Source organism: Pseudomonas sp. NFACC08-1 (genome assembly GCF_900106735.1).
Classification (GTDB): domain Bacteria; phylum Pseudomonadota; class Gammaproteobacteria; order Pseudomonadales; family Pseudomonadaceae; genus Aquipseudomonas; species Aquipseudomonas fluorescens_Q.
Genome location: NZ_FNNL01000007.1, coordinates 282,069 through 337,816 on the forward strand (window position 1 = coordinate 282,069; position 55,748 = coordinate 337,816).

56 protein-coding genes and 1 riboswitch (2 of these 57 cut by a window edge) are annotated in these 55,748 nt (G+C 61.9%); of the genes, 33 read left to right on the plus strand and 23 right to left on the minus strand.

All coding sequences use genetic code 11. From position 1 onward, the window contains the following. Positions 1-67, minus strand: partial view of an AraC family transcriptional regulator gene (locus BLU76_RS16980; RefSeq protein ID WP_092145270.1) — the 5' portion only. Its footprint begins 932 nt before the window's first position; the window shows 67 of its 999 coding nt (coding positions 1-67); its start codon is at positions 65-67; its stop codon lies beyond the left edge, outside the window. 333 nt (positions 68-400) lie between these two features. Between BLU76_RS16980 and BLU76_RS16985 the strand changes: the two genes are divergently transcribed. Then, positions 401-1,753 carry a dicarboxylate/amino acid:cation symporter gene (locus BLU76_RS16985; RefSeq protein ID WP_092223575.1) on the plus strand — a complete coding sequence of 451 codons (1,353 nt, stop codon included), beginning with the start codon at positions 401-403 and terminating at the stop codon, positions 1,751-1,753. Positions 1,754-2,057: 304 nt separating this feature from the next. Then, positions 2,058-3,239 carry a CaiB/BaiF CoA transferase family protein gene (locus BLU76_RS16990; RefSeq protein WP_092145274.1) on the plus strand — a complete coding sequence of 394 codons (1,182 nt, stop codon included), beginning with the start codon at positions 2,058-2,060 and terminating at the stop codon, positions 3,237-3,239. A 115-nt stretch (positions 3,240-3,354) separates the two neighbouring features. Here the strand turns inward: BLU76_RS16990 and BLU76_RS16995 are convergent, their stop codons facing one another. After that, a complete protein-coding gene (locus tag BLU76_RS16995) occupies positions 3,355-3,849 on the minus strand; it encodes a SprT family zinc-dependent metalloprotease (RefSeq protein WP_003204703.1) in 495 nt (164 codons plus the stop codon). Between the two features lie 172 nt (positions 3,850-4,021). Then, the gene (locus BLU76_RS17000; protein ID WP_058542562.1) at positions 4,022-4,624 is read right to left on the minus strand and encodes a Yip1 family protein; all 603 of its coding nucleotides are present in this window, start codon (positions 4,622-4,624) and stop codon (positions 4,022-4,024) included. Between the two features lie 416 nt (positions 4,625-5,040). Between BLU76_RS17000 and ttcA the strand changes: the two genes are divergently transcribed. Together ttcA and BLU76_RS17010 are read left to right on the plus strand one after the other, a co-directional pair. Continuing rightward, positions 5,041-5,865 carry a tRNA 2-thiocytidine(32) synthetase TtcA gene (gene ttcA, locus BLU76_RS17005; protein WP_063324743.1) on the plus strand — a complete coding sequence of 275 codons (825 nt, stop codon included), beginning with the start codon at positions 5,041-5,043 and terminating at the stop codon, positions 5,863-5,865. A gap of 81 nt (positions 5,866-5,946) precedes the next feature. Then, a complete protein-coding gene (locus BLU76_RS17010; protein WP_063324744.1) occupies positions 5,947-6,621 on the plus strand; it encodes a DNA-3-methyladenine glycosylase I in 675 nt (224 codons plus the stop codon). 87 nt (positions 6,622-6,708) lie between these two features. Here the strand turns inward: BLU76_RS17010 and BLU76_RS17015 are convergent, their stop codons facing one another. The 3 genes from BLU76_RS17015 to arsC are packed head-to-tail and all read right to left on the minus strand — an operon-like array spanning position 6,709 to position 8,082. Further along, positions 6,709-7,134 carry a DUF2069 domain-containing protein gene (locus BLU76_RS17015; protein ID WP_063324745.1) on the minus strand — a complete coding sequence of 142 codons (426 nt, stop codon included), beginning with the start codon at positions 7,132-7,134 and terminating at the stop codon, positions 6,709-6,711. Then, positions 7,127-7,732, minus strand: a complete 606-nt coding sequence (gene wrbA / locus BLU76_RS17020; protein ID WP_092145278.1) for an NAD(P)H:quinone oxidoreductase — start codon at positions 7,730-7,732, stop codon at positions 7,127-7,129. Before wrbA ends, BLU76_RS17015 begins: the two co-directional genes overlap by 8 nt. Further along, the gene (gene arsC, locus BLU76_RS17025; protein WP_057448610.1) at positions 7,729-8,082 is read right to left on the minus strand and encodes an arsenate reductase (glutaredoxin); all 354 of its coding nucleotides are present in this window, start codon (positions 8,080-8,082) and stop codon (positions 7,729-7,731) included. The genes wrbA and arsC overlap by 4 nt, the downstream gene beginning before the upstream one ends. Before the next feature lie 114 nt (positions 8,083-8,196). On the opposite strand from arsC, the gene BLU76_RS17030 reads away from it, so the two are divergent. Beyond that, positions 8,197-8,664, plus strand: coding sequence for a TlpA disulfide reductase family protein (locus BLU76_RS17030; protein WP_063324746.1), 468 nt, complete (start codon positions 8,197-8,199; stop codon positions 8,662-8,664). Between the two features lie 192 nt (positions 8,665-8,856). Here the strand turns inward: BLU76_RS17030 and BLU76_RS17035 are convergent, their stop codons facing one another. From BLU76_RS17035 to BLU76_RS17050, 4 genes are all read right to left on the minus strand, one after another. Then, complete coding sequence (locus BLU76_RS17035; protein WP_003204689.1) at positions 8,857-9,261, minus strand: META domain-containing protein; 405 nt, start codon at positions 9,259-9,261, stop codon at positions 8,857-8,859. Then, the gene (locus BLU76_RS17040) at positions 9,261-9,695 is read right to left on the minus strand and encodes a hypothetical protein (protein WP_092145280.1); all 435 of its coding nucleotides are present in this window, start codon (positions 9,693-9,695) and stop codon (positions 9,261-9,263) included. Before BLU76_RS17040 ends, BLU76_RS17035 begins: the two co-directional genes overlap by 1 nt. Before the next feature lie 332 nt (positions 9,696-10,027). Beyond that, a complete protein-coding gene (locus tag BLU76_RS17045; protein WP_063324748.1) occupies positions 10,028-11,017 on the minus strand; it encodes a 2-hydroxyacid dehydrogenase in 990 nt (329 codons plus the stop codon). Positions 11,018-11,083: 66 nt separating this feature from the next. Next, complete coding sequence (locus BLU76_RS17050) at positions 11,084-13,834, minus strand: response regulator (protein ID WP_063325240.1); 2,751 nt, start codon at positions 13,832-13,834, stop codon at positions 11,084-11,086. A 287-nt stretch (positions 13,835-14,121) separates the two neighbouring features. Here BLU76_RS17050 and BLU76_RS17055 point away from each other — a divergent pair, with 287 nt between their 5' ends. From BLU76_RS17055 to BLU76_RS17080, 6 genes are all read left to right on the plus strand, one after another. Further along, positions 14,122-14,514: a hypothetical protein gene (locus tag BLU76_RS17055; protein WP_072346484.1), complete on the plus strand. Its 393-nt coding sequence runs from the start codon at positions 14,122-14,124 to the stop codon at positions 14,512-14,514. A gap of 294 nt (positions 14,515-14,808) precedes the next feature. Beyond that, positions 14,809-15,711 (plus strand): cysteine synthase CysM, encoded by a 903-nt coding sequence (gene cysM / locus BLU76_RS17060; RefSeq protein WP_092223577.1) that lies wholly within the window; start codon positions 14,809-14,811, stop codon positions 15,709-15,711. Continuing rightward, the gene (rlmD, locus tag BLU76_RS17065; protein WP_092223579.1) at positions 15,711-17,081 is read left to right on the plus strand and encodes a 23S rRNA (uracil(1939)-C(5))-methyltransferase RlmD; all 1,371 of its coding nucleotides are present in this window, start codon (positions 15,711-15,713) and stop codon (positions 17,079-17,081) included. The genes cysM and rlmD overlap by 1 nt, the downstream gene beginning before the upstream one ends. 100 nt (positions 17,082-17,181) lie before the next feature. Then, positions 17,182-19,428, plus strand: a complete 2,247-nt coding sequence (gene relA, locus BLU76_RS17070; protein WP_003204671.1) for a GTP diphosphokinase — start codon at positions 17,182-17,184, stop codon at positions 19,426-19,428. Between the two features lie 113 nt (positions 19,429-19,541). Beyond that, entirely contained in the window at positions 19,542-20,375 is an 834-nt protein-coding gene (mazG, locus tag BLU76_RS17075; RefSeq protein ID WP_092223581.1) for a nucleoside triphosphate pyrophosphohydrolase, read from the plus strand. Positions 20,376-20,401: 26 nt separating this feature from the next. After that, complete coding sequence (locus BLU76_RS17080; RefSeq protein WP_092223583.1) at positions 20,402-20,941, plus strand: DUF2058 domain-containing protein; 540 nt, start codon at positions 20,402-20,404, stop codon at positions 20,939-20,941. Positions 20,942-21,071: 130 nt separating this feature from the next. On the opposite strand, the gene BLU76_RS17085 is transcribed toward BLU76_RS17080, so the two are convergent. The 4 genes from BLU76_RS17085 to purM all read right to left on the minus strand — a co-directional run bounded on the left by BLU76_RS17085 (position 21,072) and on the right by purM (position 23,973). Further along, positions 21,072-21,266 (minus strand): hypothetical protein, encoded by a 195-nt coding sequence (locus BLU76_RS17085; protein ID WP_092145286.1) that lies wholly within the window; start codon positions 21,264-21,266, stop codon positions 21,072-21,074. A 276-nt stretch (positions 21,267-21,542) separates the two neighbouring features. Next, positions 21,543-22,256, minus strand: a complete 714-nt coding sequence (locus tag BLU76_RS17090) for a DUF3108 domain-containing protein (protein ID WP_063324753.1) — start codon at positions 22,254-22,256, stop codon at positions 21,543-21,545. Between the two features lie 8 nt (positions 22,257-22,264). Further along, positions 22,265-22,915, minus strand: coding sequence for a phosphoribosylglycinamide formyltransferase (gene purN, locus BLU76_RS17095; protein ID WP_003204660.1), 651 nt, complete (start codon positions 22,913-22,915; stop codon positions 22,265-22,267). Further along, complete coding sequence (gene purM / locus BLU76_RS17100) at positions 22,915-23,973, minus strand: phosphoribosylformylglycinamidine cyclo-ligase (protein WP_092145288.1); 1,059 nt, start codon at positions 23,971-23,973, stop codon at positions 22,915-22,917. The genes purN and purM overlap by 1 nt, the downstream gene beginning before the upstream one ends. A gap of 363 nt (positions 23,974-24,336) precedes the next feature. Here purM and BLU76_RS17105 point away from each other — a divergent pair, with 363 nt between their 5' ends. From BLU76_RS17105 to BLU76_RS17125, 5 genes are all read left to right on the plus strand, one after another. Continuing rightward, positions 24,337-25,395: a DUF2066 domain-containing protein gene (locus BLU76_RS17105; RefSeq protein ID WP_092223586.1), complete on the plus strand. Its 1,059-nt coding sequence runs from the start codon at positions 24,337-24,339 to the stop codon at positions 25,393-25,395. Between the two features lie 32 nt (positions 25,396-25,427). Then, a complete protein-coding gene (locus tag BLU76_RS17110; protein ID WP_072346498.1) occupies positions 25,428-26,501 on the plus strand; it encodes an AI-2E family transporter in 1,074 nt (357 codons plus the stop codon). Positions 26,502-26,670: 169 nt separating this feature from the next. Continuing rightward, positions 26,671-27,375, plus strand: coding sequence for a DnaA regulatory inactivator Hda (hda, locus tag BLU76_RS17115; RefSeq protein WP_003178999.1), 705 nt, complete (start codon positions 26,671-26,673; stop codon positions 27,373-27,375). A gap of 214 nt (positions 27,376-27,589) precedes the next feature. Further along, entirely contained in the window at positions 27,590-28,216 is a 627-nt protein-coding gene (locus tag BLU76_RS17120) for a C40 family peptidase (protein ID WP_003204649.1), read from the plus strand. Between the two features lie 164 nt (positions 28,217-28,380). Continuing rightward, positions 28,381-28,914, plus strand: coding sequence for a C40 family peptidase (locus tag BLU76_RS17125; RefSeq protein WP_092145292.1), 534 nt, complete (start codon positions 28,381-28,383; stop codon positions 28,912-28,914). A gap of 182 nt (positions 28,915-29,096) precedes the next feature. Here the strand turns inward: BLU76_RS17125 and BLU76_RS17130 are convergent, their stop codons facing one another. After that, positions 29,097-30,407: a PQQ-dependent sugar dehydrogenase gene (locus tag BLU76_RS17130; RefSeq protein WP_063324757.1), complete on the minus strand. Its 1,311-nt coding sequence runs from the start codon at positions 30,405-30,407 to the stop codon at positions 29,097-29,099. 178 nt (positions 30,408-30,585) lie between these two features. Next, entirely contained in the window at positions 30,586-31,170 is a 585-nt protein-coding gene (locus tag BLU76_RS17135) for a hypothetical protein (RefSeq protein WP_092145294.1), read from the minus strand. A 158-nt stretch (positions 31,171-31,328) separates the two neighbouring features. After that, a riboswitch (cobalamin riboswitch) is annotated at positions 31,329-31,539 on the plus strand. Positions 31,540-31,619: 80 nt separating this feature from the next. Here BLU76_RS17135 and cobO point away from each other — a divergent pair. From cobO to BLU76_RS17185, 10 genes are read left to right on the plus strand one after another with little or no spacing between them, the layout of a single operon-like run. Further along, positions 31,620-32,231 (plus strand): cob(I)yrinic acid a,c-diamide adenosyltransferase, encoded by a 612-nt coding sequence (gene cobO, locus BLU76_RS17140; RefSeq protein WP_092223588.1) that lies wholly within the window; start codon positions 31,620-31,622, stop codon positions 32,229-32,231. Positions 32,232-32,242: 11 nt separating this feature from the next. Next, positions 32,243-33,559, plus strand: coding sequence for a cobyrinic acid a,c-diamide synthase CobB (locus BLU76_RS17145; protein WP_092223624.1), 1,317 nt, complete (start codon positions 32,243-32,245; stop codon positions 33,557-33,559). Next, positions 33,556-34,206: a 5,6-dimethylbenzimidazole synthase gene (gene bluB / locus BLU76_RS17150; protein WP_092145296.1), complete on the plus strand. Its 651-nt coding sequence runs from the start codon at positions 33,556-33,558 to the stop codon at positions 34,204-34,206. The genes BLU76_RS17145 and bluB overlap by 4 nt, the downstream gene beginning before the upstream one ends. Next, positions 34,203-35,111: an adenosylcobinamide-phosphate synthase CbiB gene (gene cbiB / locus BLU76_RS17155; RefSeq protein WP_092145298.1), complete on the plus strand. Its 909-nt coding sequence runs from the start codon at positions 34,203-34,205 to the stop codon at positions 35,109-35,111. Before bluB ends, cbiB begins: the two co-directional genes overlap by 4 nt. After that, the gene (gene cobD / locus BLU76_RS17160) at positions 35,104-36,096 is read left to right on the plus strand and encodes a threonine-phosphate decarboxylase CobD (RefSeq protein ID WP_092223590.1); all 993 of its coding nucleotides are present in this window, start codon (positions 35,104-35,106) and stop codon (positions 36,094-36,096) included. Before cbiB ends, cobD begins: the two co-directional genes overlap by 8 nt. Further along, positions 36,093-37,544: a cobyric acid synthase gene (locus BLU76_RS17165; protein WP_092223591.1), complete on the plus strand. Its 1,452-nt coding sequence runs from the start codon at positions 36,093-36,095 to the stop codon at positions 37,542-37,544. Before cobD ends, BLU76_RS17165 begins: the two co-directional genes overlap by 4 nt. 40 nt (positions 37,545-37,584) lie before the next feature. Then, positions 37,585-38,106: a bifunctional adenosylcobinamide kinase/adenosylcobinamide-phosphate guanylyltransferase gene (gene cobU / locus BLU76_RS17170; protein WP_092223593.1), complete on the plus strand. Its 522-nt coding sequence runs from the start codon at positions 37,585-37,587 to the stop codon at positions 38,104-38,106. Then, on the plus strand, positions 38,103-39,158 hold the full coding sequence (gene cobT, locus BLU76_RS17175; RefSeq protein WP_092223595.1) for a nicotinate-nucleotide--dimethylbenzimidazole phosphoribosyltransferase: 1,056 nt from the start codon (positions 38,103-38,105) through the stop codon (positions 39,156-39,158). Before cobU ends, cobT begins: the two co-directional genes overlap by 4 nt. Beyond that, positions 39,155-39,730, plus strand: coding sequence for an alpha-ribazole phosphatase family protein (cobC, locus tag BLU76_RS17180; RefSeq protein WP_092145308.1), 576 nt, complete (start codon positions 39,155-39,157; stop codon positions 39,728-39,730). The genes cobT and cobC overlap by 4 nt, the downstream gene beginning before the upstream one ends. A gap of 2 nt (positions 39,731-39,732) precedes the next feature. Beyond that, positions 39,733-40,464, plus strand: a complete 732-nt coding sequence (locus tag BLU76_RS17185) for an adenosylcobinamide-GDP ribazoletransferase (protein ID WP_092145310.1) — start codon at positions 39,733-39,735, stop codon at positions 40,462-40,464. 44 nt (positions 40,465-40,508) lie between these two features. Here the strand turns inward: BLU76_RS17185 and BLU76_RS17190 are convergent, their stop codons facing one another. Together BLU76_RS17190 and BLU76_RS17195 are read right to left on the minus strand one after the other, a co-directional pair. After that, a complete protein-coding gene (locus BLU76_RS17190) occupies positions 40,509-41,243 on the minus strand; it encodes a response regulator (RefSeq protein WP_063324768.1) in 735 nt (244 codons plus the stop codon). A gap of 58 nt (positions 41,244-41,301) precedes the next feature. Next, on the minus strand, positions 41,302-41,577 hold the full coding sequence (locus tag BLU76_RS17195) for a response regulator transcription factor (RefSeq protein WP_063324769.1): 276 nt from the start codon (positions 41,575-41,577) through the stop codon (positions 41,302-41,304). A gap of 372 nt (positions 41,578-41,949) precedes the next feature. Here BLU76_RS17195 and BLU76_RS17200 point away from each other — a divergent pair, with 372 nt between their 5' ends. The 3 genes from BLU76_RS17200 (at position 41,950) to BLU76_RS17210 (ending at position 44,347) form a co-directional block, all read left to right on the plus strand. Continuing rightward, positions 41,950-42,354, plus strand: a complete 405-nt coding sequence (locus tag BLU76_RS17200; protein WP_063324770.1) for a MarR family winged helix-turn-helix transcriptional regulator — start codon at positions 41,950-41,952, stop codon at positions 42,352-42,354. 52 nt (positions 42,355-42,406) lie between these two features. Next, positions 42,407-43,615: an MFS transporter gene (locus BLU76_RS17205; RefSeq protein ID WP_092145314.1), complete on the plus strand. Its 1,209-nt coding sequence runs from the start codon at positions 42,407-42,409 to the stop codon at positions 43,613-43,615. A 180-nt stretch (positions 43,616-43,795) separates the two neighbouring features. Next, positions 43,796-44,347: a glutathione peroxidase gene (locus BLU76_RS17210; RefSeq protein ID WP_092145316.1), complete on the plus strand. Its 552-nt coding sequence runs from the start codon at positions 43,796-43,798 to the stop codon at positions 44,345-44,347. Between the two features lie 88 nt (positions 44,348-44,435). Here BLU76_RS17210 and BLU76_RS17215 read toward each other — a convergent pair whose 3' ends face one another. The 3 genes from BLU76_RS17215 to BLU76_RS17225 form a co-directional block, all read right to left on the minus strand. Then, positions 44,436-45,710: an OmpP1/FadL family transporter gene (locus BLU76_RS17215; protein ID WP_063324773.1), complete on the minus strand. Its 1,275-nt coding sequence runs from the start codon at positions 45,708-45,710 to the stop codon at positions 44,436-44,438. Between the two features lie 144 nt (positions 45,711-45,854). Continuing rightward, positions 45,855-46,337 (minus strand): hypothetical protein, encoded by a 483-nt coding sequence (locus tag BLU76_RS17220; RefSeq protein ID WP_092223598.1) that lies wholly within the window; start codon positions 46,335-46,337, stop codon positions 45,855-45,857. Positions 46,338-46,613: 276 nt separating this feature from the next. After that, positions 46,614-46,838 (minus strand): hypothetical protein, encoded by a 225-nt coding sequence (locus BLU76_RS17225; RefSeq protein WP_003204606.1) that lies wholly within the window; start codon positions 46,836-46,838, stop codon positions 46,614-46,616. Positions 46,839-47,917: 1,079 nt separating this feature from the next. Between BLU76_RS17225 and BLU76_RS17240 the strand changes: the two genes are divergently transcribed. Both BLU76_RS17240 and rmuC read left to right on the plus strand, forming a co-directional pair. Further along, the gene (locus BLU76_RS17240) at positions 47,918-48,241 is read left to right on the plus strand and encodes an SEL1-like repeat protein (protein ID WP_072348674.1); all 324 of its coding nucleotides are present in this window, start codon (positions 47,918-47,920) and stop codon (positions 48,239-48,241) included. 188 nt (positions 48,242-48,429) lie between these two features. Further along, positions 48,430-49,815 (plus strand): DNA recombination protein RmuC, encoded by a 1,386-nt coding sequence (gene rmuC / locus BLU76_RS17245; RefSeq protein WP_170862023.1) that lies wholly within the window; start codon positions 48,430-48,432, stop codon positions 49,813-49,815. Between the two features lie 145 nt (positions 49,816-49,960). Here the strand turns inward: rmuC and BLU76_RS17250 are convergent, their stop codons facing one another. Beyond that, entirely contained in the window at positions 49,961-53,431 is a 3,471-nt protein-coding gene (locus BLU76_RS17250) for a hybrid sensor histidine kinase/response regulator (RefSeq protein ID WP_092223604.1), read from the minus strand. Positions 53,432-53,677: 246 nt separating this feature from the next. Next, positions 53,678-54,217, minus strand: a complete 540-nt coding sequence (locus tag BLU76_RS17255) for a TetR/AcrR family transcriptional regulator (RefSeq protein WP_092223606.1) — start codon at positions 54,215-54,217, stop codon at positions 53,678-53,680. Positions 54,218-54,320: 103 nt separating this feature from the next. On the opposite strand from BLU76_RS17255, the gene BLU76_RS17260 reads away from it, so the two are divergent. Beyond that, positions 54,321-55,514 carry an MFS transporter gene (locus tag BLU76_RS17260; protein ID WP_092145324.1) on the plus strand — a complete coding sequence of 398 codons (1,194 nt, stop codon included), beginning with the start codon at positions 54,321-54,323 and terminating at the stop codon, positions 55,512-55,514. A 77-nt stretch (positions 55,515-55,591) separates the two neighbouring features. Beyond that, positions 55,592-55,748, plus strand: partial view of a cupin domain-containing protein gene (locus BLU76_RS17265; RefSeq protein ID WP_018604299.1) — the 5' portion only. The gene runs 155 nt beyond the window's last position; the window shows 157 of its 312 coding nt (coding positions 1-157); its start codon is at positions 55,592-55,594; the stop codon falls past the right edge of the window.

Below are 55,748 nucleotides of genomic sequence, written 5' to 3' on the forward strand. Positions count from 1 at the left end.
AGCCTTGCCGGCGCGCGCCGCCCAAGGCTGCGCGGGCGAAGTGGCTGGCGATCGTGCGTTGGCGCATGGCTGGAATCCGTCCGTTAAGCGGGCGATGGTAGCAGGGCACTGCGGCCCGACAAGGCGGATATCCGCCAAATCCCGGAGTGATAAACACCCCGTGGGCGGAAATCCGCCACATTCCACGGCCGTGTTTAACTCGTGAATAATTCCAGAACCCTTCTGCGACAGCGTTTGTAGGGGTTTTCTGAAAAATGGCACGAGCCTTGCGATACAGCACACAGGTCTGCCGCGTGCAGCCGACAAAAAACAAATCCCTCCAGTGCAGGAGGGTTCGCAATTGAGGTGCCGTGGACGACAGGTGGAAGTCGTCAAACGGGACTCTTGAGGAAGGTTTGCCATGACGACTCGTCAGCCACTGTACAAATCCTTGTATTTCCAAGTGATCGTAGCCATTGCCATCGGCATTTTGCTCGGCCACTTCTACCCGCAGACTGGTGTTGCCCTCAAGCCGTTCGGTGACGGGTTCATCAAACTGATCAAAATGGTCATCGCCCCCATCATTTTCTGTACCGTCGTCAGCGGCATCGGCGGTATGCAGAACATGAAATCGGTCGGCAAGACCGGCGGCTATGCGCTGCTGTACTTTGAAATTGTCTCCACCATCGCCCTGCTGATCGGTCTGGTGGTGGTCAACGTCGTGCAGCCGGGCGCCGGCATGCACATTGACGTATCGACTCTGGACACCAGCAAGATCGCCGGTTTCATCAGCGCCAGTAAAGACCAGAGCATCATTGCCTTCATTCTCAACGTGATCCCGAACACCATCGTCGGCGCGTTCGCCAACGGCGACATCCTGCAAGTACTGATGTTCTCGGTGCTCTTCGGCTTCGCCCTGCATCGCCTGGGTGCCTACGGCAAGCCGGTACTGGACTTCATCGATCGCTTCGCCCATGTGATGTTCATCATCATCAACATGATCATGAAGCTGGCGCCGATCGGTGCGTTCGGTGCCATGGCCTTCACCATCGGCGCCTACGGTGTCGGTTCGCTGGTGCAACTGGGCCAGCTGATGATCTGCTTCTATATCACCTGCGTGGTGTTCGTGCTGGTAGTACTGGGCGCCATCTGCCGCGCCCACGGCTTCAGCGTCGTCAAGCTGATCCGCTACATCCGTGAAGAACTGCTGATCGTGCTGGGCACTTCCTCGTCGGAATCGGCCCTGCCACGCATGCTGATCAAGATGGAGCGCCTGGGTGCCAAGAAGTCGGTCGTAGGCCTGGTCATCCCGACTGGCTACTCGTTCAACCTCGACGGTACCTCGATCTACCTGACCATGGCCGCGGTGTTCATCGCCCAGGCCACCGATACCCCGATGGACCTGACTCACCAGATCACCCTGCTGTTGGTGCTGCTGCTGTCGTCCAAAGGTGCGGCTGGCGTAACCGGTAGCGGCTTCATCGTGCTGGCGGCCACCCTGTCGGCCGTGGGCACCTTGCCGGTGGCCGGTCTGGCACTGATTCTGGGTATCGACCGCTTCATGTCCGAAGCTCGCGCCCTGACCAACCTGGTGGGCAACGCCGTTGCCACGATCGTGGTTGCCAAGTGGGTCAAGGAACTGGACGAAGACCAGTTGCAGACCGAGCTGGCTTCCGGTGGTCGTGGTATCGCCGATGTCCGTGAAGATGACGAGCAGATCGCGGCGGCGCAGATTGCAGCGGCTGAGTCCTCTGCTCCAGTCACTGTGAAGTAAACTTCAGGCTGTAATGAAAAACCCGCTTCGGCGGGTTTTTTATTGGAAGAACTCTTCCGTCGAGGAGGCTTCTGTGGCGAGGGAGCTTGCTCCCGCTGGGTTGCGAAGCGACCCTAAGATGTATCTGCCACCGCGGTGCCTCAGACAAATGGCGGGGGGGCTGCTGCGCAGCCCAGCGGGAGCAAGCTCCCTCGCCACAAGAGCTCTCACGCTGAGCGCAATGGTCATCCAGACTGGCACCTGCGGTGATTGCCCTACCACCAACCCCTGCCTAGTCTTTAGCCATCACCCACCGGAGATCGCTATGCAAGGCCCACTGGCATCGCTCAAGGTTCTGGATTTCTCGACCCTGCTGCCCGGCCCGTTTGCCTCGCTGTTGCTGGCAGACATGGGGGCCGAGGTGTTGCGCATCGAGTCGCCGACTCGCCAGGACCTGCTGCGGGTGCTGCCGCCCCATGATCAGGGCACCTCGGCCAGCCACGCCTACCTCAACCGTAACAAACGCAGCCTGGCCCTGGACCTCAAACAACCGGAAGCGTTGGCGGTGGTCACGCAATTGCTGGAGGACTACGACATCCTGCTGGAACAGTTCCGCCCCGGCGTGATGGAGCGGTTGGGCCTGGGATACGAAGCCTTGAAAGCCATCAATCCGCGGCTGATCTATGTGTCGATCACCGGCTACGGCCAGACCGGGCCCTACAAGGACCGCGCCGGTCACGACATCAATTACCTGGCCCTGGCGGGGCTGGCCAGCCACACCGGCCGCGCCGACAGCGGTCCGTTGCCGCTGGGGATCCAGGCGGCGGACATCGCCGGAGGTTCGTTGCATGGGGTGATCGGGCTGTTGGCGGCGGTCATCGCCCGCCAGCAAACCGGTCAGGGGCAGCATCTTGACGTGAGCATGACTGACTGTGTGTTCAGCCTCAACGCCATGGCCGGTGCCGGTTACCTGGCCTGCGGTGTCGAGCCGGGGCGGGAAAAACAGATGCTCAACGGCGGCAGCTTCTATGACTATTACCGCACCCGCGATGGTCGCTGGATGTCGGTGGGTAGCCTGGAACCGGTGTTCATGCAGGCGTTGTGCGAGGCTTTGGGACGGCCGGAACTGGCGGCCCTCGGGTTGTCGCCCAAGCCTGAACAACAGCACGCTCTTAAGCAGGCGCTGCAAGCCGAGTTTGAAAAACGCGATTTTGCCGAGCTGTGCAGCCTGTTTGCCGGGATCGATGCCTGCGTCGAGCCGGTCCTGAGCCTGGAGGAAGCTGTTCGGCATCCGCAGTTACAGGCTCGGGCGCTGGTGACACAGGTGCCCCGGGGCGATGGTTCAAGCCAGGCGCAGATGGCTTGTCCGTTGAGATTTTCCGGAGGGTTGCCTGAGCCTCGGCATATTGGCGCGGGATTGGGGGCGCATACGGATCAGGTGTTGGGGGAGTTGGGGTTCAGTGCGCAGCGGATCGCTCAATTGCGGGATGCCAAGGTGATTTTGTAGTGCCCTTTAGGGCCTCTTCGCGGGCAAGCCCGCTCCCACAGGGATTTGTTAGCGCCGAAGATCCAATGTGGGGGCTTGCTCGCGAAGGGGCCAGCCCAGACACCACAAAAGCCTGCTATTCCACCCGGGTTTCTCCACTGAACACCAAGGTATTGCGACAGCTTCGGCACAAATACCGCCGCCCCTGGCGCACCAGGCTGTGGCGCTGGGCCGAGAACGGGAAGTCGCTGCCGTCGCAGGGGCATTTGTAGATGTAGCGGGTCACGCTGCGGCGTTTGATTTCGTAGGTGTGGCAGCGGTTGGGCGGCAGTTCGTACACCCCACGCATGATCAGTTGCCATTCTTCGCCATGGGGCTGGATGCGTTCGCCAAACAGTTGATGGGCGATCAGGTGCGCGACTTCATGGGCGACGGTCTGCTTGAGGAAGTCTTCGGCGTTTTCCCGGTACAACTGTGGATTGAAGCGAAGCAGATTCTCATGCAGGTGCGCAACGCCGGCCTTCTGGCCGCGCAATTTGAAGCTGACCACCGGGCGTTTGAAAGGACGTTTGAAAAAGGATTCGGCTTGTTGGTAACACTCTTCGACGCGGGTATTGAGTTGCTCGAGCATGCTTTACGGGTCTCCAGAAGCCCGAGTATGCCGCAAGCGTCGGCCGTTGCGAATCGTCCAGGCGCCCAGCGGTCGTGTCGAGCGGCTCAAACACAGGAAGGCCGCCTTGCGGCGGCCTGTGTCGGCAGATCCTGTTTTTATTGGAGGGTACTGTTGGGACCGTTTCAATCCTTCAATTGGTATAGACCGGGCCGACGCCGAGCCCCCAGACAATCACCGTGAACGCCATGATGGCTACCAGCACCACCAGGCCTACGGCGAGCACCGAACTGGAAAACAGAAAACCTTCGTCCTGGGGAATGTTCATGAACGTCGGCAAGCCCACATACAGCAGGTAGACCGTGTAGCAGATCGCCGCCGTGCCGACGATCATCCCCAGCCACATGTGCGGGTAGAGCGCCGCCAGGCCGCCGATGAACAACGGTGTCGCGGTGTAGGTGGCGAACGCGACGCAACGGGCCAGGCTCGGGTTGGCGTCATAGGTTCGGGCCATCCAGTGGATGAAGGCGCCCATCACTGCCACACCGCCCAACATGGCCAGGTACGACATGACGGTCATCCACAGCGCACTTTCCTGGGTGAGCATGACCGGTGCACGATTGCCGATGACCCATCCCACCTGCGTGGTGCCGATGAACGCCGATACCGCGGGAATGGCCGCCAGGATCAGCGTATGGGTGAGGTACATGTGGCTGATGCTTTCCTCCTGATCGCCACGGATTTCTTTCCATTCTTGATCAGGGTGGGTAAAGAGCCCCACGACATGATGGATCATAGTCAGTCACTCCTTTGTTATTGCCATCGCCCCCCAACGGAGCGCCTACGGGCCAAATGGCCGGGTAAGTAAAGGTCTGTAAGTGTGTGCGACCTTATGTCGCAGTATAGAAAGGAGTCACCCCAAGGGGGATGGGGGGCTTAGAGCAAATCGCGCTGTAAAGGAGCAGGTTAATCGCGGCTTGATCTGTATGCGTAATTCTCAGGCGAAGAGATTCATGTGGCGAGGGAGCTTGCTCCCGCTGGACTGCGCGGCAGGCCCCTGCGTTCTGTCCGGCACCGCGGTGATACATACATTTTCGGGGCTGCTTCGCACCCCAGCGGGAGCAAGCTCCCTCGCCACAGGGGGGCGGTGCCATACGGGAGGTTTTTTGCGTAAAATGCCGCCCTTTCGTCACACCTCACGGATTTCGCGTCATGGGCACTCTTACGGTCAACCAGAACAAACTGCAAAAGCGCCTGCGCCGCCTGGCCGGTGAGGCGGTCGCCGATTTCAACATGATCGAGGACGGTGACAAGGTCATGGTCTGCCTGTCCGGCGGCAAGGACAGCTACACCTTGCTCGATGTGCTGATGCATCTGCAGAAGGTTGCGCCGATCAAGTTCGACATCGTCGCGGTAAACATGGACCAGAAGCAGCCCGGGTTCCCCGAGCATGTGCTGCCGGCCTACCTTGAATCGCTGGGTGTGGAATATCACATCGTCGAGAAAGACACCTATTCGGTGGTCAAGGAACTGATTCCCGAAGGCAAGACCACCTGTTCGCTGTGCTCACGCCTGCGGCGCGGAACGCTCTACACCTTCGCCGACGAGATCGGCGCAACCAAGATGGCCCTGGGGCACCATCGCGACGACATCGTCGAGACCTTTTTCCTGAACATGTTCTACAACGGCTCGCTCAAGGCCATGCCGCCCAAGCTGCGAGCCGATGACGGGCGCAACGTGGTGATCCGGCCATTGGCCTATTGCAGCGAGAAAGACATCCAGGCCTATTCGGATTTCAAGCAATTCCCGATCATCCCCTGCAACCTGTGCGGCTCCCAGGAAAACCTGCAACGTCAGGTGGTCAAGGAAATGCTCCAGGAGTGGGAGCGCAAGACGCCGGGCCGTACCGAGAGCATTTTCCGCGGCTTGCAGAACGTCATTCCGTCGCAACTGGCGGACCGCAACCTGTTCGACTTCACCAACCTGCGCATCGACGAAAACGCCACGCCGCGGTTCGTCAACGTGGTGAACCTCTGACGGCGCCAACCGCTCTATTCACGGCGCCAATGGCTATAAGGGCCACTGGCGCCGTTTTCATTTCCGACCCCAGGAGAGGGCATGCGCGATTACAAGTGGCTGCACGAGTATTGTCTGAACCGCTTCGGTTCGGCGGCTGAACTGGAAGCCCACCTGCCGGTTCCCAAGACCCCGGCGCAACTGCGCAAGATCGGCGACGACCGCTACCTTTCGACCATGGCGCTGCGGGTGTTCCGCGCCGGGCTCAAGCACAGCCTGGTGGACGCCAAGTGGCCGGCGTTCGAAGAGGTGTTCTTCAAGTTCGATCCGGAGAAAGTCGTGCTGATGAGCGCCGAGCACCTGGAGCGGTTGATGCAGGACGCGCGGATCATCCGCCATCTGGGCAAGCTCAAGAGCGTACCGCGCAACGCGCAACTGATATTGGACGTGGCCCACGAAAAGGGCAGCTTCGCCGCACTGGTCGCCGACTGGCCAGTGACCGACATCGTCGGCCTGTGGACGTACCTGAAAAAACGCGGCCATCAACTGGGCGGCCTGTCGGCGCCGCGCTTTTTGCGGATGATGGGCAAGGACACCTTCGTGCCCAGTTATGACGTGGTGGCCGCGCTCAATGCCCAGGACATCATCGACAAAGTCCCCACCAGCCAGCGGGACCTGGCGACGGTGCAGAATGCCTTCAACCAGTGGCATGAAGAGAGCGGGGGAAGGCCCATGAGCCAGATATCGATGATGCTGGCGTATACTGTGAATCATTGAGACCGCGTTGCGGCCATCGCGAGCAAGCTCGCTCCCACAGGGACTCGATGGCACCCTGTGTGCGAGCTTGCTCGCGATAGCGGTGTATCAGGCGACGGAGACATCTCCCTCGCCCGCCAACCGTCGATTCAACTGAAACCGCCACCGCACATACAACAACGCCGAGCAGAACACCGCCACGCTCGCCGCCATTTCCAGCACACCGAACAGCTGACGGTTCGGGTCATAGGCTGCCAGTGCGCCCTTGATGAAGTACAGGTTCACCACGAAGCACATCCATGAGTGTCCACGGGCGCTGCCGCTGAGCATGCCGGGCGCGAGTATCAGCAGCGGCACCAGTTCGATCAGCAGAATCACCCAGGGCCGCGCGCCGTGCAGGTCGGCGATCAGCAGGTAATAGGCGCTGAGCAACCCCACCAGGCCGAAAAAGCACAGCAGGCTGAGAACGCGAGCCAGGCGTACGCGCGGTTCGAGCCATTGGATGGAAGGCAGGATCTTCGGCTTCTTAGCCACGGCCGTTCTCCAGCAACAGGGCGGTTTTCGCCAGGCGCAAACCCAGGGCGCGGCACAGGGCAACCTCATGTTCGTTCAAGCCGCTTTTACCGTCGGCCCCGGCGTGATGGCTCGGGCCGTAGGGCGTGCCACCGCCCAGGGTGTCGATCAGGGCCGATTCGCTGTAGGGCAGGCCGGTGATCAGCATGCCGTGGTGCAGCAGTGGCAGCATCATCGACAGCAGGGTGGTTTCCTGGCCACCGTGCAGGCTCGCGGTGGAGGTGAACACTCCGGCCGGTTTGCCCACCAGCGCGCCGGTCAGCCACAGGTTGCTGGTGCCGTCGAGAAAGTACTTGAGCGGCGCGGCCATGTTGCCGAAACGGGTCGGGCTGCCCAAGGCCAGGCCAGCGCAGTTCTTCAGGTCATCGAGGCTGGCGTAGAGCGGGCCTTGTTCAGGGATGTCTGGCGAAACCGCTTCGCACTCGGCGGAAATGGCCGGCACCGTACGCAACCTGGCTTCCAGCCCGGCCTGCTCGACACCACGGGCGATCTGCCGGGCCATTTCGTTGGTGGCGCCACTGCGGCTGTAATACAACACCAGGATGTACGGCGTGGTCACGGCAGGATCTCCAGGATCTTCTCCGGCGGACGGCCGATCACGGCCTTTTCCCCGGCTTCCAGAATCGGCCGTTCCATGAGTTTCGGGTGGGCGGCGATGGCTGCGATCAACTGGGCCTGGCTCAGGCTTTCGTCGGCCAGGTTCAAGTCTTTGTACTCGTCCTCGCCGGTGCGCAGCAATTGCCGGGCGGTGATGCCGAGCTTGCCCAGCAGACGCTCCAGGTGCGCGGCGTCGAGCGGGGTTTCCAGGTAGCGGACCACGGTGGGCGTCAGGCCACGGGCCTCCAACAGTTCCAGCGCACCGCGGGATTTCGAGCAGCGCGGGTTGTGATAAAGCGTCAGATCGGTCATGAGTGGGTCGCATCTTGCGTAAGGTGGCGGCTATTCTACTGTGCCGCGAAGCCCCTAGCACCTGAGAGAGGCGACGGGTCGCAGCAGCGTTCACATTCAGACAAGGATTGGCACATGGCAAGGCGATTGACGGCGGCACTGACATTTATCGGCATTTTGTTGCTCGCCGGCTGCGGGAACGACTACGGCGTGGACCAGAACGGCCAGGCAATTGCCTCGCAGCGGCTGGACAAACAATGGGTGGTGCTCAACTACTGGGCCGAATGGTGCGCGCCATGCCGTACCGAAATCCCGGAATTCAATGCCTTGGCCGAACAGCTCAAGGGGCGCAACGTCGGTGTATTCGGGGTCAACTTCGACCAGGTGCAGGGCGAAGAACTCAAGAGCGCCAGCGACAAGATGGGGATTCGCTTCACGGTGCTGGCCCGGGATCCGGCCGAGATCTTCGACCTTCCTCGCAGCGAAGGGCTACCGGTGACGTACATCATCGACAACAAGGGCAAGGTGCGCGAGCAGTTGCTGGGGGAGCAGACGGCGGCGGGGGTGATGGCCAAGCTTGAAGCGTTGCAGGCGTTCAAATAACCCCTGTCATGGCTGAGGGCTTGTGTGGCGAGGGAGCTTGCTCCCGCTGGACTGCGCAGCAGGCCCCTGCATTCCGCCTGAAACATCAAAGTGACAGGTGCATCCGGGGGCCGCTTCGCAGCCCAGCGGGAGCAAGCTCCCTCGCCACAGGGTTAACCATGTCCCTGGTCCAACCGGGTGTGTCTGGAGGCCTCAGCCCTCTTCCAACCACCACCGCAGCGGCTTGCCCTGGGCCGGCCAGAAGCGTATTTGCTCGATGGGCGAGATGTCCCAGCGCTCGACCTTTTCCAAGGCCTGCAAGAAGCGCGTTTCTTGCTCCATCACCGCCGGGGCGCAGAGTTTGCGCGTGCTGCCGATCTTGCCGAAGCTCAAACGGTGGCCTTCCAGGGTATAGGGCGCGAACCAGTGGTTGCAGCCGCCATTGCCATAGGCGCGACCGTCATCCCCAAGGGTGATGGTCAGGTGGCTGTAGTCCATCAATGGCCGTTCACCGATCCACTCCAGGATGTAGCTGCGGTTATGTTGCAGCTGTACAGGTTCAGCGGCACAGCCCATCAGGCTCATGCCGATCAACGCGGACAGGGCCAAACGTTTCATCAGGCGGTTTCCTGGCATTTCGGGCACAGGTGTTTTTCACCCACTGTGATCCAGCCCAGTTCGGCGATCCGTGCGGAGGCGGCCGGTTTTTCGGCCTTGACGCCGAGCTTGGCATCGACGGCGAATTCGAAGCTCAGTTCCTTGGCGCAGCTGTCGCAGTTGACCTGCCAGGTGTGGATCGCCAGTTCACCGAACACCGGGCCGGTGGTCATGGCGGTCCATTGGCCCATGGGCTTGAGCAGGTGCCGCACGGTGTCCACGGTCAGGCGCATGGACAAGTCCTTGCTGCCCTTGAGCGTGACGAGCAACACATCGTTGGCCTGGATCGAACCGCCATTGCCGGTGACCTGGTAGCGGCCTGGCGCCAGGGCGCGGACTTCGGTCAGGGTGTGCTGGGGATTCATCAGGGTGTAGCGGAAATCGTGTTCGGCCATGGGTCCTCCAAATAGGCGCGACATGCTAGCACGGGGCATGGCTTTGGATGCTCCATAAGGGATCTGACCGACGAAACTCCATCCCTGTGCGAGCTCGCGATGGCGTCAGCCCAGACAACCCACAACCCGTGGCGAGGGAGCTTGCTCCCGCTCGGCTGCGCAGCAGTCGCCAACCGGATCATGCGGTCCGGCTGAAAAAATGCAGAGGCCTGCTTCGCAGGCCAGCGGGAGCAAGCTCCCTCGCCACATTGGGTTTGTGTGAAGCCGAAATTGGAGCTCGACCAAAGTCCCTGTGTGAGCGAGCTCCTACAGGGGGGGCTGGCTAGAGCGGATCAGCCATCCACCAGGTTTTGCGGCGTGCCGGCTGCCCAGGCGGCGATGTTGTCCAGGGTGGTCATGGCAATCGCCGCCAAGGCTTCATGGGTCAGGAACGCCTGGTGAGCGGTGACGATCACGTTGGGGAAGGTCAACAGCCGGGCCAGCACGTCGTCCTGCAAGGGCAGGTCGGAGCGGTCCTTGAAAAACAGCTGGGCTTCTTCCTCGTAGACATCCAGGCCCAGATAGCCCAGCTGGCCGCTTTTCAACGCCTCGATCAAGGCCGGTGTGTCCACCAGGCCGCCACGCCCGGTATTGATCAGCATGGCGCCGCGTTGCATCGCAGCAAGCGATTGGGCATTGATCAGGTGTCGGCTTTGTTCATTGAGCGGGCAATGCAGGCTGATGATCTGCGCCTGCGCGAGCAGCTCGGCCAAGGGCAGGTAGCGGGCGCCCAAGGCTTCGACCTGCGGGTTGGGGTAGGGGTCATAGGCCAGCAACTGGCAGCCGAAGCCTGCCATGATCCGTGCGAACGTCGCGCCGATCTGCCCGGTGCCGATCACGCCAACGGTCTTGCCCACCAGATCGAACCCGGTCAGCCCATGAAGGCTGAAATTGCCGTCCCGGGTGCGGTTGTAAGCGCGGTGCAGGCAGCGATTGAGGGCCATGATCAATGCCACGGCATGTTCGGCCACGGCATGGGGCGAGTAGGCCGGCACCCGGACGATGCTCAAGCCCAGGCGCTGGGCGGCGAGCAGGTCGACGTGGTTGTAGCCGGCCGAGCGCAGGGCAATCAGCCGCGTGCCGCCTTCGGCCAGTTGCTCCAGCACCGGGGCGCTGAGGTCATCGTTGATGAAGGCACACACCACTTCATGCCGTTCGGCCAGGGCCACGGTGTCGAGGTTCAGGCGGGCGGGCTGGAATTGCAATTGAAGGCCTGCGGGCGTCGGGGCCTTGGTGAAACTGTCGCGGTCGTAGGTCTGGCTGCTGAAAAAAATCACGCGCATGGCGGCCTCCTGGCATTGGAATAGACCCAGCTTAACCGCCATCGCTCCGGTCGCCATTGCCCTGGATCAGGCGCTGATACGCGCCTCGCTGGCCAGGCGGTTGATGGCCCGCTCCAATTCTTCCAGGGCGTCGGCGGCCTTGGGATCCTGTTGCTTGAGCAGGGTTTCGCTGCGCTGGCAGGCCGCCCGCAATTGCGGTACGCCGCAGTAGCGGGTGGCGCCGTGCAGGCGGTGGACGCGTTCGATCAGTGCGTTGTGATCGTTGGCCTCGATGGCCTGGCGGATCGCTTCGCGGTCGGCTTCCAGGGAGGCCAGCAGCATCGCCAGCATGTCCGCCGCCAGGTCAGCCTTGCCGGCGGCCAGGCGAAGGCCTTCTTCGTGATCGAGCACCAACAGTTCGCTGCCGCCCGGGGCATCGCCGCTGCGCTCCGGTGACTGGTTGCGCAGGGCCAGGCCAGTCCATTTGAGCACCACCTGGGCCAGTTGCCGCTCGCTGATGGGTTTGGTCAGGTAATCATCCATGCCACTTTGCAGCAGGGCGCGCTTTTCGTTGGCCATGGCGTGGGCGGTGAGGGCGACGATCGGCAGCGGCGTGCAGTGCCGCTCGCTTTCCCACTGGCGGACCGCCTCGGTGCTCTGGCGACCGTCCATGCCGGGCATCTGCACGTCCATCAAGACCAGGTCGAAGGTTTCCTTCTGCACGGCCTTGACCGCCGCATAACCGCTTTCCACAGCCAGCACCTTGGCGCCCATGTCTTCGAGCAGGGTCTGCACCAGCAGCAGGTTGGCCGGGTTGTCGTCCACGCACAGCACTTTCGGGGCGCGGCTGGAAACCGGTTCGTGGGGGTCGCTGCGGGTCGGGCGCGGGTTGACCAGGTCGGAAAGCGCGCGGCGCAACTTGCGGGTGCAGGCCGGCTTGGCCTGGAGCTGGCTGTGAGGGTTGGGCACCGAGAGGTGATACAGGGTCTGTTCGGTGGTGGGGCACAGCACGAGTACTTTGCAGCCCAGGTGCTCAAGGTCCCAGATGTGTTGGTTGAGGCGCTCCGGTGGCATGTCGTTGCTGGTGATGCCCAGCACGGCCAGGTCGATCGCCTGATCGGTCTGATGGGCGATGGTGATACCGTTGGTCAAGCTTTCCAGGGTGTTGAACGGCGTCACTTGCAGGCCACAGTCTTCAAGCTGGTGCTGCAAGGCCTGGCGGGCCAGTTCGTGATTCTCCAGCACCGCTACACGCCGGCCCAGCAACGGTGGGCCGGGCAGGTCCTCGGCATCGTCACGGGTCTTGGGCAGGCGCAGGCTGATCCAGAACTCCGAGCCTTCGCCCGGTGTGCTGTCGACGCCGATCTCCCCGCCCATCTGTTCCACCAGGCGCTTGGAAATCACCAGGCCCAAGCCGGTGCCCCCCGGTTGCCGCGACAGCGAATTGTCAGCCTGGCTGAACGCCTGGAACAGCGCCCGCACATCCTGGTTGGACAGGCCGATGCCGGTGTCCTGGATGCTGATGCGCAACTGCACGCTGTCTTCGTGCTCGTCTTCGAGCATGGCCCGGGCGACGATGGTGCCCTCGCGGGTGAACTTGATGGCGTTGCTCACCAGGTTGGTGAGGATCTGCTTGAGGCGCAGTGGATCGCCCACCAGCGACAGTGGCGTGTCCCGGTAGACCAGGCTCACCAGTTCCAACTGCTTGGCATGGGCGGCGGGGGCGAGGATGGTCAGGGTGTCCTGCAGCAGGTCGCGCAAGTTGAACGGAATGCTGTCGAGCACCAGCTTGCCGGCCTCGATCTTCGAAAAGTCGAGGATCTCGTTGATGATCCCCAGCAGGCTGTCGGCGGATTTTTCAATGGTACCCAGGTAGTCGAGCTGGCGTGGGGTCAGTTCGCTTTTCTGCAACAGGTGGGTAAAGCCGAGGATACCGTTGAGCGGCGTGCGGATTTCATGGCTCATGTTCGCCAGGAACTCGGACTTGATCCGGCTCGCTTCCAGGGCTTCCTTGCGAGCCAGGTCCAGCTCGATGTTCTGGATCTCGATGGTTTCCAGGTTCTGGCGCACGTCCTCGGTGGCCTGGTCGATGCTGTGCTGCAATTCTTCCTGGGCGTTCTGCAAGGTACTGGCCATGCGGTTGATGCCCGAGGCCAGTTCGTCCAGCTCCTGGCTGCCCAGCGGCGGCAGGCGGGTTTCCAGGTGACCGTCCTTGAGTTGTGCCACGGCCTGCTTGATCTGGCTCAGTGGGCGGTTGATCGTGCGGCCCATGCGCAGGGCCAGCAAGCCGGTCAGGCACAGGCCAGCGGCGATCAACAGCAGGCTGGCGAACAGGCTGCGATAGCCGCGCAGCAACATACCGCTGTGGGACAACTCCAACTCGACCCAGCCCAACAGGCGGTCGGCTTCTTCGGGAATCAGTTCGCCCGCCAGGTTGCGGTGCTTGCCGAATACCGGCAGCAAGTAGCGCGTGGCGTCGTTGCCAGTGCGTTGCAGTAGCTGCGTGCTGTTGCCCTCCGGCGCCCGGTTGAGCATGGTCGGGCCGGCGTGGGCCAGTGGTACGCGGTCGGGGGCGAGGAAGGTGACGGCGCGCACGTCCGCCTGTTCGAGGGACTGGGTGGCGATGCGCTCCAGTAGATCGATGTCCTGGCGGCTCATGGCTGGGGCGACCAGCGGCGCAAGTTGTTCGGCGATCATTTCACCGCGTTGCAACAACTGGGCATGCAGCTCCGATTGCTGCATCCAGGTGAAATAGCCGCCCAGGACCAGCGCCATCAGGCTGGTCGGCAACAGGGTCAGCAACAGCACACGGCCTTTGATTCCCAGTTTCTTGAGCACACTTGTCTCCTGCATCCAGCGGGTTTGATTGAACTTGCACGCATCCGGCATGCAATACCTGCGCAGTGTAGCGATTTGCGGGCGGGCAATCTTCGTAAAAATCATGCCTGCCCGCGCATCCGTACTGCCAGTCCTGTAATGACCTGGCAAGCAACCTCCGGGCCTGTGTCCGCTCAGACTCGCCCATCGGACCTTCGGTCGGGCCTGTCAACGTTGACAGGTGTTGTTTTTGTTCTTCTGTTTAAGCTCGGTCTCGTTGAACTGCATAGAAACAACGGGAGAACAACATGAATACCAAGCATGCAGAAGAAAGATTGAAAGCTGTAAAGATTGCACCCCGACTTGATGCGAAAGGCTCAATAACTATCTCGCTTAATGGACAGGTTACGAAAACCGAGGATGTTCATATCCTGGATCAACCCGGTCACTCCATTGTGGGGCTCATAGGGGAGGGTATTGTCATCGTGCAGTTCAGCTCACTGACAGCACCTGGTACCTATGAGATCAAGGAACATGGTATCTGGATATATATGTCGTTCTACGGTTTCCAGGGGGAGGCGGCAACCGGAGCCTTGACCCTTGACACCATCGAGACGAAAAGCAAGTACAGAGGTCATTTTGATGTGAAGACCTCGGATCACCAAAAAGTCGATGGGATATTTGACGTCCAGAGGGTATAGGTTTGGATGTTGAGGGTAGGGGGGCGCCTCCATGTGTAAGGTCCCCCCATCAGACTTCGTTCACTGTTCATGTTCGCGACGTTAGCGATGAGTTTCAGCCGATGTGCAGCCTCCTCGCCCCTGCCACTCAGAAAATAGCTTGAGGCCGCTACGCCGGCAGGCGGAAGCAAGCTCACTCGTCACATCTTGGCTCGCTTATTCCCATAAGCCATAACCCCCTTACTTTGCGTGATATGGCCGCGCCAGGTTTGCCGGTATGATAGGCGCCCCCGCAGTCCGGATTGCGAATACGCCATGACTCTGCAGTACCCAACCATCGCCGATTGCGTCGGCAACACTCCGCTGGTCCGTTTGCAACGCTTGCCCGGCGTGACCACTAATACGCTTTTGCTCAAGCTCGAAGGGAATAACCCGGCGGGTTCGGTCAAGGACCGGCCGGCGCTGTCGATGATCACCCGTGGCGAATTGCGCGGGCAGATCCGACCTGGCGATACGCTGATCGAGGCGACTTCCGGCAACACCGGTATTGCCCTGGCGATGGCGGCGGCGATCAAGGGCTACAAGATGATCCTGATCATGCCCGACAATTCCAGCGCCGAGCGCAAGGCAGCGATGGCAGCCTACGGTGCCGAGTTGATCCTGGTGACTCAGGAGCAGGGCATGGAAGGCGCCCGGGACCTGGCCGAGCGCATGCAGGCCGAGGGTCGTGGCAAAGTGCTGGACCAGTTCGCCAACGGCGACAATCCAGAGGCCCACTACACCTCCACCGGCCCTGAGATCTGGCGCCAGACCGACGGCACCATCACCCATTTCGTCAGCTCGATGGGCACCACCGGCACCATCATGGGCACCTCGCGCTACCTGAAAGAACAGAACCCGAACGTGCAGATCATTGGCCTGCAACCGATGGAAGGCTCGGCCATCCCCGGCATTCGTCGCTGGCCCGAGGAATATCTGCCAAAGATCTACCAGGCCGACCGCGTGGATCGCATCATCGACATGGCCCAGAGCGAAGCCGAGGACACCACCCGCCGCCTGGCGCGCGAGGAGGGCATCTTCTGCGGCGTGTCTTCGGGCGGTGCCGTGGCGGGGATGCTGCGCCTGTCCAAGGAAGTTGAAAACGCGGTGATCGTCGCGATCATCTGTGACCGTGGCGACCGTTACCTGTCGACCGGCATTTTCGACGCGCCCAACTGATGGCCAAGCAAGAGAGAGGCCTGCGCTTCCAGCCCAGCGGCGGAAGCCGGGCCCCGCAAGTGCCCACCGGCAAGAAGCAGCGCCTGACCATCGAGCGCCTGGCCAACGACGGTCGGGGCATCGCCTTTATTGAAGGGCGCACCTGGTTTGTCATCGGCGCCCTGGCCGGCGAAGAAGTCGAGGCGCGGGTGCTCGGTGCCCATGGCAAAGTGGTCGAGGCCCGTACCGAGCGCGTGTTCCTGCCCAGTGAACTGCGACGTGCGGCGCCGTGCGTCCATGCTGGTCGCTGCGGCGGTTGCAGCGTCCAACATTTGCCCCATGACGAACAACTCGCCCTGAAACAGCGCATGCTCGCCGAGCAGTTGTCGCGGGTGGCCGGGGTGGTGCCAGAGGAATGGGCCGCGCCCTTGAGCGGGCCGGAATTCGGTTACCGGCGTCGCGCCCGCGTGGCGGTGCGTTGGGACCAGAAGGCGAAAAAACTCGAAGTCGGTTTCCGCGCCGTCGGCAGCCAGGACATCATCGCCATCGGTGATTGCCCGGTGCTGGTACAGCCCTTGCAGCCGATCATGAGCCGCCTGCCGGAGATGCTGCGTCGCTTGAGCAAACCCCAGGTGTTGGGGCATGTGGAATTGTTCGCCGGTTCGTCCCTCGCGGTATTGCTGCGCCACATGGCGCCGCTGTCGGAGGCCGACCTGACGATCCTCAAGGACTTCTGCGCGTTCCATGAAGCCCAGTTGTGGCTGCACGGTGAAGGTGAGCCGCAACCGGTCGAGCCCGGGCAAGCTCTCGGGTTTCGCCTGGATGCCTGGGACCTTGAGCTGGCTTACCGACCGGGGGATTTCATCCAGGTGAACGCCGGGGTCAACGAGGCGATGATCGCCCAGGCCCTGCAATGGCTGGCACCGCGAGCCGAGGAACGGGTGCTGGATCTGTTCTGCGGCCTGGGCAACTTTGCCTTGCCGCTGGCCCAAAGCGTGCGCCAGGTGGTGGCTGTCGAAGGCGTGCAGACCATGGTGGATCGTGCGGCGGCCAATGCCGTCAGTAACAATTTGAATAACACGGCCTTTTTTCAGGCCGATTTATCCCAGCCTCTGGCTGATGCCCAATGGATCGGCGAAGGCTTTTCTGCGGTACTCTTGGACCCACCCCGTGACGGTGCTTTCGAGGTGGTGCGCAAACTGTCGTCCCTGGGTGCCAAACGGTTGGTCTATGTATCGTGCAACCCGGCAACTTTGGCCCGGGATACGGTCGAACTGATCAAGCAGGGCTACCGGTTAAAACGTGCCGGGATTCTCGATATGTTTCCTCAAACGGCGCATGTCGAGGCCATGGCGTTATTTGAAGCGAGCCAGGATGGCTTGTCCGACTGACCCGTTCGTGCCAACTCGCCACAGCCCTGGGCGTAAACACGGGCATGAAGGTCAGCGAAGTTGACGCATTGAATCTGCGTCGTAGGGAAGGTAAGTAAAGATGGTACAGGTGAGAGCACACCAGCCGATCAACACCGACGGCAGTATCAATCTCGAGGCTTGGCTCGATCATGCGGTCAGCGTCGACATGGCTCTGGATCGCGAAGCCTTGAAGGCCGCCTGCGAGTTCGCTCGTGAGGCGGAGCAGCAACATAACGCAGCGAAGAACCTGTGGTCCGAAGGCACCTCGAGTTTCCAGACGGGCCTGGAGATCGCCGAAATTCTTGCTGACCTCAAGCTCGACCAGGACTCCCTGGTGGCGGCGGTGTTGTACCGCGGCGTGCGCGAAGGCCAGATCCAGCTACCGGTGGTCAGCCAGCGCTTCGGCACGGTGGTCGCCAAGCTGATCGATGGCGTGCTGCGCATGGCCGCCATCAGCGCCAGCCTCAGCCCGCGCCAGTCCATGGTGCTGGGCACCCAGGGCCAGGTGGAAAACCTGCGCAAGATGCTGGTGGCGATGGTTGACGACGTGCGCGTCGCGCTGATCAAGCTGGCCGAACGTACCTGCGCCATCCGCGCCGTGAAGTCTGCCGATGACGAAAAACGCAATCGCGTCGCCCGGGAGGTGTTCGACATCTATGCCCCCCTGGCCCACCGTCTCGGCATCGGTCACATCAAGTGGGAGCTGGAGGACCTGTCCTTCCGCTACCTGGAGCCGGATCAATACAAACAGATCGCCAAGCTGTTGCATGAGCGGCGCCTGGATCGCGAGCGTTTCATCACCGATGTGATGACCCAGTTGCGCGAAGAGTTGCAGGCCACCGGCGTGGTAGCCGACATCAGTGGCCGGGCCAAGCACATCTACTCGATCTGGCGAAAAATGCAGCGCAAGGGCCTGGAATTCAGCCAGATCTACGACGTTCGCGCCGTTCGCGTCCTGGTCCCGGAAATGCGCGACTGCTACACCGCGCTGGGGATCGTCCATACCTTGTGGCGGCACATTCCGAAGGAGTTCGACGACTACATTGCCAACCCCAAGGAAAACGGTTATCGCTCGCTGCACACTGCAGTGATCGGCCCCGAGGGCAAGGTACTGGAAGTGCAGATTCGCACCCATGCGATGCACGAGGAGGCTGAGCTGGGCGTCTGCGCCCACTGGAAATACAAGGGCACCGACGTCAAGTCCGGCTCCAATCACTACGAAGAGAAGATCTCCTGGCTGCGTCAGGTGCTGGAGTGGCACGAGGAACTGGGTGACATCGGCGGCCTGGCCGAACAGCTGCGGGTCGATATCGAGCCGGACCGGGTCTATATCTTCACCCCCGACGGCCATGCCATCGACCTGCCCAAGGGCGCGACGCCGCTGGACTTCGCCTACCGGGTCCACACCGAGATCGGCCACAACTGCCGTGGCGCCAAGATCAACGGGCGGATCGTACCGCTCAACTACAGTCTGCAGACCGGTGAACAGGTCGAGATCATCACCAGCAAGCACGGTACGCCGAGCCGCGACTGGCTGAACCCGAACCTGGGCTACATCACCACGTCGCGGGCCCGGGCGAAAATCGTCCACTGGTTCAAGTTGCAGGCTCGCGACCAGAACGTCGCCGCTGGCAAGACCCTGCTCGAGCGTGAACTCGGTCGCCTGGGCCTGCCGCAGGTGGATTTCGACAAGCTGGCCGAAAAAGCCAACATGAAAACCGCCGAAGACATGTTCGCCGCCCTCGGTGCCGGCGATCTGCGCTTGGCGCAGTTGGTCAACCTGGCCCAGCAACTGGTGGAGCCGGAGCGGGGCAACGAGCAACTGGAGCTGATCCCGCGCAAGGCTACCGGCTACAAACCGGGCAAGCGCGGCGATATCCAGATCCAGGGCGTGGGCAACCTGATGACCCAGATGGCCGGCTGCTGCCAGCCGTTGCCGGGGGATGCGATCGTCGGCTACATCACCCAGGGCCGTGGCGTGAGCATTCACCGCCAGGACTGTGCCTCGGTGCTGCAACTGGCCGGTCGCGAGCCGGAGCGGATCATCCAGGTCAGTTGGGGCCCGGTGCCGGTGCTCACCTACCCGGTGGACATCGTCATCCGCGCCTACGACCGCTCCGGCCTGCTGCGTGACGTGTCCCAGGTGTTGCTGAACGAGCGGATCAACGTGCTGGCGGTCAACACCCGTTCGAACAAGGAAGACAACACCGCGTTGATGTCGCTGACCATCGAGATCCCGGGGCTGGATGCGCTGGGGCGGTTGCTGGGGCGGATTTCCCAGTTGCCGAACATCATCGAGACCCGGCGTAACCGGACGCCAGGTTAAGCGCAGTCCAAACATGTGGGAGCGAGCTTGCTCGCGATAGCGGTCCATCACTGACCGGCCGCCATCGCGAGCAAGCTCGCTCCCACAGGGTTATTTTGTGATGAGATGGATTGATGTATAGCCTCGAAGACCTGCTCCACCTGATGAACCGCCTGCGGGACCCGCAGTACGGCTGCCCGTGGGACATCCAGCAAACCTACGCGACCATCGTTCCTCATACGCTTGAAGAAGCCTACGAAGTGGCCGATGCCATCGAGCGCGGCGACTTCGATCATTTGCAGGGCGAGTTGGGCGACTTGTTGTTCCAAGTGGTGTATTACAGCCAACTGGCCCGGGAAGAAAACCGTTTCGAATTCGCCGGGGTGGTCGACAGCATCACCCGCAAGCTGATCCGTCGTCATCCCCATGTGTTTCCTACCAGTGACCTTTACGCGCCAGTGGACATCCCGCGCCTGAGTGAAGAGCAGGTCAAGCAGCGCTGGGAAGAGATCAAGGCAGAGGAGCGGGCCGAGAAAGCCGCGGCCCCCGAGCAGTTGTCGTTACTCGACGATGTGCCGGGGGCGCTGCCGGCGTTGTCCCGTTCGGCGAAGCTGCAAAAGCGTGCGGCGCAGGTCGGTTTCGACTGGCCAGGCCCGTTGCCGGTGCTCGACAAGGTCCGGGAGGAGCTGGACGAAGTGCTTGAAGCCATGGCCGACAACGATCCGGTGGCTATCAGCGACGAGATCGGCGACCTGCTGTTCAGCGTGGTGAACCTGGCTCGCCACCTGAAGGTCGACCCGGAAACCGCCCTGCGTGGCGCCAACGGGAAGTTCGAACGACGGTTCCGATTTATCGAACAGGCATTGCGCGACACCCACCGTCCCATGGAAGATTGCACCCTCGAAGAGTTGGACGCCTTGTGGGGCGAAGCCAAACGTCAGGAAAAGAATTTGCCCAGCTGTGGCTGAGGCCGTTGCCTAAGTGAGTAAGCACCATGAGCCTTTCCCTTCGCGACCAGTTGCTCAAAGCAGGGCTGGTCAACCAAAAGCAGGCCAAGCAGGTCGGCAAAGAGAAACAGAAGCAGCAGCGCCTGGCCCACAAAGGCCAGATCGAACTGGATGACTCCCAGCAGCGTGCGGCCCAAGAGGCCATGGCCGAGAAGGTCAAGCGCGACCAGGAACTCAACCGGCAGCAGCAGGAAAAGGTCGAGCAGAAGGCCCGGGCCGCGCAGATCAAGCAATTGATCGAAGTCTCGCGCCTGCCGAAGCTGACCACCGAGGATTACTACAACTTCGTCGACGACAAGAAGGTCAAGCGCATCTCGGTCAACACCCTGATGCGCAACAAGCTGAGCAGCGGCTCGTTGGCGATCGTCCACCATGCCGGCGGTTACGAAGTGATCCCGCGCGAGGCGGCCCTGAAGATCCAGGAACGCGATCCCAAGCGCATCGTCCAGCTCAACACCCAGACCCAAGAAGTGGATGCCGATGATCCGTACGCGGCGTATCAGATTCCGGATGATTTGATGTGGTAAAGCCGGCAACCTGAAAAAACGACCCGTGGCGAGGGAGCTTGCTCCCGCTTGAGTGCGAAGCGCTCACAAGAAAGGGCTGCTATGCAGCCCAGCGGGAGCAAGCTCCCTCGCCACAGGGTCCTCGTGTCGTTCAGGATTCCGTCATTTCTCGCGAGCGCAGCCGTTCCTCGCGCTCCAGCTCAGCCTTGTAGCTATGGGCATCCGTTTCCGAGTGGAACATCCCCACCAGCAAATCCTGTTGATGCACATCCCAGATCCGGATACCGGCGGCAATGCCTTCGTGGGACATATGGGCGTCATCGCGTTCAGTTACTTTCACAGTCATCTTGCAAGCTCCAATCTCTGTTATCTGCAGCAAGGCGTGTGCAGGACTTGGTTATAGATTTGGATAGCGTGCTAAGTAAATGCCCCGGTTCGTTAAGAAGTTTTCATGGAAAGCGCCATAATCCTGCAGGCCAGGTGGTGCGCGGCATTCGGTCGCAGGTGTTTTTCATGAAGAAGATTTCATGTCGTAATCCTCCATGAATACAAATCCTGTGGGAGCTTGAAATCCAGGCAATAAAAAGCCCCGCATGGCGGGGCTTCCTGATGTTTGCGTCGATCAGCTGCCTTTCACAGCCTTGCCGTTGACCGTGCCGTCCAGGAGCATGATGTTGTACTCCTTGCCGTCGGTCTCGACCTGTTGCAGGCGCACCAGCAGGTAGTCCCAGTCCTTGGCGAACCAGAGCACGGTGATGCGCTTGCTTTGTGTCGGGTCGCGCACGCGCTCGACCTTGATCGCGTCGATCTGGCCGGCCTTGGTGTCGACTTTTTCCGAGCCCAGCACGCGGAAGTCATAAGTATCGATCTCGCCATCATCGACGACCTGATAGCTCATGCTTTTCTTGCCGGCCGCCACGTCGTGCTGCAGGGCCAGTTGATAGGTGGATTTATCGACCATGCCACGGTTGAGCGGCAGCTTGACCGCGTCGCCGCGATCGGTGCCGGTGACCATCTTGGTGTTCCAATCGAAGTCCAGGTCGGCCTTCTTGGCTTTGCCCAGGCCACCGCGTTCGAAGTGGTAGGACTGTGGCAGCAGCGTGTCCTTGTCCAGGGTCAGGGTGCTTTCTTCGGTCAGGCTGGCGATCATCATCGAAGCCTTGAAGCTCAGCTTCCAGGTGCCGTTGGCTTCCTTGGTCAGGCTGCGCTCGGCGGTGCCGCTCATGGGCAATTGTTTCCAGTCGGCGGTATAGCTGGCGGAGAACGGTTGTAGTTCCGCAGCCTGTGCCAGGGGCAGGGCAAGCAGAGCGCAAGCGAAGAGCAGGGCGCGACGCATAAAATCTCCTAGTATCGAATCAAATGGCCGCTGGCGGCGAGCAACTGGCCGTCCAGTGAGGCTCCGCGATCGTCGAGGGTCAGCCTTCCTTCGGCAAACCAACGCACGGCCATCGGGTAGATCTGGTGCTCGCGGGCGTGAACCCGTTGCGCCAGGCTTTGCGGCGTGTCGTGCAACTCTACCGGTATTACTGCCTGTACGACCAGTGGTCCGCCATCGAGTTCCTCGGTGACAAAGTGCACCGAGCAGCCATGCTCCGTGTCTCCGGCCTCCAGCGCCCGCTGATGAGTGTGTAACCCTTTGTATTTGGGTAGCAGCGAAGGATGGATATTGAACAGGCGGCCCTGGTAGTGACGCACGAAGCCGGCGCTGAGGATGCGCATGAAGCCAGCGAGGACCACCAGTTGCGGATTGAAGGTGTCGATCTGTTCGATCAACGCGGCGTCGAAGGCTTCGCGGCCCTCGAACGCCTTGTGATCCAGGACGCGGGTATCGATCCCCGCGTCCTTGGCGCGTTGCAGGCCATAGGCATCGGCGCGGTTGGAGATTACCGCGCGGATACGGACCGGGCTGTCGCCGGTCCGGGTGCTGTCGATCAGGGCCTGCAAATTACTGCCGGTGCCGGACAGCAGCACCACCACGTCACAGGTTGCGGACATCAGTGCGCCTTAAGGTTTTTCAGCTCGACCTGTGCAGCGCCTTCGGCGGCGGTAGCGATCTGGCCGATGACCCAAGGCTGCTCACCAGCTTCACGCAATACGTTCAGGGCTGTCTCGACGTGCTCCTGGGCCACGCAGATGACCATGCCCACGCCGCAGTTCAGCACGCGGTGCATTTCGGTTTCATCGACATTGCCTTTCTCTTGCAGCCAGTCGAACACCGCCGGGCGGGTCCAGCTCGCCACGTCGACCACGGCCTGGGCGCCTTTTGGCAGCACGCGCGGGATGTTGTCCAGCAGGCCACCACCGGTGATGTGGGCCATGGCCTTGACGGCGCCGGTGTCCTTGATCAGCTTGAGCAGCGGCTTGACGTAGATGCGGGTCGGGGCCATCAGCAGGTCGGCCAGTGGCTTGCCGGCGAGCTGGGTGTTTTCGATGTCGGCACCCGAGACTTCGATGATCTTGCGGATCAGCGAGTAGCCGTTGGAGTGCGGGCCGGAGGACGGCAGGGCGAGCAGGGCATCGCCAGCGGCGACTTTCGAGCCGTCGATGATCTCGGCCTTTTCCACGACGCCGACGCAGAAGCCGGCCAGATCGTAGTCTTCGCCTTCGTACATGCCAGGCATTTCAGCGGTTTCGCCACCGACCAGGGAGCAGCCGGCCAATTCACAGCCGGCGCCGATGCCGGTCACCACCTGGGCGGCGGTGTCGACGTTCAGTTTGCCGGTGGCGTAGTAGTCGAGGAAGAACAGCGGCTCGGCGCCGCAGACCACCAGGTCGTTCACGCACATGGCCACCAGGTCGATGCCGATGCTGTCGTGCTTGTTCAGGTTCAGGGCCAGGCGCAGCTTGGTGCCGACGCCGTCGGTGCCCGAGACCAGGACCGGTTGCTTATAGCCGGCCGGGATCTCGCAGAGGGCGCCGAAACCGCCCAGGCCGCCCATGACTTCCGGACGCGCAGTGCGCTTGGCGACGCTCTTGATGCGTTCGACCAATGCTTCACCGGCGTCGATGTCTACACCGGCGTCCTTGTAGCTCAGGGAGGGTTGCTTGCTCATGATCCAGGCCTTTAGGGGGGATTTCTGGGTAACGACCGACGCGGGGCCATTGAATAACCGTTGTACGAATTATTCCGGGAGCCCAGCCATTGCCGGTCTGCGAAGGCGCGCGATTTTATCAGGCTTGAGGGGCAGCGGCCATCCTCGCGCCGACGGGCAGGGACATATCCACGGAAAAAAACCGATATTTCTTATATTGGTACTGCGTAGCGCGTCTGTATAAGGTGTAGCGGTAACCGGCTATGGTGATGACCGTGCGAAACTTCCATCGGGCGTGTGAATGTTTTGCCGGGTGTTGTGGTCACAGCCATGCTCAATCTTCTTCACACGGCCTGTTCCAGCCGTTATGTCCGGGAATCTTCCATGCGTTTGTTCAAATTCTTGTCTATGGGCTGCCTGGCGCTGATCAGCCTGGCGAGTCATGCCGAAACCGTCAATGGCCTGTATCAAGTGCTCGAGCCGGTCAGCAGCCAGACCCCGGAAGAGCGTAACCAGGCGACTCTGCGTGCGCTGGACACGTTGGTGCTGCGCCTGACCGGCGACGCCAAGGCCTCCCAGAATCCTGGCCTGGCGGCGATCCGCAAGGACCCGCAACAGATCATTCTTCAATATGGCTACGACGCCGGCCCGCCGGAAAGCCTCAAGGTGGACTTCGACCCGGCGAGTACCGACCGGGCGTTGCGCTCGGCAGGCTTGTCACTGTGGAGTGCGAACCGGCCATCGATCCTGGGTTGGTGGCTGAACGACTCAGCCGAGGGCTCCAGCCTGGTGGGCGATGGCCAGGCCAGCGCCACGCCATTGCGGCGTGCCGCCCAGCATCGGGGGCTGGCGTTGCACCTGCCGCTGGCGGACTTGAGCGAGCAGATCGTTGCCACCGCACCAAACCTGGAAGGCAGCGATCCGGCGCCTTTGCGCGATGCCTCGGAGCGCTACGCGACAGACGCCTTGCTGGCGGTCCACGCCAAGGAGGAGGGCGGGCAGTGGAATGGGGCCTGGCGCCTGTGGCTGGGCGATCAGCGTGAGCAGGGTACGGCCCAGGGCGCCGATCCGGCCGCATTGGCTGACGCGGTGATGTTGGCGGTGAACCAGCGCCTGGCGCCGCGCTTCGTCGCCAAGCCGGGCGTGGCGACTGAACAGTTGCTGGAGGTGCAGGGCATGAACCTTGAGCGGTATGCGGCGCTTGGGCGTTTGCTCGAACCATTTGGTGGGCAGTTGCAGCAGGTCGAGGGTGATCGGATCGTCTATCGAGTCAACGGCAGCGCCGAGCAGTTGAAGGCGCAACTGGCCCTGGCGAAACTTCAGGAAGTTCCGCCCGGCGAGGCCGTCGCGCCAGTGCCAGTGGCGCCTCCCGCCGCCGATGGCTCGGCCCCGGTTGCACCACCTGTGCCGGCGCCGGCAGCCAATCTGCGGTTCCGCTGGTAGGTTTTCTTTCTTTATATAGCTAGGAGTGGTTCATGGGCGATACGCGGCGTTGGTTCTGGTTGGGTGGGGTTGCCCTGCTGTTCGCCCTTATCTATTTGCTGCATCCGATCCTGACGCCGTTCCTGGTTGCGCTGCTGCTGGCCTATCTGTTCGATCCGGTGGTGGATCGCCTGGAAAAACTCGGCCTGTCGCGCACATGGGGCGTGGTGGCGGTATTTGCACTGTTCACCTTGATTGTGAGCGCGTTGTTGCTGGTGCTGATACCGATGCTCGCCAAGCAACTGTTGCGCCTGTACGAGTTGGCGCCGCAGATGCTCGATTGGTTGCAGCACAGCGCGATGCCGTGGGTGCAATCGAAGCTGGGGTTGGCGGACGGTTTCTGGAAGTTCGACAAGGTCAAGGCGGCCATCAGCGAGCACATGGGCCAGACCACCGACATCGTTGGCGTGGTGTTGAGCCAGGCCACGGCCTCGGGCCTGGCGTTGATCGGCTGGCTGGCGAACCTGGTGCTGATTCCGGTGGTGGCCTTTTATCTGTTGCGGGATTGGGACTTGATGATGGCCAAGATCCGCAGCCTGCTGCCGCGTCACCGTGAAGAACGCATCATGACCTTGACCTTCGAATGCCACGAAGTGCTGGGGGCGTTCGTGCGCGGGCAACTGCTGGTGATGGTGGCCCTGGGTTTCATCTATGCCGCAGGGCTGATGCTGGTAGGGCTGGAACTGGGCCTGTTGATCGGCCTGATCGCCGGCCTGGCCGCCATCGTGCCGTACATGGGTTTTGTGATTGGTATTGGCGCGGCATTGATCGCCGGATTGTTCCAGTTCGGCGGCGACCTGTACCCGATGGTGGGCATCGTCGCGGTGTTCATGGTCGGTCAGGCGCTGGAGGGCATGGTGCTGACGCCGCTGCTGGTGGGCGATCGTATTGGCCTGCATCCGGTAGCGGTGATCTTCGCGATCCTGGCTGGGGGAGAGTTGTTCGGCTTCACCGGGATTCTGTTGGCGCTGCCGGTGGCGGCGGTGATCATGGTGCTGGTGCGCCATATGCATGATTTGTACAAGGATTCGGACATTTATAGCGGCGCTGAAGACCCCGACCTGTAGGGCAAATCGTTGGCGGAGCGTCAGGGAAACCGACGCTCTGTCCTCTTGCCGCTGCAAACCTTTGATTTTGCTCGTGGTCCGGCGCATTGTGCGGTCCGTGTCACGGGTATAAACTTTGCGAACTTTACACAGAGGCCACTAACGGTTCCTTTGGAACTGTTCAGTCAGCATGAAACCGATTCAGCTGCCCCTAGGTGTGCGTCTGCGTGATGACGCCACCTTTATCAATTACTACCCAGGCGCCAATGCCGCTGCACTCGGCTATGTCGAGCGGCTTTGCGAAGCCGACGCCGGCTGGACCGAAAGCCTGATCTACCTGTGGGGCAAGGACGGGGTAGGGCGCACGCATCTGTTGCAGGCCGCGTGCCTGCGGTTCGAACAATTGGGCGAACCTGCGGTGTACCTGCCGTTGGCCGAATTGCTTGACCGCGGTGTTGAGATCCTCGACAACCTTGAGCAGTACGAACTGGTCTGCCTGGACGATCTCCAGGCCGTGGCCGGCAAGGCTGATTGGGAGGAGGCGCTGTTTCATCTGTTCAATCGGTTGCGCGACAGCGGTCGGCGCTTGTTGATCGCCGCGTCGACATCGCCACGGGAGCTGCCGGTGAAGCTGGCGGACCTCAAGTCCCGTCTCACCCTGGCGCTGATTTTCCAGATGCGTCCGCTTTCCGACGAAGACAAACTTCGTGCCTTGCAGCTGCGCGCGTCCCGGCGTGGCCTGCACCTGACCGACGAAGTCGGGCATTTCATCCTCACCCGTGGCACCCGCAGCATGAGCGCGTTGTTCGAACTGCTCGAACGCCTCGACCAGGCCTCCCTTCAGGCCCAGCGCAAGCTGACCATTCCTTTTTTGAAAGAAACTTTGGGCTGGTAAAGCTGTCGCCCGATGATGGCTTAAAGCCTCTTCTGGGCCCGGTGAAGCCCGCGGTTTTACTGGGCTGTAGGGCTGTAACCCGCTCAGGTCGGGCTTAAGCGCTTAGATGTAAGCGTAAAACCGAGAAGTCACATTTGCATCGATTGAATTTGCAAATGAGGTTGATAGAAGGCATAGTCTCGCCATCTTTACTACTTCAGCCACGGTCGTGCCCATGCTAAATCGCTTCGCACCCCTCGTGCCTCTCGCACTCGTTACCCTGTTGTTTGGTTGCGCTGCCCACTCCCCAGTGTCCCAGCAAGAGCAACAACCACAGGTCAAGAACTCCGTTACCGCCCAGTCTTCCTCCGTTGCGTTCCAGGAAGAAATGGCCTCCGACAAAGAGCTCGCAGCCTTCGCCGGCAGCAAGCCTTACCAGCTTCCAGTATTGGCTGACAGCATCTTGGAACGTGGGATGTCGTTGATCGGTACCCGCTACCGTTTTGGCGGCACCTCTGAAGCTGGCTTCGATTGCAGCGGTTTCATCGGTTATCTGTTCCGCGAAGAGGCCGGCATGAACCTGCCGCGCTCCACCCGCGAAATGATCAACGTGAACGCCCCACTGGTGGCTCGCAACCAACTGGAGCCCGGTGACCTGCTGTTCTTCAGCACCAACGGTCGTCGCGGTCGCGTCAGCCATGCCGGTATCTACCTGGGCGACAACCAGTTCATCCATTCCAGCAGCCGCCGCAGCGGTGGCGTGCGGATCGACAGCCTGGGCGACAGCTACTGGAGCAAGACCTTCATCGAAGCCAAGCGCGCCCTCGCCATGGCGCCGACTGTGGTCACTGCTCGCAAGTAAGCACACAGTTTGTAAGGCAAACTTAAAGTCTTACTTGAAGTTTGTCGTATAGCCGCTAGAATCCTGATCATTGTTTGATGGCAATCCGCCTGCGTACTCCGCAGGCGGATTTGTTTTCATGCCCACGGCAGAAAAGCCGCATCCAGATCAGGATTGTTCTGCATATGTCGACGTCGGCCCGCCTCGCTCTCATGTTCCTCGCCGCGCTGCTCAGCGCTTGCGCCAGCCGCACTCCACCGCCAGCTCCCGTGCGGGCTCCGGTGGTCTTTGCCCCCTCACAAACCTTTTCCCCTGCCGCCGAAGATGTGCTGTTCCGGGCATTGGGTTTGGTGGGGACGCCGTATCGCTGGGGCGGTAATACGCCGGATTCGGGTTTCGATTGCAGCGGCTTGATTGGTTACGTCTACCGCGATGCGGCGGGTATTTCCCTGCCACGTTCCACGCGGGAAATGATCGGCATGCGCGCCCCGGATGTGGGCAAGGAGGCGTTGCAGACAGGTGATTTGATTTTCTTCGCCACCAACGGCGGCTCCCAGGTCAGCCATGCCGGGATCTATGTGGGGGAGGGCCGTTTCGTCCATGCACCGGCCACCGGTGGCACGGTCAAGCTCGACAGCTTGTCCAAGGCCTATTGGCAGAAGGCTTACCTGGGCGCCAAGCGGGTGCTGCAGCCGGAGCATTTGGCGCGCAATCCCTGACCCTTCAACGTTTGCAGTGCTAGAAAGCTTTTGTGGCGAGGGAGCTTGCTCCCGCTCGGTTGCGCAGCAACCGCCAGAAGCAGGGGCTGCTTCGCAGCCCAGCGGGAGCAAGCTCCCTCGCCACGGGTGTTCACCATGTCCTCGGACCAAACAGGGTTCTTTCACAAGTCTTGGGTGGTGGGTTATTTACCCGACACCCGCCAAACCTTGTTCCCCACATCATCAGCCACCAGCAACCCGCCCTGTTGATCGATCACCACGCCCACCGGCCGGCCCTGGGCCTTTTCGTCGGCGTTCAGGAAACCGGTGAGCACATCCACGGGTTGTCCCACGGGCTTGCCGCCAGTGAACGGTACAAAAATCACTTTATAACCACTGTGGGGCTTACGGTTCCAGGACCCGTGCTGCCCGATGAACGCCCCTTCGGTGAACGGTGCCGGCAAGCGGCTGCCTTCGGCGAAGGTCAGGCCTAGCGATGCGGTGTGAGGGCCGACGGCGTAATCCGGGGCGATGGCCTTGGCCACCAGGGCCGGATTCTGCGGTTCGACCCGCACATCGACGTGCTGCCCATAGTAGCTGTAGGGCCAGCCATAGAACGCGCCGTCCTTGACCGAAGTGATGTAGTCCGGCACCAGGTCGCTGCCGATTTCATCCCGCTCGTTCACGGCCGTCCACAGGGCACCGCTGCGGGGTTCCCAGGCCAGGCCGTTGGGGTTGCGCAGGCCCGAGGCAAATATGCGGTGATTGCCACTGGCTCGGTCCACTTCCCAGATGGCGGCGCGACCTTCTTCGGCCTCCATGCCGTTTTCCGCGACGTTGCTGTTCGAACCGGTGGTGACGTACAGCTTGCTGCCGTCCCGGCTGGCGATGACGTTTTTGGTCCAGTGATGATTGAGCGTGCCGCCCGGCAAATCGACGACCTTGGTCGGTTGCGCCTTGATCTGCGTGTCACCGTCCTTATAGGGGAAGCGGATCAGCCGGTCGGTGTCGGCCACGTACAGGTCATTGCCCACCAGGGTCATGCCGAACGGCGAGTTGAGATTTTCCAGGAACACCGTGCGGGTTTCGGCGACGCCGTCATGATTGGCGTCGCGCAGCAGCGTGATGCGATTGGGGCTGGGCACGCCGGCACCGGCGCGGCCCATGACCTTTTTCATCACCCAGCCGCGGATGCCCTTGGAATCGTCCGGTTTGGGTGGGGCGTTGGTTTCGGCCACCAGCACATCGCCATTGGGCAACACATAGAGCCAGCGCGGATGGTCCAGCCCTTCGGCGAAGGCGACCACTTGCAGGCCTGGGGCCGGGGTGGGTTTGGCGCCGCTGGCCCAGCCGACGGCTTCGGCGATGTTGACGGTAGGCACCAGGGTCTTGTTCGGTTCAGGCAGCTTCGGCGCGGGACCGGTGCCGTCGGACACTTGCAGGGTGGACGACTCGCCACAAGCGACAAGCCCGGCGGCAAGGGCGACGATCAGGAGATGGGGTGGCTTGAGCATGCTGGCTTCCCTATGAATGCATGGAGTTATTCATAGAGAAGCGTAGACGCACGGATGGTTCAAACTGCACGCGAAACCCTGTGGGAGCGAGCTTGCTCGCGATGACGGCGTGACAGTCAAGATAGATGTTGCCAGGCGTACCGCTATCGCGAGCAAGCTCCCACAGTTCTTGAATGAGTCAGCCGTGGGCCTGTTTGAACAGCACGGCGATGCCGGGGTGATAGAAGCCGGCTTCATTGCGCAACTTGCGGTAGGCGTAAGGGAAATACCAGGCCACGGCGCAGGTGTTTTCCTTTTGCAGGTCGTCGATCATGTCCTGCAGTTCTTCGGGCGTGGCGCTCTGCTGGGCTTTTTGCGGCGAGACGAACAGGCAACCCAGCTTCAGGTCGCTGGCATAGCTGATGCGCTTGGCATCGCTGGCGGCTTCCTGCAGCGGCTGGGTCAGGTTCAGGTTGCTGACCTTGGGCCAGCGTTGGGTGGCCTGGATGAAGGTGCGCTCCTCGGTACTGGCGATAAACAGATCGGCGCTGACATTGCGTTCGCCTTCTTCATTCTGTTTGCGGGTCGGGGCATCCTGCAGCGTGACCATCTCGGCCATCCAGGCCGCGGCCGACAGCAGGCCCAGGTTGGCCCGTTCATCGAACCAGTAAGGCGTGTCGTTATCGCCGCGCACGGCGTTGTAGCGGTCGATACAGTCAAACCAACGTTCCAGCACCGGACGCAGGAATTCCAGTTTTGGATTGCTGATGATCATGCCTTGCATACATTGCCCTCTTGTTCTTGTGATATCGGGTCGTGATGCCGCTTTGATATCACTTCCCTCAGCGTGACACAAGATTGACGTCATTCCATTGATCCCGGCCAATAAACAGCGTTGGACCCGTGGCGGCTTTAATTGACGCTCCACCCCCAACCCTCTAACCTTCGCCGCTTGTTTCAGGTGCTCTGTGGCCGTGGCCGACAGAGTGAAACAGGGAAGCCGGTGAGTGCACACGAACCCGGCGCTGCCCCCGCAACGGTAAATGAGTCAAGGTTGCCTACAGGCCACTGTGTCCATGGACATGGGAAGGCGCGCAGCCCGGCATCACGCCGCTCATGAGCCCGGAGACCGGCCTGATTCATCCAACGGCATCACGGTGGGCGATGCCAGGCTTGTTGCCGTCTTTTTTTGTGCCCGCCCGCCGTTATCCAAGCCCAACGGAGAGCTCCCCCATGACCGACACCCCGGATCGCGACGAACGCCACCTGGCGCGCATGCTGCGCAAGAAAGCCGTGATCGACGAGCGCATCGCCAACTCGCCGAACGAGTGTGGCCTGCTGCTGGTGCTGACCGGCAACGGCAAGGGCAAGAGCAGTTCGGCGTTCGGCATGCTCGCCCGGGCCATGGGCCACGGCATGCAGTGTGGTGTGGTGCAGTTCATCAAGGGGCGCAACAGCACGGGCGAAGAATTGTTTTTCCGCCGCTTCCCGGAGCAGGTGCGTTTTCATGTCATGGGCGAAGGCTTCACCTGGGAAACCCAGGACCGCCAGCGCGACATCGCCGCCGCCGAAGCGGCCTGGGCGGTATCGCGCCAGTTGCTCGACGATCCTTCCGTTGGCCTGGTGGTGCTCGATGAACTCAATATCGCCCTCAAGCACGGTTACCTCGACCTCGATCAGGTCCTCAGCGATCTCCAGGCCCGCCCGCCAATGCAACACGTGGTGGTGACCGGTCGTGGCGCCAAGCCGGAAATGATCGAACTGGCCGACACCGTCACCGAGATGGGCATGGTCAAGCACGCGTTCCAGGCCGGCATCAAGGCGCAGAAAGGCGTCGAGCTGTGAGTGACACGTCCATGACGAGTCGCCATTGCCCGGCGGTGCTGATCGCCGCTCCGGCTTCGGGGCAAGGCAAGACCACCGTCACCGCCGCCCTGGCCCGTTTGCATCGCAACCAGGGGCGCAAGGTGCGCGTCTTCAAGTGTGGCCCGGACTTTCTCGATCCGATGATTCTCGAGCGGGCCAGCGGCGCGCCGGTCTATCAGTTGGACATGTGGATGGTCGGCGAGCAGGAAAGTCGTCGGTTGTTGTGGGAAGCCGCCGCCGAAGCAGACCTGATCCTGATCGAAGGGGTGATGGGGTTGTTCGACGGCACCCCGTCCAGCGCCGACCTGGCGCGACATTTTGGTGTACCGGTGCTGGCGGTGATCGATGGCACGGCCATGGCCCAGACCTTCGGCGCCCTGGCCCTGGGCCTGGCCCGGTATCAGCCGGACTTGCCGTTCGCCGGGGTCTTGGCCAACCGCGTTGGCACCTTGCGCCACGCGCAGTTGCTCGAAGGCAGCCTGACCGAAGGCCTGCGCTGGTACGGCGCGCTGTCCCGGGAAACCGGCATCGAGTTGCCCAGCCGCCACCTCGGGCTGGTCCAGGCCAGCGAGTTGAATGACCTCGACCTGCGCCTCGACGCGGCAGCAGAGGCCTTGGCCGGCAGTTGCGAAGTGGCGCTGCCGCCGGCGGTCGAGTTCGCCGCGCCTGAGGTGATCGACCCGCAGCCATGGCTCGACGGTGTGCGCATCGCCGTGGCCCGGGACGAAGCGTTTGCCTTCACCTATGGCGCGAGCCTCGATTTGCTGCGGGCCATGGGCGCGCAGTTGAGCTTCTTTTCGCCGATCCATGACACCGAACTGCCCGAGGCGGACAGCCTGTATCTGCCCGGCGGTTATCCAGAGCTGCACCACGTTGCGTTGGCCCGGAACACGCCGATGCTGGCGGCGATCCGTGCCCACCATGCAGCCGGCAAACCGTTGCTCGCCGAATGTGGCGGTATGTTGTATCTGCTTGATTCATTAACCGATGTCGAAGGCGTGCGTGCCGAGCTGCTGGGCTTGCTCGCGGGTGAGGCGCAGATGCAAAAGCGTCTGGCGGCCCTGGCGCTGCAATCGGTGGACTTGCCGGAAGGCATCTTGCGTGGGCATACCTATCATCATTCGCTGACCAGCACCGAACTTGAACCGATTGCCCGTGGCCATAGCCCCAACGGCGGGCGTGGAGCAGAAGCGGTGTTTCGGCAGGGGCGGATGACGGCTTCCTATGTTCATTTTTATTTTCCGTCGAATCCGAGGGCGATTGCCGCGCTGTTTGCGCCTGACCTTGAGGCCGCGAAAAGGCCATGACCGACAACGCTTTCTCCCAGGCTGAACGCGACGCAATCTACCGCGCCATCGCCGAGCGCCGTGACATGCGCCACTTCAGCGGCGGCACGGTTGAACCGGCCTTGCTGCGCCGGCTGCTGGAAGCCGCGCACCAGGCGCCCAGCGTCGGCCTGATGCAACCTTGGCGGTTTATCCGCATCAGTGACCGCGCCTTGCGCGGGAACATCCAGCAGTTGGTGGAAGAAGAACGCATCCGCACCGCCGAGGCCCTCGGCGAGCGCAGCGATGAATTCATGAAGCTCAAGGTCGAAGGCATCAACGACTGCGCCGAGGTGCTGGTGGCGGCGTTGATGGAGGATCGCGAGCGGCACATCTTCGGTCGCCGGACCTTGCCGGAAATGGACCTGGCCTCACTGTCCTGCGCGATCCAGAACCTGTGGCTGGCGGCCCGCGCCGAAGGCTTGGGGATGGGCTGGGTGTCGTTGTTCGATCCCCAGGCCCTGGCCGATCTGCTGGGCCTGCCAGCGGGCGCCAAGCCGTTGGCGATACTCTGCCTGGGTCCGGTCGAGGCTTTTTACCCGGCGCCGATGCTCGCCCTGGAAGGCTGGGCGCAACCGCGTTCGCTGAATGAACTGCTCTATGAAAACCAGTGGGGCGTGCGCCCATGAGTGTGGCCTTGCTCACGGTCGCCGCGGTGGCGCTGGACGCGCTGCTGGGCGAGCCCCGGCGCGGGCATCCGCTGGTGGCGTTCGGCGGTTTTGCCTCGCGGATCGAACAACGTTTCAACTCCGGTGGGCGCGGCTGGCGCAGCCATGGGGTGACGGCGTGGATCATCGCCGTGGTGCCGTTGACCTTGCTCGCCACGGCCCTGTCTTGGGCGCCCATGGTTGGCTGGCTGGTGGAGATCCTCGCGCTGTACTGCGCCCTCGGCCTGCGCAGCCTCGGCGAACATGTCGAACCGGTGGCCCAGGCGCTGCGCAGTGGCGATCTGGACGAAGCGCGCCTGCGTGTCGGCTACCTGGTCAGCCGCGAAACCCGCGAGCTGGACGAAACCGCCGTGGCCCGTGCCGCCACCGAGTCGGTGCTGGAGAACGGCAGCGACGCGGTGTTCGCCGCGCTGTTCTGGTTCGCCGTGGCCGGCGCGCCCGGTGTGGTGTTGTACCGCCTGAGCAATACCCTCGATGCCATGTGGGGCTATCGCAACGAGCGTTTCGAGCGCTTCGGCTGGGCGGCGGCAAAGATTGACGATGTGCTCAACTACATTCCGGCGCGCCTGGTGGCGTTGACCTACGCGCTGCTCGGCAAGACCCGCCTGGCGCTCAAGTGCTGGCGCAGCCAGGGCCCGACCTGGGACAGCCCCAATGCCGGGCCGGTCATGGCCGCCGGTGCCGGTGCGCTGGGTGTGGAGTTGGGCGGGGCGGCGATTTATCACGGTGAACTGCACCAACGTCCGCCGCTCGGCGAAGGCGTGCCGGCGAGCGCGGATTCCATCGATCGCGGCTGGCAATTGGTCCAGCGCGGCGTATGGTTATGGCTGCTGATTCTCTGCCTGGGAGCTGAGTTTTATGCTTGAGCACGGTGGACGCCTGCGTAACGCAGCCCGGCAATACGGCATCGCCGAGGCTGACTGGCTGGATTTGTCCAGCGGCCTGGCGCCTTGGCCGTTCGAGGTTCCGGCGATTCCCCTGCGGGCCTGGGCGCGCCTGCCGGAAACCGATGACGGGCTGGAACAGGCCGCCTGCGACTACTACGGTGCGTTGGATGTGTTGCCGGTGGCCGGTTCGCAAATGGCCATCCAGCTGTTGCCGCGCCTGCGCCGGGCCGGCAAGGTCGGTGTCTTGTCGCCGTGTTACGCCGAGCACGCCGAAGCCTGGCGCCGCAGCGGCTACATCGTGCGCGAAGTGCTGGAGTCGGAGGTGGATTTCTTTCTCGACAGCCTCGACGTGCTGGTGGTGGTCAATCCGAACAATCCCACGGGCCTGAGCCTTGCACCCGAGCGCTTGCTGGACTGGCATGGGCGCCTGGCCCAGCGCGGTGGCTGGCTGGTGGTGGATGAAGCCTTCATGGACGTCACGCCGGCGCTGAGTCTGGCGGCGCACACCCATCTGGTCGGGTTGATCGTGCTGCGCTCGTTTGGCAAGTTCTTTGGCCTGGCCGGGGTTCGCCTGGGGTTTGTACTGGCCGAGCGCCGCTTGCTCAAGTTGCTCGCCGAACAGGTCGGGCCGTGGGTGGTCAGCGGGCCGACCCGGGTGCTGGGGCAGGCGTGCTTGCTGGACACTGATGCCCACGCCTACCAGCGCCAACGTTGCGAAGCCACCAGCCAACGCCTGGCGCTGATGCTCGAACGCCACGGCTTCAAGCCGCAGGGCGGCTGCGGGTTGTTCCAATGGCTGGTCACCGAACACGCCCTGGGGCTTCATGATTTCATGGCCCATCGCGGCATTCTCCTGCGCTTGTTTACCAACACCAGCAGCCTGCGCTTCGGACTGCCAGCCGACGACAGCGAATTCCTGCGCCTCGAACAGGCCTTCGAGGCCTATGCCAAGGACACCCGATGACCACAGTGATGGTGCAGGGCACCACGTCCGATGCCGGCAAAAGTACCTTGGTCACGGCTTTATGCCGCTGGGTCCGCCGCCAGGGTGTCAGCGTGGTGCCGTTCAAGCCGCAGAACATGGCGCTCAACAGCGCCGTGACGGCTGACGGCGGTGAAATCGGCCGCGCCCAGGCGGTGCAGGCCCAGGCCGCCGGCCTCGAACCGCATACTGACATGAACCCGGTGCTGCTCAAGCCCAACAGCGACACGGGCGCCCAGGTGATCATCCACGGTCGCGCCGTGACCACCATGAATGCCGTGGCCTATCACGATTACAAAGCCATCGCGATGCAAGCGGTGCTGGCCTCCCACGCGCGCTTGAGCGCGACCTATCCGGTAGTGATGGTGGAGGGCGCCGGCTCGCCAGCGGAGATCAACCTGCGTGCTGGCGACATTGCCAACATGGGCTTTGCCGAGGCGGTGGACTGCCCGGTGCTGCTGATCGCCGACATCAATCGCGGCGGGGTGTTCGCCCATCTCGTCGGCACCCTGGAATTGCTTTCCCCCAGTGAACAGGCGCGGGTCAAGGGTTTCGTCATCAACCGTTTTCGCGGCGACATCGCCTTGTTGCAACCGGGTCTGGATTGGCTGGAGGCGCGCACTGGTAAACCGGTGGTGGGCGTGCTGCCCTACGTGATGGACCTGCACCTGGAAGCCGAGGACGGCCTCGACCAGCGCCAGGCCGACAAGGCCGAACAGCTGCTCAAGGTGCTGGTGCCGGTGCTGCCGCGCATCAGCAACCACACCGATTTCGATCCGTTGCGGTTGCACCCACAGGTCGACCTGCAATTCATCGGCCCCGGCCAACCTATCCCGCCGGCCGACCTGATCATCCTGCCCGGTTCGAAAAGCGTGCGCAGCGACCTGGCCTACCTGCGCGCCAACGGCTGGGAAAGCGCCCTCCAACGGCACCTGCGCTACGGCGGCAAGCTGCTGGGCATTTGCGGCGGCTTGCAGATGCTCGGCCAGCAGGTCCACGACCCGCTGGGGCTGGAAGGCGCGGCGGGCTCCAGTGCCGGCCTGGGCCTGCTGGCCTTTGAAACGACGCTGGAACACGAGAAACAACTGCGCAATGTCCGCGGGCGATTGGCCTTGGAAGAGGCTGAAGTCAGCGGCTATGAGATTCACGCCGGGGTAACCACCGGCCCGGCACTGGAACACGCAGCGGTGTACTTGGAAGACGGTCGTTGCGACGGCGCGCAAAGTCTCGATGGGCAGATTTTCGGCACCTACCTGCATGGGCTGTTCGAGTCTCCCCAGGCCTGCAGCGCGTTGTTGCGTTGGGCCGGGTTGCAGGATGTGCAGACGGTGGATTACCACGGCTTGCGCGAACGGGACATCGAGCGGCTGGCGGATCTGGTGGAGCGGCATTTGGACACTGGGTTGTTGCGTGAACTCTGTGGGATTTGAGGCCGGCAGCAACACCGCCATCTGAAAGGTAAAAAGCATCATGCTCCAACTCATCCTCGGCGGCGCCCGCTCCGGCAAAAGCCGCCTGGCGGAAAAACTCGCGGTCGAAACAGGCTGGCCAGTGACCTACATCGCCACCAGCCAACCCCTGGACGGCGAGATGAACGCACGGGTCGCCCAACACCGAGCCCGTCGCCCGGCCGAATGGGCGCTGGTGGAAGAACCCTTGGCCCTGGCCCGGGTGCTGCAAGAAAACGCCGCCCCCGGACAATGCCTGCTGGTGGATTGCCTGACCCTGTGGCTGACCAACCTGCTGATGCTCGAGGACCCCGAGCGGTTGAACACCGAGCGGGAAGCGCTGCTGGACTGCCTCGCCGCGCTGCCCGGGGAGATCATTTTTGTCAGCAACGAGACTGGCATGGGTGTCGTGCCCCTGGGCGAGTTGACTCGCCGTTATGTCGATGAAGCCGGTTGGCTGCATCAAGCCTTGGCCGAACGGTGTCGGCGCGTCGTGCTGACCGTCGCCGGCCTGCCCCTGACTCTCAAAGGTACTGCGTTATGAATCACCGCTGGTGGCTGGACCCGTGCAAGCCCCTCGATACCCAGGCCCTGGAACAGGCCACGGCCCGTCAGCAACAACTGACCAAACCGGCTGGCTCCCTCGGGCGGCTGGAGTCGGTGGCGGTGCAACTGGCGGGGCTGCAAGGGCAGGTCAAGCCGAGCCTGGATCACGTCTGGATCGCGATTTTTGCCGGCGATCATGGCGTGGTGGCGGAGGGCGTCTCAGCCTTTCCCCAGGAAGTGACCGGGCAGATGCTGCTCAACTTCGTCAGCGGCGGCGCGGCCATCAGCGTCCTGGCGCGGCAACTGGGCGCTTCGCTGGAAGTGGTGGACCTGGGCACCGTGACGCCTGCGCTGGACCTGCCCGGCGTGCGGCATCTGCGCGTCGGCCCTGGCACGGCGAATTTCGTCCACGGCCCGGCGATGACCGTGGCCCAGGGTGAGCAAGCCCTGCAAGCCGGCCGCGACAGTGTGCAGCGTGCCGTTGCGGCCGGGACGCACTTGTTCATCGGCGGCGAGATGGGCATCGGCAACACCACGGCGGCCAGCGCCCTGGCCTGTGCCTTGCTCGATTGCCCGGTGGCGCATCTGGTCGGCCCGGGCACCGGGCTGGACGCGGCGGGTGTCAGCCACAAGGCCCAAGTGATCGAACGGGCCCTGGCGCTGCACGCAGCCCTGCGCGACGACCCGTTGCAGACCCTGTTCAATCTCGGCGGTTTTGAAATCGCCGCGTTGGCCGGCGCGTACCTCGCCTGTGCCCAGCAAGGCGTCGCCGTGCTGGTGGACGGGTTCATCTGCAGTGTCGCGGCTCTGGTGGCGGTACGCGTCAATCCCGGATGCCGGCCATGGTTGCTGTTCGGCCATCGCGGCGCCGAGCCGGGCCATCGCCACGTGCTGGAAACCCTCGGCGCCGAACCGCTGCTGGACCTTGGCCTGCGCCTGGGCGAGGGCAGTGGCGCGGCGTTGGCGGTGCCACTGTTGCGCCTGGCCTGTGACTTGCACGGGCAGATGGCGACGTTTGCCGAAGCGGCCGTGGCGGATCGCCCGGCATGACCTTGCGCCTGGACCTGCTGCGCCACGGCGAAACCGAATTGGGTGGCGGCTTGCGCGGCAGCCTCGATGATGCCTTGACTGCCAAGGGCTGGGAACAAATGTACGCGGCAGTCATAGACGGCGGGCCCTGGGATCGGCTGGTCAGTTCGCCGTTGCAGCGTTGCGCCCGTTTCGCCGAACAACTCGGCGCCCGACTCGGCGTGCCGGTGCACTTGGACAAGGACCTGCAAGAGCTGCATTTCGGCGCTTGGGAAGGTCGTAGCGCAGCGGCGTTGATGGACGCCGACGCCGAAGCACTGGGCCAGTTCTGGGCCGATCCCTATGCCTTTACGCCCCCCGAAGGCGAGCCGGTGCTGGCGTTTTCCAGCCGCGTCCTGGCAGCGGTCAAACGCTTGCACGCGGCTTATGCCGGTCAGCGGGTCTTGCTGGTCAGCCACGGCGGCGTGATGCGCCTGCTGCTGGCCCAGGCCCGCGGCTTGCCAAGGGAGCAATTGCTCAACGTCGAAGTCGCCCATGGCGCACTGTTCTCCCTGACCGTGTCGGCAGGTCCAGTGCTCGAAGAGGCGGATTGACCATGTTGCCTTTCTGGATCGCCCTGCAATTTCTCAGCAGCCTGCCGGTGCGCCTGCCTGGCATGCCCGAGCCCGAACAACTGGGGCGTTCGCTGCTGTTCTATCCATTGGTGGGGCTGGTGTTCGGTGCTTTGCTGTGGCTGCTCAATGCACTGCTGCTGGGTGCACCGTCGCTACTCCACGCCGCGCTGTTGCTGACGGCCTGGGTGTTGCTCAGCGCAGGCCTGCACCTCGACGGCCTGGCCGACAGCGCCGACGCCTGGCTGGGCGGTTTTGGTGACCGTGAACGCACGCTGCTGATCATGAAGGATCCGCGCAGCGGACCCATTGCGGTGATCACCTTGGTGTTGGTGCTGCTGCTCAAGTTCGCCGCGCTGCTGGCGTTGATCGAGCAGGGGCAAGCGTTGGCCTTGATCATCGTGCCGGTGCTGGGGCGTGCGGCGTTGCTTGGCCTGTTTCTCAGCACACCTTACGTGCGCGCCGGCGGGTTGGGCCAAGCGCTTGCCGATCATCTGCCCCGGCGCGCGGGTGGATGGGTGTTGTTGGTGTGTGCGTTGGGCTGTGTGCTGGTGGCGGGGTGGCCCGGCGTTTGGGCATTGGCCGTTGCTTTCGCGGTGTTCGTTGGCTTGCGGCGGATGATGCTGCGCAGGCTCGGGGGCTGCACCGGGGATACAGCCGGGGCGTTGCTGGAGTTGCTTGAAATAGCGGTGTTGGTGGGGTTGGGGTGGGTCTGAGTTGACGGGAAACGCGATGGTGGGCCGTTTCGGGATTTGAGGGGTCAACCCTTTAACCCACTCACCCGAGCAAACTCCATCAATCCACCGTCATGCCCAAGCCCCAACTTGTCCATGGCGGTGCGTTTTTGTCGGCTGATAGTTTTTTCACTGCGATTGAGCTGGGCTGCAATCTGTCTGCCCGACATCCCGTGCACGAACAGCCTCACCACCTCCAGCTCCCGTTCGGAAAGGCTCACCCGGTTGGCGTCCGAGCGCGTGGCGGCCAAGGTTTGCCCTCGCAGAAGCTCAAGAAAAGCCGGGCATGCATACTGCCGCCCCTGAGTGACACCGAGGATGGCCTGTTTCAGTTCCATCAAAGGACTGCGTTTATCGAACAAGCCGTTCACGCCGGTATTGAGCAAGGCCTGCAACACGGACGGATTGCGTAGCATGGTGATCACGATCAGGGGGCAGGCGCGGTAGTGGCGTTTCAAATAGCCCATCAGGGCCAGGCCGTCCGGGAACTGCCCATCGGGCATCGAATAGTCGCAGATGACCAGGTCGCAGGGGGTGCGCTCCAAGTGCTGGAGCAGTTCATCGGCGTTGCGAGCCTTGGCAACCACTGAAAACCCAGCCCCCGCCAGGACCATTTCGATACCCGTCAGCACGACGGGGTGATCATCGGCAAGGATGATGCGTATAGGGTTGTCCGAAGAAGGCCTGTGCGACACTCGCGTATCGTCACAGGTGCTGAGGCCGAAAATGTCGCGGCATTCGGGCGTGTGGTTCAGATTCATTGCTGCCTCTACAGGGGTCAAGTACATCCCGACCGCTGCTGACAAGCCGTCGGAGCGCTCAGATCAAGCCTCGTTCGCGCGCGATTTTTCCCGCGAGATGACGCGAACTGACGCCGAATTTTCGGCGAATGTTGTTGAAGTGATAATTGACGTTGGCCTCGCTGCAATCAACGATGACGGCAATCTCCCAAGAAGATTTGCCAGCCTCGCTCCACTGCAGGAATTCCTTCTCCCGATTGGTGAGTCGGATCGCTTGAGCAGGTTTTTTTTCCGTGGAGTGGTAATGGTCCTGGTATGGCGCCGAACGTCCAGAAATCGCGGTGCTGTGGTACATGACTGAAACTCCCATTCATCATCATTATTTGATGGCGTGGGGGTGGCGGAATCTTCCCACTTCTTGATGGCATGGTTCGCACAACCCGTCTTCAAGCCTGCAGGCAGGGCTGAAAGCACGGTTTCGTTTATAGCTTGATTCAAAGCACCTGAAACCTGTCAGACATTACAGGTGGGGGACTCTAATGAGTAATGGTTGAAAAGGCTGTCAGCCAAAGCGCCTGATTTTGTGGGATTTATTTCCGTCTGGTTGACGATTCCGTTTGTCCTGACCAAGCAAAAAACCAGGAGAAAGCGAGGCTAGGGAACATGGCATAAGTGAAAATCGCCATTTAAATTTGCATTCAATCAACCCCGGGTATATACACGCACCATGCTTCCTTCCCAATGCTTGTGCATCAACCTGCGTCGCGCCGCGCGTGGCGTCAGCAGGTATTACGACGGCGCCCTCGACGGCTTCGGGATCAACGTTGCCCAGTATTCTTTGTTGAGTAACCTGGCGCGCCTGGACCAGCCGAGTATTTCTTCCCTGGCCGAAGCCATGGGCCTGGACCGCAGCACTCTGGGTCGTAATCTGCGTGTGCTGGAAGGCGAAGGGCTGGTGGCGCTGGCCGAGGGGGAAGACCTGCGTAACCGCATCGTCGTGCTCACTGAGACGGGGCAGGCCCGGTTGGCGGCGGCGTTGCCGGCCTGGGAAGCGGCGCAGCAGAAACTGATTGATAAGCTGGGCGCCGAAAAGCGTGCGACCTTGCTGGCCTTGCTGGATGAACTGGCGTGAAGCCGGTTCGTTCGATGATAAGTGGGTATATACCCGCGACCGGAGAACAAGAATGACATCGATGTGGCGTACCTGTGGTTGGGTCCTGGTGGGCAGCGCGCTGATCCTGGCGTTGTCCCTGGGCGTACGGCATGGCTTCGGCCTGTTCCTGGCGCCCATGAGTGCCGAGTTCGGCTGGGGCCGTGAGGTGTTCGCCTTTGCCATTGCCTTGCAGAACCTGATCTGGGGCTTGGCGCAGCCGTTCACCGGGGCGCTGGCCGACCGCTTCGGTGCGGCGAAAGTGGTGCTGATCGGCGGTGTGCTGTACGCGCTGGGCCTGGTGTTCATGGGCATGGCTGATTCGCCATGGTCCTTGTCGTTGAGCGCGGGTCTTTTGATTGGTATCGGCCTGTCGGGCACGTCGTTCTCGGTGATTCTGGGTGTGGTCGGGCGGGCCGTGCCGCCGGAAAAACGCAGCATGGGCATGGGTATCGCCAGTGCCGCCGGTTCCTTCGGCCAGTTCGCCATGCTGCCCGGTACGCTGGGGCTGATCGGCTGGCTCGGTTGGTCGGCGGCGTTGTTGGCGCTGGGGTTGCTGGTGGCGTTGATCGTGCCGCTGGTGAGCATGCTCAAGGACGCGCCGTTGCCGGTCGCCGGCCATGAGCAAACCCTGGGCGAAGCCTTGCGTGAGGCGTGCAGCCATTCGGGGTTCTGGCTGCTGGCGATTGGTTTTTTCGTTTGCGGTTTCCAGGTGGTGTTCATCGGCGTGCATTTGCCGGCGTATCTGGTGGACCAACATCTGCCAGCCAGCGTCGGCACCACCGTGCTGGCCCTGGTCGGGTTGTTCAATATCTTCGGCACCTACACGGCCGGCTGGCTGGGCGGGCGCATGTCCAAGCCACGCCTGCTGACCGGGTTGTACCTGGTGCGGGCGGTGGTGATCGGCTTGTTCCTGTGGCTGCCCGTGACCACCACCACGGCGTACCTGTTCGGCATGGCGATGGGCTTGCTGTGGCTGTCGACGGTACCGTTGACCAACGGCACGGTAGCGACCTTGTTTGGTGTACGAAATCTCTCGATGTTGGGTGGGATCGTGTTCCTGTTCCACCAATTGGGTTCGTTCCTCGGTGGTTGGTTGGGCGGGGTGGTGTACGACCGCACCGGCAGCTACGACTTGATCTGGCAGGTGTCGATCCTGCTCAGCCTGTTGGCGGCGGCGTTGAACTGGCCAGTACGTGAACGTCCGGTGGCGCGCCTGCAAGTCCAGGCAGGCGCAGCATGAGTCGCATCGGTCCGTGGTTGATCGCTGCCGGTGCCGGCCTGCTGCTGGCGTTCGCCTGGTGGGGCTGGCATCAGGGCGGATTGGCCTTGATGCAGTTGGGCATGGGCAACTGCTGACAATGGACGGCGTCGGACGCTGCGAGTAACGTCTTGGTCTGACGTGCTTTTAAGGAAAATCGACATGTTGATGCGCTGGTTTGCTGTTCCCACCCTGTTGCTGGCTGTGACCGGGCAAGTCTGGGCCGCTGGTTGCCCACCGTTGCTGGAGGGTTCGTTGCCCAAGCTACGGGCCAAGGAAACCATCGATCTGTGCCAGCGCTTCGCCGGCAAGCCGCTGGTGGTGGTCAACACTGCCAGCTTCTGTGGGTTCGCCCCGCAATTCAAAGGTCTTGAGGCGCTCAACCAGCGCTACAAGGACCAAGGGCTGCAAGTGCTGGGTGTGCCGTCCAATGACTTCAAGCAGGAGTCCAAGGACGGCGCTGAAACCGCCAAGGTCTGCTACGTCAATTACGGCGTGACCTTCACCATGACCGAACCACAACCGGTGCGCGGCGCGGATGCCATCCCGTTGTTCAGGCACTTGGCCGAACAGTCCGGTGCGCCGAAGTGGAATTTCTACAAATACGTCGTGGACCGACAGGGCAAGGTCATCGCCAGTTTTTCCAGCCGGACCAAGCCCGATGATCCTGAGTTGATCAAGGCTGTAGAAGCTGCCATCGCTTCGAAACCCTGACCGCCAGCCGCGAAAAAGCCCCGGCTCTTTGCAGAGTGCGGGGCTTTTTTCGTTTCAGCGGCGAGGCGTTCAGCTTCGCCGTGCACCATCAGAAGCGGTAGGTTGCACCGACACCAAAACCGTTGGCGCTGTTTTCGTATTCAGCGTTGTAGGATTGGTTGAGAGCATTGCTGCCACTGACTTTGACTTTTTCTTCCTTGAGGTAGGAATACGCCACGTCAATGGTCAGATCGTCGGTTGGGCTCCAGCCGGCACCGAGGCTGAAGATGGTCCGGTCGCCAGTAGGGATGCGTGGCGAGCGGTCGGCGTTGTTGGTGGGCGCCTGGTCGAAAGACAGGCCGGTACGCAGTACCCACTGTTTGTTCAACTGGTAGGAAGTCCCGATGGCGTAGGCCCAGGTGTCGTGCCAGTTTTGTTCTTCGGTGATGGTGCCGAGAGACGGGTTCAGTAAACCACCGCCGCTGCTGGTGCCTTCGTTTTCCACCGTGATTTCTTTCAGGCGGCTCCAACGAGTCCAAGTGCTACCGGCATAGACGGTCCAGGCATCATTGATTTGTTGAGTGACCGAAAAGTCCACCGACTCAGGCGTGGTGATGTCCAGCGAAGCGTCGTAGCGACCGTCGGTAAGCAGGAAGGCAGGCATCCCGGCGCCCGGGTTCACTTCAGTGTGGCCTTCAAGCTTGTACTTGACCTTGGAATGGTAGGTCAAGCCGACACGAGTGGTGTCGGTTGCCTGGACCAGCACGCCGACATTATAGCCGTAGCCAATGTCGTCACCCTTGATCTCTACGCCGGCCTCGGGCAGGCCCGGTACGCCCAACTGCGATTCCAGGGAGCCGGAAATACGGTTGATGGTCGGGCCGAAACCGATCGATACCTTGTCGTTGAAGGCATAGCTGACGGTTGGCTGGAAAGTGACGACTTTCACTTCGCTCTTGCTGCCGAAACTCCGACCCTGGAAGCCGTTTTCATAATCGGTGATCAAGCCAAACGGTGCGTAGACACCCAGGCCGAAAGCCCACTGATCATCGATAGGCTTGACGTAATAGCCCATCGGAACGCCGGTCAGCGGGACCATGTCACCCTTGTTGGTGCCGGACTGGGTGCCGCTGGCATCGTTGATATCGGTGGAGGCATCAATGGCGGCGAAGCCACCGGTGACTTGCTGGCGCTTGAGGCGCGACATGCCGGCAGGGTTGCCAAAAACGGTGCTGGCGTCATCGGCAATGGAAGAACGACCTGCGAAACCAGTGCCCATGCCACTGATGCTTTGTTCGTTCAAGGCAAAGCCACTGGCGAAAAGTTGGGTGGATGCCAAGGTGACGGCAAGGCCGAGGGTGGTTTTGAGCATGATTTTTTTCATTGTTAGAACTCCTGATGATCACCGGGGCGAAAATTACCAACATTTTCGTGCAAGCGCTATAGCCCGTATCGCTTGATTTAGAGGGGTTTTGTAGGACAATCCGACCAGATTCGCGACCGTTGCAGGAAGTTTCCAAATTTCCCATCAGCAAGCGACCTGATTCAGTGATGAAACACAGCTTCGCCAGGCGCAGGTGAAATCTCGCATGCGCCCTTGGGGGTGGAAGGTTTGTCGCCAGATGCGGGCCATGCCAAGCAGGTCATCGGCTTCGGGAAGCGGAGTGTTCTGTTCCTCCACCAGCAGCCAGGCAATGGCAGTGGCATAGCGCAGGTTGACGGTCAATTCCAGGTGCGGACCGCTGAGAAAGGCGTGCTGGCTGGCCAGGCCGCGTACCAGGCTGGCACGTTCTGGGTCCAGCGCCAGGTAATGGTCCCAGAGTGCCTGGTGTCGGGGCTCGGTAATGCGATACAGGCCATGCCCGCGGCGATCATGCAGGGCTGAACCCAGGGCGGACTGGCTGGCGGCAATACCCAGCAACAAGGATTCCGCCGTTGCACTGTGACGCTCAAGGTAGAGGAGCGTCGGGCGGATCACATATCGACACAGTTCGCTGGCAGCGATACCCATAAAACCCTCGAAGTGTGAAATGGGCGGAGCCTGAAGAGTGTGGGCTTGGCAGCGGTGGATCGGTCCAGGCCCCGCCGGAAGCGGATCATGCCGCTTGACTTGAAGTTTAGTGTCATATTTGCGTTGTAAAGGACTGTTTTTAAAACATCTTCAACGAACGGTTATAACTGTTATATCCCTTGGTACTTACGCCGTTTCGCTTAATCGAGGAATTCCGGGCAATAAAAAACCCCGCTTTTGGGGCGGGGCCTTTGGGGTTTCAGCCTTTCTGGCGTCTCAGGCAACCAGTGCCTGACGAGTACGCTCGATCACGGCCTGCAGCGGCTCGGCGCTGGAGTACTGATCGGGGTACAGGCGTTCGCTGTGACGGGCGATGCCGTGTTCGTTGACCAGGGTGAAGCTGAAGCAGCCTTTGCGAGCGGCCATGATCAGGCAGTTCATCGGGGCAAAAGCGTTGGTTAGGGTGCGGATAGCATCCTGTGCGTGGATTTGAGTGGACATGTTATGGGTGTTCCTGCAAATGACACGGTTAAGAACCGTGCAACGTTAAAACGTTCCAGTAACGTCGACCACCATTGGTCGAACGAAGAACCCGACTGGAACAAAGCAGCCAGTTTGAGCGCTATATGAAGTGCGCGCTTGGGCTGGCAGGTAGGTACTTAGGAGGGCAGGCAACACATCGAGGGCAAAGGTTCTGGGCCCGGGGTGAAGATCCTGATCAATTTTGCAGGTTGGTTCGGTCAGAGTAAGGAGCCTGGCAACACCCTTTGCATTCGATCAAAGGCTGTGTTGACGCAAGGTTTACCTGGAAACCATCGAGGGGGCCGGTCTCCTTTTTTCGGTGAGGCGTCCTTTGAAGGATGGCTGACCTTGGAGATGTGTTCGACCCGGAATTGACTTTCAGCTTGGTACTAACGCCGCGGATACTAACGGATCGAACTCGTGAAGGGAAGGGCGTTGGCTAAAAAATATTCAAATGGGCCATAAGAGAAAGGCCAAACCATGCTGTCTGTACCGGGGACAGGATGGACACGGCCCCCGTGGCGAGGGAGCTTGCTCCCGCTGGGTTGCGCAGCAGCCCCAAAAGCAGGGCCGCTTCGCGCCCCAGCGGGAGCAAGCTCCCTCGCCACCGACATAGCACAGGATCCCGAGGACTGCGGTGCATCCAAGCCACTGTTGCGCTGGGCAGGGCATCAAGGTTATCCCCAGGTTCTGCTGCCAAACATACAAAAAAAGCGCAGCGTTATAACCCATTCGGCTGTTACTTGTGCACACTCGCTGCACCACTTGTCACTGTACTGTCATGTCGAAACAATCCGGGGTGGGTGCCTGCATCCAAAATTTAAGTCAATGAAAAACATCGCTTTTTTTTACTGGTGAAAAAATCGTCAGTTTGAGCGCAGGCCCCGTTCCACAGGGCTTTGCGCGAGTTCAGGGGGGGTTGTCCACTGAGTTATCCACAGCTTCTGTGGATTGTCCCAAGCGCTTGCTCTAGCACGGGCGTGCCGGTTTTTTTCGGCTTTACCCGTACGAAAAAAGGAGTAGAGTGGCGCGCCTTCCGATCTATCCCACAGTGTTTTATGAAGTTTCGCTCCGTATCAAATCCTGTTACCTCCACACCCCCTGGTGTTACCCCACCCAAGCGTATTTCGATGCGGGTGGCTGAGTGGCTGCTCGATAGCCCACGACTGGGAGATAGCCCCAGCGTCAAGCACTTGGCCGGCCGGTTACTCAAGCAACCGGCCCGTGAAGGCGTGGTGGCCGCGCAAAGTCGCCTCGGACAATTGATGTGCCGTGAATGCGGCAACGCCCGGGATCGCCGTATCGGCCAGGACCTGCTGCGCCAAGCTGCGCGTGCCGGCGATGATCGAGCCCGCCGGGCCCTCGGTGAAATCGAAGGCTGAAAACGAAGACCGAGCTGGGCAACCCCCGGCCGCTTGGTTAACCTTCGGGCTTTATTTGATCGGCAGGAATTGTCATGGCTATGGATTTGACCAGCCTGTTGTTTGGCCTGGCGGGCGCTGCGGTGCCGTTGCTGGCACTGGCCTGGCACCTGCAACGCCAGGCCGCCGCGGCGCAGACCGAACTGGCCCTGCTGGAAGAGCGCCTGGCCACGGCCCACATGGCCCACGATGGCCTCAATGCCCAGCTTGATGCCTGCCGCGATGAGATCAGCGACCTGAGCCAGGCGAACGCCGCCAAGCAAGCCGAGCTTGCCGCAGCCTGTCGTGAAGTGGAGTTGTTGCAGATCGAGCGCGACAACGCCCGGGATGCGGCCCACGCCTGGAACCTCGAGCGCGCCAGCAAGGAAGCGGAACTGCGGCGGCTCGATGCCCAGGCGGCGTCGTTGCATGCCGAACTGCGCGAGCAGCAGGAAAGCCATCAGCAACGTCTGGATGATCTGCAAGGTTCGCGCGACGAGTTGCGGGCACAGTTCGCCGAGCTCGCCGGAAAAATCTTCGATGAGCGTGAGCAGCGTTTCGCCGAAACCAGCCAACAGCGCCTGGGCCAGTTGCTCGATCCGCTGAAGGAGCGCATCCAGTCCTTCGAAAAACGTGTCGAAGAAAGTTATCAGGCCGAGGCCCGGGAACGTTTCTCCCTGGGCAAGGAGCTGGAGCGGCTGCAGCAGTTGAACCTGCGCCTGAGCGATGAAGCCACCAACCTCACCCGTGCCCTCAAAGGCCAGAAAACCCAGGGTAACTGGGGCGAGTTGATCCTGGAGCGGGTACTCGAACATGCCGGCCTGGAGAAGGGCCGTGAATATCAGACCCAAGTCAGCCTCAAGGGCCCGGACGGCGAGCGTTTCCAACCAGACGTGTTGATTTACCTGCCCGGCGACAAGCAAGTGGTGGTCGATTCCAAGGTCAGCCTCACGGCCTATCAGCAGTACGTGGCCGCCGAGGACGACGCCATTGGCCAACACGCCCTCAAGCAACATGTGGCGTCGTTGCGCGCCCACGTCAAAGGCTTGGCCGGCAAGGATTACAAACGCCTGGACGGTCTGCACAGCCTGGATTTCGTGTTGCTGTTCGTGCCGATCGAAGCGGCGTTTTCCGCCGCCCTGCAAGCCGAGCCGAACCTGTTCCAGGAAGCCTTCGATCGCAATATCGTGATTGTCAGCCCGACCACGCTGCTGGCGACATTGCGGGTGATCGACAGCTTGTGGAAGCAGGAACGCCAGAGCCAGAACGCTCGGGAAATCGCCGAGCGAGCGGGGTGGCTGTATGACAAGTTCGTGCTGTTCATCCAGGACCTGGACGAGATCGGCAGTCGCCTGCAGCAACTGGACAAGGCCTACAGCGCAGCGCGCAACAAGCTGACCGAAGGGCGCGGCAACCTGATCAGTCGCAGTGAACAGCTCAAGCTCCTCGGTGCCCGGGCGAGCAAGAGTTTGCCCGCCGATTTGCTCGAACGGGCGATGACCGATGCGGATGGGCTGCCTGAGTTGCCTGAAGAAACGGCAAAAACCCAGGATTAATGAAACCCTTAAGCTTGATGCAAACCCCTGTGGCGAGGGAGCTTGCTCCCGCTTGAGTGCGCAGCACTCACAAAAAGGGGCTGCTGCGCAGCCCAGCGGGAGCAAGCTCCCTCGCCACAGGGGCCACCTATATCCCCCGAGTTCCCTACAACGGCAAATGCCGACTCAACAACGCCCGCAGTGCCGCCGGCTTCACCGGTTTGGCCAGGTAATCCAGGCCCGCCGCATGCACCTGGGCAATCATTTCGGGCCGGCCGTCGGCGCTGATCACCACGCCCGGGATCGGTTCGCCCATGCGCGTGCGCAGCCAGGCCATCAGCTCGGTGCCGGTCTCGCCATCGTCCAGGTGAAAGTCCACCAAGGCCAGTTGCGGTCGTCCGCCCTGGGCAAGCCAGCGCTCGCATTCTTCCCGGTTACGCGCGGTCCAGACCTGGCAACCCCAACGGGTCAGCAGGCTGTCCATGCCGATCAGGATGCTGTCTTCGTTATCGACACACAGCACTTGCGCGCCGCTGGGTAAGTGACCGTTGAGTTCGGCCACCGGGCTGGGGGCGACGGCCTGGGTGCTGGCCAGCGGTACGCTGACGCTGAACACACTGCCGCGCCCCGGCCAGGAACGCACGCGCAAGGTATGGCCGAGCACGCGGCACAAGCCGTCGGCGATCGCCAGGCCCAGGCCAAGGCCTTTTTCGGCGCGGGTCTGGTGGCTGTCCAGGCGTTTGAATTCTTCGAAGATGACCTGCTGTTTGTCTTCGGCGATGCCTGGTCCACGGTCCCAGACTTCCAGGCACAACTCCCCATTGCGCCGTCGCACGCCCAGCAGCACCGGCCCCTTGGCGTAGCGGAAGGCATTGGTCAGGAAGTTCTGCAAAACCCGGCGCAGCAACTTGATGTCACTGTCGACCCGTAACCGCGAACCGCGCACCCTGAATTTCAGGCCTTGTTCCTGGGCCAGCGCGGTGAACTCGGCGCCAAGGGTATCGAACAGTTCGTTGAGGACGAATGGCTTGCGCTCGGGGTTGATCTTGCCGTTTTCCAGGCGGGAGATGTCCAGCAGGTCGGTGATCAGGTCTTCGGCCGAGCGCAGTGAGCTGTCCAGGTGATGCACCAGTTGTCGGGCTTCCTCCGGCAAGCCTTCGTGCTGATGGGACAGCGCGGCAGAGAACAGTCGCGCGGCGTTGAGCGGTTGCATCAGGTCGTGGCTGACCGCCGCCAGGAACCGGGTCTTGGATTGATAGGCCGCTTCGGCGGTGCTCTTGGCTTCGGTCAGGGCCAGGTTCAGCTGTGACAATTCTCGGGTGCGTTCGGCCACCCGTTGCTCCAACCCCTCGTTGGCTTCGGTCAGCGCTTGTGCGGCCTCACGGAAGGCGGTGATGTCGGTGAAACTCATGACGAAACCGCCACCGGGCATCGGGTTGCCGATCAGCTCGATCACCCGACCGTTGGGAAACAGTCGTTCAGAGGTATGGGCGCGGCCCTGGCGCATCCAGTGCAGGCGTCGGGCAACGTGCACTTCGGCTTCGCCTGGGCCACAGAGGCCACGTTCGGCGTTGTAGCGGATGATATCGGCAATGGGCCGGCCAACGCTGATCAAGCCGTCCGGATACTTGAACAGTTCCAGGTAGCGACGATTCCAGGCCACCAGCCTGAGGGACTGGTCGACCACGCTGATGCCCTGGCTGATGTTCTCGATGGCGCCTTGCAACAGCGCGCGGTTGAACTGCAGCACTTCCGAGGCTTCGTCTGCGATCCGGACGACGTCTTCGAGCTGCATCTCCCGACCTTCAATGGCGGCCTTTACCACAGCCCTTGTCGAAGAGGCCCCGAGTACACCGGCCAGCAGGCGTTCGGTGTGGGCGATCCATTCGCTGTCGGCATTCTGGGTCGGGTTGAAGCCTTTGCCCTGGCGGTAGGCAAAGCGAATGAAACTCTGCCGCGCCCGTTCCTCGCCGACGAAGCGCGCGGCCAGCTGCAATAGGTCTTCGATGTGCACCGCCAGCATTGAGCGGGGGTTGGGGCGGGCGCTGATTTCCTGGCCGATGAAACGTCCGGCCTGCCAGTGTTCCGACACGCGTGTGCGCGACAGCACGGACACCCAGGCAAACAGCGTGAAGTTACCGGCCAGGGACAGGACCACCCCTTGAGTCAGAGGGGTAATCGGCAGGTTCAATGGATTGCCGTGCAACCAGGCCAGGCCGGGGAAGCTAGTGAGCGACCAACCAAGGCTGTGAGCGGCGATCGGCAACACCAGGGTGTAGAACCACAGGAAAATCCCCATGGCGAGGCCGGCGAACACACCGCGGCGGTTCGCCTGTTTCCAGTACAGCGCGCCGAGCATGGCCGGGGCCAGTTGGGTCACGGCGGCGAAGGCGATCTGGCCGATAGTCGCCAGGCTCGCCGTCGAACCCAGCAGCCGGTAGCTGACGTAGGCCAGCAGCAGGATCACGACGATGCTCACCCGCCGCACCGAGAGCATCCACTGGCGGAACACTTCGAAGGGCCGCTCGGCGTTGTTGCGGCGCAGCAGCCACGGTAACAACATGTCGTTGGAAACCATGGTGGACAACGCCACGCTGGCCACGATCACCATGCCGGTAGCCGCCGAGGCGCCGCCAATGAAGGCCAGCACCGCCAGAGCCGGGTGGGCCTGGGCCAGTGGCAGGCTGATGACGAACGAATCCGGCAGTACCGAACTGGGCAGCATCATTTGCCCGGCGAGGGCGATGGGCACCACGAACAGCGCGGCCAGGGCCAGGTAGGCGGGGAATACCCACTTGGCCAGGCGCAAATCCTGGGGCTCGATGTTCTCCACCACGGTCACGTGAAACTGCCGCGGCAAACAGATGATCGCCATCATCGCCACCCCGGTCTGCACCACCATGGACGGCCAGTTGATGGTTTCTTTCCAGTATTGCTCCAGCCGTGGGGCGAGCATGGCCTGGTTGAACAGGTCGTCGAAGCCGTCGTACAGGCCGTATGTCACGAACGCGCCTACCGCCAGGAAGGCGAACAGCTTGACCAGGGATTCGAAGGCAATCGCCAGCACCATGCCACGGTGGTGTTCGGTAGCGTCCAGGTTGCGCGTACCGAATACGATGGTAAACAGCGCCAGGATCAGCGAGACGATCAGCGCGGTGTCCTGGGCGCGGGTGCCCATGGCATCGGCACCGGCACCGATCAACAGGTTCACCCCGAGCACGATGCCCTTGAGCTGCAAGGCGATGTACGGCAACACGCCCACCAGGCAGATCAGTGCGACCACCACTGCCAGGGATTGGGACTTGCCGTAGCGAGCGGCGATGAAGTCGGCGATGGAGGTGATGTTCTCCTGTTTGCTGATCATCACCATTTTCTGCAGAACCCACGGCGCCAGCACCAGCAGCAGGATCGGCCCGAGGTAGATCGGCAGGAACGACCAAAGCTGCTCAGCAGCCTGGCCCACGGCGCCAAAGAACGTCCAACTGGTGCAGTACACCGCCAGCGACAGGCTGTAGACCCAGGCGCGCACCCGTGGCGGCAGCGGCGTGCTGCGCCGGTCGCCGTAGAAGGCGATGGCGAACATGATGGCCATATAGGCCAGGGCGACAACGGCGATCAGCCCGCTGGACAACGACATGGAAACTCCCCAACAAAGACACCGGGACTTGAGCCCGGCAGGACAGTCTCGCATGCCCGCTCGGGTTCGTCAGTGTCGACCAAGGTCGAGGCGTGGCGGGGTGTCGCGGGTTGCGGTAAACACGGGGCGATGAGGTGTTTGGACGGGCCTCATCGCGGGCAGGCTCGCTCCCACAAGGGACCTGGGGTGAATACAAATCCATGGTTCACCCAGATCAAATGAGCGAGCCTGCTCGCGAAGGCGGCCTTACTCACCCAACGCAATATCCACCAACCGATGCAACTCCTCGACCCCCAGCGGCGCGCTAGCAAAGAGGATGCGAAACACCGTCGGCGCCACGATCACATTGATCAGCCGTTCGACGCCTGGATTGGGCTCATCGGGATAGCGATCCAGAATGATCTGCAACTGACGGCTGATGATCCCCACGCAATACCCCGCAGTGGCGCAGGCCTGGATGTCGCGCATCATGTTGCGACCGGGCTCGGAACTCATTTCGTCCAGGTACTGTTCGGCCCAGGCGAGCAGGTCGCCGCGCAGGCTGCCGGTGTTGGCGGGGTCGCTGTCGGGGCGCAAACGAGCGATGGCGACGTCGGCCAGCAGCGCCGGCAGATCACCCCAGCGCCGGTAGATGGTGGACGGCGTCACGCCAGCGCGCGCAGCGATTTGCGGCACGGTCAGGGTCGCGCGGTCCTGCTCTTGCAGCAGGTCGCGGACCGCCGAATGAATCGACTCTTGGACCCGGGCGCTTCTACCGCCTGGGCGTAAACCTTCTTTAATCGCCATGCGTCAGACCTTAACACAAAGAATTTGCTTTAAGCGCATGCGGGTAGCACACTCCGCAAAAGCAAAAAATTAGCTTTTGCGAATACTCCTGTGGAGCGTGCCCATGTCCCGTCCAGCTTCGACCCGCGCCAGCCTGATATTCCTGGCGCTTACCTTGCTCGGTTTTCTCGCCGCGTCCAGTGCGCCGACGCCGTTGTACCACCTCTACCAGGAACAATTGCAATTTTCCCCGGCCGTCCTGACGCTGATTTTCGGTGTGTACGCCTTCAGTCTGCTGGCGGCTTTGCTGACGGTGGGTTCGTTGTCGGATTACTTGGGCCGCAAACCGGTGATTTTCGTGGCGCTGTTGCTCAATATGCTGGCGATGCTGCTGTTCATCAGCGCCGACAACGTTGCCTGGTTGATCAGTGCCCGATTGATCCAGGGATTTGCCACCGGCATGGCCACCAGCGTGCTGGGGGCTGCCTTGCTGGATTTCGACCGTCGCCAAGGCCCATTGATCACCAGTGTCGCACCGCTGTTGGGCATGGCGTGCGGGGCGCTCGGTTGCGGCCTTCTGGCGGAATTCGCGCCGCGGCCTTTGCAACTGACGTACTGGATCCTGCTCGGGTTGTTCCTGCTCCAGGCTGTTTATATCTGGCGCCTGGCGGAGAGCGTCAGTCCGCAGCCTGGCGCCTGGCAGTCACTGCGTCCGACCTTGCATGTGCCAATCCAGGCGCGGCGCGCCTTGTGGTTGATCCTGCCGCTGAACCTGGCGGCCTGGGCGGTGGGCGGCTTTTATCTGTCCCTGGCACCTTCGCTGGTGCGGGCCGCGACGGGATCGACGTCCAACCTGATTGGCGGCGCGCTGGTGGCGGTGTTGACGCTTACCGGCGCGCTGTCCATTTATACGCTGCGCAACCAGGGGGCAGACAAGATGCTGCGTCTGGCCGCCAGCCTGCTGGTGATTGGCCTGGCGCTGGTGTTGCTCGCGGTGCACGGCGCCAGCTTGCCGTTGTTCTTTGTCGGCACATTGGTCACTGGCAGTGGTTTCGGCGCCGGGTTCCTGGGGGCACTGCGCAGCATCATGCCGCTGGCCTTGCCCCACGAGCGGGCCGGCTTGATGTCGGCGTTCTATGTCCTCAGTTACCTGGCCTTCAGTCTTCCATCGCTGTTGGCCGGGAACCTGACACGGGTATTCGGGTTGATTCCGACCACCGATGGCTATGGCGCGGTGCTGATCGTGTTGTCGGCGGGCGCCTTGCTGGGGCTGCTGCGTCAATCTGTAAAACCATTGGGCGACGGGGTTCGACCTTGAAAGTGTTGAATGCAAGCGCCGCCTTGGCGGTTTTGCGCTAGCCTGGACGCCTCTGCATTTCTTTTGGTCGATTGCTTTTGAAAATTATCCGCAGCAAATCCTTCACCGGGGACCGCGCCTGGGCGGCGCTGGATATCGCCAACATGAATGGCATCACCACGCGCCTGCACTGGACCGATCAACCGTATAAATGGCACGTCAATGACGGCGAGGAAGTCTTTGTGGTGCTCGATG

Coding starts and splice junctions, on each gene's coding strand:
- purN (WP_003204660.1), bottom strand. CDS start 22,915: ATGTCCGCAACCTGTGACGTGGTGGTGCTGCTGTCCGGCACCGGCAGT.
- BLU76_RS17210 (WP_092145316.1), top strand. CDS start 43,796: ATGTTGATGCGCTGGTTTGCTGTTCCCACCCTGTTGCTGGCTGTGACC.
- BLU76_RS17105 (WP_092223586.1), top strand. CDS start 24,337: ATGCGTTTGTTCAAATTCTTGTCTATGGGCTGCCTGGCGCTGATCAGC.
- BLU76_RS17220 (WP_092223598.1), bottom strand. CDS start 46,337: ATGGGTATCGCTGCCAGCGAACTGTGTCGATATGTGATCCGCCCGACG.
- BLU76_RS17165 (WP_092223591.1), top strand. CDS start 36,093: ATGACCACAGTGATGGTGCAGGGCACCACGTCCGATGCCGGCAAAAGT.
- BLU76_RS17135 (WP_092145294.1), bottom strand. CDS start 31,170: ATGCAAGGCATGATCATCAGCAATCCAAAACTGGAATTCCTGCGTCCG.
- BLU76_RS17260 (WP_092145324.1), top strand. CDS start 54,321: ATGTCCCGTCCAGCTTCGACCCGCGCCAGCCTGATATTCCTGGCGCTT.
- BLU76_RS16985 (WP_092223575.1), top strand. CDS start 401: ATGACGACTCGTCAGCCACTGTACAAATCCTTGTATTTCCAAGTGATC.
- BLU76_RS17110 (WP_072346498.1), top strand. CDS start 25,428: ATGGGCGATACGCGGCGTTGGTTCTGGTTGGGTGGGGTTGCCCTGCTG.
- cobD (WP_092223590.1), top strand. CDS start 35,104: ATGCTTGAGCACGGTGGACGCCTGCGTAACGCAGCCCGGCAATACGGC.
- BLU76_RS17225 (WP_003204606.1), bottom strand. CDS start 46,838: ATGTCCACTCAAATCCACGCACAGGATGCTATCCGCACCCTAACCAAC.
- purM (WP_092145288.1), bottom strand. CDS start 23,973: ATGAGCAAGCAACCCTCCCTGAGCTACAAGGACGCCGGTGTAGACATC.
- BLU76_RS16990 (WP_092145274.1), top strand. CDS start 2,058: ATGCAAGGCCCACTGGCATCGCTCAAGGTTCTGGATTTCTCGACCCTG.
- arsC (WP_057448610.1), bottom strand. CDS start 8,082: ATGACCGATCTGACGCTTTATCACAACCCGCGCTGCTCGAAATCCCGC.
- BLU76_RS17010 (WP_063324744.1), top strand. CDS start 5,947: ATGCGCGATTACAAGTGGCTGCACGAGTATTGTCTGAACCGCTTCGGT.
- BLU76_RS17040 (WP_092145280.1), bottom strand. CDS start 9,695: ATGGCCGAACACGATTTCCGCTACACCCTGATGAATCCCCAGCACACC.
- cobU (WP_092223593.1), top strand. CDS start 37,585: ATGCTCCAACTCATCCTCGGCGGCGCCCGCTCCGGCAAAAGCCGCCTG.
- cobT (WP_092223595.1), top strand. CDS start 38,103: ATGAATCACCGCTGGTGGCTGGACCCGTGCAAGCCCCTCGATACCCAG.
- BLU76_RS17000 (WP_058542562.1), bottom strand. CDS start 4,624: ATGATCCATCATGTCGTGGGGCTCTTTACCCACCCTGATCAAGAATGG.
- BLU76_RS17125 (WP_092145292.1), top strand. CDS start 28,381: ATGTCGACGTCGGCCCGCCTCGCTCTCATGTTCCTCGCCGCGCTGCTC.
- BLU76_RS17045 (WP_063324748.1), bottom strand. CDS start 11,017: ATGCGCGTGATTTTTTTCAGCAGCCAGACCTACGACCGCGACAGTTTC.
- BLU76_RS17080 (WP_092223583.1), top strand. CDS start 20,402: ATGAGCCTTTCCCTTCGCGACCAGTTGCTCAAAGCAGGGCTGGTCAAC.
- hda (WP_003178999.1), top strand. CDS start 26,671: ATGAAACCGATTCAGCTGCCCCTAGGTGTGCGTCTGCGTGATGACGCC.
- BLU76_RS17240 (WP_072348674.1), top strand. CDS start 47,918: ATGAAGTTTCGCTCCGTATCAAATCCTGTTACCTCCACACCCCCTGGT.
- BLU76_RS16995 (WP_003204703.1), bottom strand. CDS start 3,849: ATGCTCGAGCAACTCAATACCCGCGTCGAAGAGTGTTACCAACAAGCC.
- BLU76_RS17090 (WP_063324753.1), bottom strand. CDS start 22,256: ATGCGTCGCGCCCTGCTCTTCGCTTGCGCTCTGCTTGCCCTGCCCCTG.
- BLU76_RS17130 (WP_063324757.1), bottom strand. CDS start 30,407: ATGCTCAAGCCACCCCATCTCCTGATCGTCGCCCTTGCCGCCGGGCTT.
- BLU76_RS17215 (WP_063324773.1), bottom strand. CDS start 45,710: ATGAAAAAAATCATGCTCAAAACCACCCTCGGCCTTGCCGTCACCTTG.
- BLU76_RS17195 (WP_063324769.1), bottom strand. CDS start 41,577: ATGTACCACAGCACCGCGATTTCTGGACGTTCGGCGCCATACCAGGAC.
- BLU76_RS17190 (WP_063324768.1), bottom strand. CDS start 41,243: ATGAATCTGAACCACACGCCCGAATGCCGCGACATTTTCGGCCTCAGC.
- BLU76_RS17120 (WP_003204649.1), top strand. CDS start 27,590: ATGCTAAATCGCTTCGCACCCCTCGTGCCTCTCGCACTCGTTACCCTG.
- relA (WP_003204671.1), top strand. CDS start 17,182: ATGGTACAGGTGAGAGCACACCAGCCGATCAACACCGACGGCAGTATC.
- mazG (WP_092223581.1), top strand. CDS start 19,542: ATGTATAGCCTCGAAGACCTGCTCCACCTGATGAACCGCCTGCGGGAC.
- cbiB (WP_092145298.1), top strand. CDS start 34,203: ATGAGTGTGGCCTTGCTCACGGTCGCCGCGGTGGCGCTGGACGCGCTG.
- BLU76_RS17250 (WP_092223604.1), bottom strand. CDS start 53,431: ATGTCGTTGTCCAGCGGGCTGATCGCCGTTGTCGCCCTGGCCTATATG.
- BLU76_RS17035 (WP_003204689.1), bottom strand. CDS start 9,261: ATGAAACGTTTGGCCCTGTCCGCGTTGATCGGCATGAGCCTGATGGGC.
- cysM (WP_092223577.1), top strand. CDS start 14,809: ATGACTCTGCAGTACCCAACCATCGCCGATTGCGTCGGCAACACTCCG.
- BLU76_RS17145 (WP_092223624.1), top strand. CDS start 32,243: ATGACGAGTCGCCATTGCCCGGCGGTGCTGATCGCCGCTCCGGCTTCG.
- BLU76_RS17055 (WP_072346484.1), top strand. CDS start 14,122: ATGAATACCAAGCATGCAGAAGAAAGATTGAAAGCTGTAAAGATTGCA.
- rlmD (WP_092223579.1), top strand. CDS start 15,711: ATGGCCAAGCAAGAGAGAGGCCTGCGCTTCCAGCCCAGCGGCGGAAGC.
- BLU76_RS17205 (WP_092145314.1), top strand. CDS start 42,407: ATGACATCGATGTGGCGTACCTGTGGTTGGGTCCTGGTGGGCAGCGCG.
- BLU76_RS17255 (WP_092223606.1), bottom strand. CDS start 54,217: ATGGCGATTAAAGAAGGTTTACGCCCAGGCGGTAGAAGCGCCCGGGTC.
- cobC (WP_092145308.1), top strand. CDS start 39,155: ATGACCTTGCGCCTGGACCTGCTGCGCCACGGCGAAACCGAATTGGGT.
- BLU76_RS17185 (WP_092145310.1), top strand. CDS start 39,733: ATGTTGCCTTTCTGGATCGCCCTGCAATTTCTCAGCAGCCTGCCGGTG.
- BLU76_RS17085 (WP_092145286.1), bottom strand. CDS start 21,266: ATGACTGTGAAAGTAACTGAACGCGATGACGCCCATATGTCCCACGAA.
- BLU76_RS17200 (WP_063324770.1), top strand. CDS start 41,950: ATGCTTCCTTCCCAATGCTTGTGCATCAACCTGCGTCGCGCCGCGCGT.
- BLU76_RS17030 (WP_063324746.1), top strand. CDS start 8,197: ATGGCAAGGCGATTGACGGCGGCACTGACATTTATCGGCATTTTGTTG.
- bluB (WP_092145296.1), top strand. CDS start 33,556: ATGACCGACAACGCTTTCTCCCAGGCTGAACGCGACGCAATCTACCGC.
- ttcA (WP_063324743.1), top strand. CDS start 5,041: ATGGGCACTCTTACGGTCAACCAGAACAAACTGCAAAAGCGCCTGCGC.
- cobO (WP_092223588.1), top strand. CDS start 31,620: ATGACCGACACCCCGGATCGCGACGAACGCCACCTGGCGCGCATGCTG.